At 70.3% G+C, this 46,305-nt stretch carries 44 protein-coding genes and 1 riboswitch (1 of these 45 only partly in view); of the genes, 26 read left to right on the forward strand and 18 right to left on the reverse strand.

The window, feature by feature from the left end; translation table 11 throughout:
* A protein-coding gene (bfr, locus tag ACWDZ6_RS20720) for a bacterioferritin (RefSeq protein ID WP_351454530.1) crosses the window boundary here: on the reverse strand, nt 1-167 show its start. Its footprint begins 313 nt before the window's first position; 167 of the gene's 480 nt are visible here — the first part of the coding sequence; it begins with the start codon at nt 165-167; the stop codon falls past the left edge of the window.
* 155 nt (nt 168-322) lie between these two features.
* Here bfr and ACWDZ6_RS20725 point away from each other — a divergent pair, with 155 nt between their 5' ends.
* Entirely contained in the window at nt 323-955 is a 633-nt protein-coding gene (locus ACWDZ6_RS20725; protein WP_326649379.1) for a sulfite oxidase-like oxidoreductase, read from the forward strand.
* Between the two features lie 31 nt (nt 956-986).
* On the opposite strand, the gene ACWDZ6_RS20730 is transcribed toward ACWDZ6_RS20725, so the two are convergent.
* The 6 genes from ACWDZ6_RS20730 to thiO form a co-directional block, all read right to left on the reverse strand.
* Entirely contained in the window at nt 987-1,490 is a 504-nt protein-coding gene (locus ACWDZ6_RS20730) for a DUF4396 domain-containing protein (RefSeq protein WP_451504018.1), read from the reverse strand.
* 83 nt (nt 1,491-1,573) lie between these two features.
* The gene (locus ACWDZ6_RS20735) at nt 1,574-2,422 is read right to left on the reverse strand and encodes a deoxyribonuclease IV (RefSeq protein ID WP_451504019.1); all 849 of its coding nucleotides are present in this window, start codon (nt 2,420-2,422) and stop codon (nt 1,574-1,576) included.
* Nucleotides 2,423-2,427: 5 nt separating this feature from the next.
* Nucleotides 2,428-4,380 (reverse strand): Stk1 family PASTA domain-containing Ser/Thr kinase, encoded by a 1,953-nt coding sequence (gene pknB / locus ACWDZ6_RS20740; protein ID WP_451504020.1) that lies wholly within the window; start codon nt 4,378-4,380, stop codon nt 2,428-2,430.
* A gap of 284 nt (nt 4,381-4,664) precedes the next feature.
* Nucleotides 4,665-5,459 carry a thiazole synthase gene (locus tag ACWDZ6_RS20745; RefSeq protein ID WP_366735342.1) on the reverse strand — a complete coding sequence of 265 codons (795 nt, stop codon included), beginning with the start codon at nt 5,457-5,459 and terminating at the stop codon, nt 4,665-4,667.
* 6 nt (nt 5,460-5,465) lie between these two features.
* Nucleotides 5,466-5,690: a sulfur carrier protein ThiS gene (gene thiS / locus ACWDZ6_RS20750; protein ID WP_351454515.1), complete on the reverse strand. Its 225-nt coding sequence runs from the start codon at nt 5,688-5,690 to the stop codon at nt 5,466-5,468.
* Complete coding sequence (gene thiO / locus ACWDZ6_RS20755; protein ID WP_451504021.1) at nt 5,687-6,844, reverse strand: glycine oxidase ThiO; 1,158 nt, start codon at nt 6,842-6,844, stop codon at nt 5,687-5,689. Before thiO ends, thiS begins: the two co-directional genes overlap by 4 nt.
* Nucleotides 6,842-6,954, reverse strand: a riboswitch (TPP riboswitch). (Overlaps the previous gene by 3 nt.)
* A gap of 51 nt (nt 6,955-7,005) precedes the next feature.
* Between thiO and ACWDZ6_RS20760 the strand changes: the two genes are divergently transcribed.
* The 6 genes from ACWDZ6_RS20760 (at nt 7,006) to ACWDZ6_RS20785 (ending at nt 11,681) form a co-directional block, all read left to right on the forward strand.
* Complete coding sequence (locus tag ACWDZ6_RS20760) at nt 7,006-7,347, forward strand: hypothetical protein (RefSeq protein WP_389177616.1); 342 nt, start codon at nt 7,006-7,008, stop codon at nt 7,345-7,347.
* 28 nt (nt 7,348-7,375) lie between these two features.
* Complete coding sequence (locus ACWDZ6_RS20765) at nt 7,376-8,611, forward strand: NAD(P)/FAD-dependent oxidoreductase (protein ID WP_451504022.1); 1,236 nt, start codon at nt 7,376-7,378, stop codon at nt 8,609-8,611.
* Nucleotides 8,612-8,654: 43 nt separating this feature from the next.
* Nucleotides 8,655-9,020, forward strand: a complete 366-nt coding sequence (locus ACWDZ6_RS20770; RefSeq protein WP_326649369.1) for an Rv2175c family DNA-binding protein — start codon at nt 8,655-8,657, stop codon at nt 9,018-9,020.
* An 86-nt stretch (nt 9,021-9,106) separates the two neighbouring features.
* A complete protein-coding gene (thiE, locus tag ACWDZ6_RS20775) occupies nt 9,107-9,802 on the forward strand; it encodes a thiamine phosphate synthase (protein ID WP_451504023.1) in 696 nt (231 codons plus the stop codon).
* A 67-nt stretch (nt 9,803-9,869) separates the two neighbouring features.
* Complete coding sequence (gene metF / locus ACWDZ6_RS20780) at nt 9,870-10,787, forward strand: methylenetetrahydrofolate reductase [NAD(P)H] (RefSeq protein ID WP_451504024.1); 918 nt, start codon at nt 9,870-9,872, stop codon at nt 10,785-10,787.
* Between the two features lie 51 nt (nt 10,788-10,838).
* Nucleotides 10,839-11,681 (forward strand): hypothetical protein, encoded by an 843-nt coding sequence (locus ACWDZ6_RS20785; RefSeq protein WP_366735348.1) that lies wholly within the window; start codon nt 10,839-10,841, stop codon nt 11,679-11,681.
* A 15-nt stretch (nt 11,682-11,696) separates the two neighbouring features.
* Here the strand turns inward: ACWDZ6_RS20785 and ACWDZ6_RS20790 are convergent, their stop codons facing one another.
* The 7 genes from ACWDZ6_RS20790 to ACWDZ6_RS20820 all read right to left on the reverse strand — a co-directional run bounded on the left by ACWDZ6_RS20790 (nt 11,697) and on the right by ACWDZ6_RS20820 (nt 19,825).
* Complete coding sequence (locus ACWDZ6_RS20790; RefSeq protein ID WP_451504025.1) at nt 11,697-13,184, reverse strand: phytoene desaturase family protein; 1,488 nt, start codon at nt 13,182-13,184, stop codon at nt 11,697-11,699.
* A 67-nt stretch (nt 13,185-13,251) separates the two neighbouring features.
* The gene (locus ACWDZ6_RS20795) at nt 13,252-13,869 is read right to left on the reverse strand and encodes a DUF4126 domain-containing protein (RefSeq protein WP_451504026.1); all 618 of its coding nucleotides are present in this window, start codon (nt 13,867-13,869) and stop codon (nt 13,252-13,254) included.
* Nucleotides 13,870-14,312: 443 nt separating this feature from the next.
* Entirely contained in the window at nt 14,313-14,924 is a 612-nt protein-coding gene (locus ACWDZ6_RS20800) for a TetR/AcrR family transcriptional regulator (protein ID WP_366735350.1), read from the reverse strand.
* Nucleotides 14,925-14,953: 29 nt separating this feature from the next.
* Nucleotides 14,954-17,041, reverse strand: coding sequence for a YhgE/Pip family protein (locus tag ACWDZ6_RS20805; protein WP_451504027.1), 2,088 nt, complete (start codon nt 17,039-17,041; stop codon nt 14,954-14,956).
* Nucleotides 17,013-17,906: an ATP-binding cassette domain-containing protein gene (locus ACWDZ6_RS20810; RefSeq protein WP_451504028.1), complete on the reverse strand. Its 894-nt coding sequence runs from the start codon at nt 17,904-17,906 to the stop codon at nt 17,013-17,015. The genes ACWDZ6_RS20805 and ACWDZ6_RS20810 overlap by 29 nt, the downstream gene beginning before the upstream one ends.
* A 77-nt stretch (nt 17,907-17,983) precedes the next feature.
* Nucleotides 17,984-18,943, reverse strand: a complete 960-nt coding sequence (locus ACWDZ6_RS20815; protein WP_451504029.1) for an MASE1 domain-containing protein — start codon at nt 18,941-18,943, stop codon at nt 17,984-17,986.
* Nucleotides 18,944-18,997: 54 nt separating this feature from the next.
* Complete coding sequence (locus ACWDZ6_RS20820) at nt 18,998-19,825, reverse strand: PP2C family protein-serine/threonine phosphatase (protein ID WP_351454481.1); 828 nt, start codon at nt 19,823-19,825, stop codon at nt 18,998-19,000.
* Between the two features lie 162 nt (nt 19,826-19,987).
* On the opposite strand from ACWDZ6_RS20820, the gene ACWDZ6_RS20825 reads away from it, so the two are divergent.
* The 3 genes from ACWDZ6_RS20825 (at nt 19,988) to ACWDZ6_RS20835 (ending at nt 22,074) form a co-directional block, all read left to right on the forward strand.
* Nucleotides 19,988-20,527, forward strand: coding sequence for an SAV_6107 family HEPN domain-containing protein (locus ACWDZ6_RS20825; RefSeq protein ID WP_451504030.1), 540 nt, complete (start codon nt 19,988-19,990; stop codon nt 20,525-20,527).
* A gap of 137 nt (nt 20,528-20,664) precedes the next feature.
* The gene (locus ACWDZ6_RS20830) at nt 20,665-21,423 is read left to right on the forward strand and encodes a class I SAM-dependent methyltransferase (RefSeq protein WP_326649356.1); all 759 of its coding nucleotides are present in this window, start codon (nt 20,665-20,667) and stop codon (nt 21,421-21,423) included.
* 249 nt (nt 21,424-21,672) lie between these two features.
* Complete coding sequence (locus ACWDZ6_RS20835; protein ID WP_451504031.1) at nt 21,673-22,074, forward strand: DUF3040 domain-containing protein; 402 nt, start codon at nt 21,673-21,675, stop codon at nt 22,072-22,074.
* A gap of 139 nt (nt 22,075-22,213) precedes the next feature.
* Here ACWDZ6_RS20835 and ACWDZ6_RS20840 read toward each other — a convergent pair whose 3' ends face one another.
* The 4 genes from ACWDZ6_RS20840 to ACWDZ6_RS20855 all read right to left on the reverse strand — a co-directional run bounded on the left by ACWDZ6_RS20840 (nt 22,214) and on the right by ACWDZ6_RS20855 (nt 27,779).
* Nucleotides 22,214-24,637, reverse strand: a complete 2,424-nt coding sequence (locus tag ACWDZ6_RS20840; protein ID WP_451504032.1) for a transglutaminase TgpA family protein — start codon at nt 24,635-24,637, stop codon at nt 22,214-22,216.
* Nucleotides 24,634-25,989, reverse strand: a complete 1,356-nt coding sequence (locus ACWDZ6_RS20845; RefSeq protein WP_451504033.1) for a DUF58 domain-containing protein — start codon at nt 25,987-25,989, stop codon at nt 24,634-24,636. Before ACWDZ6_RS20845 ends, ACWDZ6_RS20840 begins: the two co-directional genes overlap by 4 nt.
* Nucleotides 25,989-27,035: an AAA family ATPase gene (locus ACWDZ6_RS20850; RefSeq protein ID WP_351454465.1), complete on the reverse strand. Its 1,047-nt coding sequence runs from the start codon at nt 27,033-27,035 to the stop codon at nt 25,989-25,991. Before ACWDZ6_RS20850 ends, ACWDZ6_RS20845 begins: the two co-directional genes overlap by 1 nt.
* A 201-nt stretch (nt 27,036-27,236) precedes the next feature.
* Nucleotides 27,237-27,779 (reverse strand): beta-class carbonic anhydrase, encoded by a 543-nt coding sequence (locus ACWDZ6_RS20855; RefSeq protein ID WP_389183817.1) that lies wholly within the window; start codon nt 27,777-27,779, stop codon nt 27,237-27,239.
* A gap of 340 nt (nt 27,780-28,119) precedes the next feature.
* Between ACWDZ6_RS20855 and rsmH the strand changes: the two genes are divergently transcribed.
* The 16 genes from rsmH (at nt 28,120) to ACWDZ6_RS20935 (ending at nt 46,123) form a co-directional block, all read left to right on the forward strand.
* Nucleotides 28,120-29,073, forward strand: a complete 954-nt coding sequence (gene rsmH, locus ACWDZ6_RS20860; protein ID WP_451504034.1) for a 16S rRNA (cytosine(1402)-N(4))-methyltransferase RsmH — start codon at nt 28,120-28,122, stop codon at nt 29,071-29,073.
* Complete coding sequence (locus ACWDZ6_RS20865) at nt 29,070-29,774, forward strand: FtsB family cell division protein (protein ID WP_451504035.1); 705 nt, start codon at nt 29,070-29,072, stop codon at nt 29,772-29,774. The genes rsmH and ACWDZ6_RS20865 overlap by 4 nt, the downstream gene beginning before the upstream one ends.
* 4 nt (nt 29,775-29,778) lie before the next feature.
* The gene (locus ACWDZ6_RS20870; protein WP_451504036.1) at nt 29,779-31,713 is read left to right on the forward strand and encodes a peptidoglycan D,D-transpeptidase FtsI family protein; all 1,935 of its coding nucleotides are present in this window, start codon (nt 29,779-29,781) and stop codon (nt 31,711-31,713) included.
* A 58-nt stretch (nt 31,714-31,771) separates the two neighbouring features.
* Nucleotides 31,772-33,439: a UDP-N-acetylmuramoyl-L-alanyl-D-glutamate--2,6-diaminopimelate ligase gene (locus ACWDZ6_RS20875; protein WP_451504037.1), complete on the forward strand. Its 1,668-nt coding sequence runs from the start codon at nt 31,772-31,774 to the stop codon at nt 33,437-33,439.
* A gap of 4 nt (nt 33,440-33,443) precedes the next feature.
* A complete protein-coding gene (locus ACWDZ6_RS20880; protein WP_451504038.1) occupies nt 33,444-34,859 on the forward strand; it encodes a UDP-N-acetylmuramoyl-tripeptide--D-alanyl-D-alanine ligase in 1,416 nt (471 codons plus the stop codon).
* Complete coding sequence (gene mraY / locus ACWDZ6_RS20885; protein ID WP_326649346.1) at nt 34,856-35,926, forward strand: phospho-N-acetylmuramoyl-pentapeptide-transferase; 1,071 nt, start codon at nt 34,856-34,858, stop codon at nt 35,924-35,926. The genes ACWDZ6_RS20880 and mraY overlap by 4 nt, the downstream gene beginning before the upstream one ends.
* Nucleotides 35,923-37,341 (forward strand): UDP-N-acetylmuramoyl-L-alanine--D-glutamate ligase, encoded by a 1,419-nt coding sequence (murD, locus tag ACWDZ6_RS20890; protein WP_451504039.1) that lies wholly within the window; start codon nt 35,923-35,925, stop codon nt 37,339-37,341. The genes mraY and murD overlap by 4 nt, the downstream gene beginning before the upstream one ends.
* Before the next feature lie 86 nt (nt 37,342-37,427).
* Entirely contained in the window at nt 37,428-38,996 is a 1,569-nt protein-coding gene (gene ftsW / locus ACWDZ6_RS20895) for a putative lipid II flippase FtsW (protein WP_451504040.1), read from the forward strand.
* A 6-nt stretch (nt 38,997-39,002) separates the two neighbouring features.
* A complete protein-coding gene (gene murG, locus ACWDZ6_RS20900; RefSeq protein WP_326649343.1) occupies nt 39,003-40,097 on the forward strand; it encodes an undecaprenyldiphospho-muramoylpentapeptide beta-N-acetylglucosaminyltransferase in 1,095 nt (364 codons plus the stop codon).
* 15 nt (nt 40,098-40,112) lie between these two features.
* Complete coding sequence (locus ACWDZ6_RS20905; RefSeq protein ID WP_389183841.1) at nt 40,113-40,919, forward strand: cell division protein FtsQ/DivIB; 807 nt, start codon at nt 40,113-40,115, stop codon at nt 40,917-40,919.
* A gap of 274 nt (nt 40,920-41,193) precedes the next feature.
* A complete protein-coding gene (gene ftsZ / locus ACWDZ6_RS20910) occupies nt 41,194-42,399 on the forward strand; it encodes a cell division protein FtsZ (protein WP_351454435.1) in 1,206 nt (401 codons plus the stop codon).
* Entirely contained in the window at nt 42,396-43,139 is a 744-nt protein-coding gene (gene pgeF, locus ACWDZ6_RS20915) for a peptidoglycan editing factor PgeF (protein WP_451504041.1), read from the forward strand. Before ftsZ ends, pgeF begins: the two co-directional genes overlap by 4 nt.
* Nucleotides 43,140-43,161: 22 nt before the next feature.
* Entirely contained in the window at nt 43,162-43,881 is a 720-nt protein-coding gene (locus ACWDZ6_RS20920) for a YggS family pyridoxal phosphate-dependent enzyme (protein ID WP_451504042.1), read from the forward strand.
* Between the two features lie 124 nt (nt 43,882-44,005).
* The gene (locus ACWDZ6_RS20925) at nt 44,006-44,611 is read left to right on the forward strand and encodes a cell division protein SepF (protein WP_326649338.1); all 606 of its coding nucleotides are present in this window, start codon (nt 44,006-44,008) and stop codon (nt 44,609-44,611) included.
* 68 nt (nt 44,612-44,679) lie between these two features.
* Nucleotides 44,680-44,976 carry a YggT family protein gene (locus tag ACWDZ6_RS20930; protein ID WP_326649337.1) on the forward strand — a complete coding sequence of 99 codons (297 nt, stop codon included), beginning with the start codon at nt 44,680-44,682 and terminating at the stop codon, nt 44,974-44,976.
* A 49-nt stretch (nt 44,977-45,025) separates the two neighbouring features.
* A complete protein-coding gene (locus ACWDZ6_RS20935; protein ID WP_326649336.1) occupies nt 45,026-46,123 on the forward strand; it encodes a DivIVA domain-containing protein in 1,098 nt (365 codons plus the stop codon).
* The last annotated feature ends 182 nt before the right edge of the window (nt 46,124-46,305 follow it).

Here is a 46,305-nt window from a genome sequence, read left to right on the forward strand (position 1 = left end):
TCCGCGTGCTTCATCTCGTCGAACGACTCGGCACGGGTGTACTTGGCGAGCTTCGTCCAGCCGAAGTTCTCCTGCATCTTCGCGTGCAGGAAGTACTGGTTGATGGCTGTCAATTCGGCGGTCAGCTGCTCATTGAGGAACTCGATGACCTCGTGGTCGCCCTGCATCGCAGAGGCTCCTTCCGCACGTATGACTGGGGCAGGTGCGCGCATCCTCGCACCGCGACCGAGGGGCGTCCAGTAAGTGCATGCTTAGTAGGAGTTGCCCGAATCGGCTCAGACCTGGTCATGACCACCCCTCCTGGTCTGTCACCATTGAAGGCATGGGTCAGCCGGAGAGCCGGGAATACCGCGCGTCAGAGGAGTCCGAGCTTCCGCCGGGGCAGCGACTTCAGCGTGGCTGGCCGGTCACCCACTACGGCCCCGTGCCCAAGTTCAAGCCGGACCGCTGGGAGTTCAGGGTCTTCGGCGCCACGGCGGACGGCGACAAACGCTGCTGGAACCATGAGGAGTTCTCGGCGCTGCCCTTCTCCAGCGTCGTCGCCGATCTGCACTGCGTGACGAAGTTCAGCATGCAGGGGGCCGAATGGGGCGGTGTGTCCGCCCGTACGCTGATGGACTTCGCGCCGCCGGCGCCGAACGCCACCCATGTCATGGTCTGGGCGGAATACGGCTACAGCGCCAATCTGCGGCTCTCCGACTTCGCCTCGGAGCGCACGATATTCGCGACCCACAAGGACGGTGAGCTGCTCACCGCCGAGCACGGCTTTCCGCTGCGGCTGGTCGTGCCGCAGCTGTACGCCTGGAAAGGGCCCAAGTGGGTCCGGGGCGTGGAGTACATGACCGCCGATCGCCGTGGCTTCTGGGAGGAGCGCGGCTATCACAATCTCGGAGACCCGTGGCGCGAGCAGCGCTACTCGTACCAGGAAGAGCCCGGGGACGGCCCCGAGCTCTGAGTCCTGGTGCTGGTGCTGGTGCTGGTGCTGGTCAATGGTGGTACCGGTGGGCCACCGCGTGGCCCCTGCCGCGGCCGATCATCCACTTGTTGACGGGTGTGGTGGCCACAAAGGCGAGGACGAGCGAGGCGGCGAGGGCGCCCCAGAACAACGCGTCCGAGAGATGCGCGTCCATGGCGTTCGGCCAGAGCGCGATCACTCCGTTGTCGATCAGTTCCATCACGGCGATGGACAGCGTGTCGGCCGCCAGTGCGACCCGGACCGCGGTACTGAGGCCGACGCCGGCCTTGAGGACGCCGCGCAGTGTGAGTGAGTAGCCGAAGAAGAACGCCAGCACGATCGCCAGGATCATCGTCGGCACATTTCCCCAGCCGAACGCGGTGCCGAGCACCATCCCCAGGACCTCGCCGATGGCGCAGCCCGTGAGGCAGTGGAGGGTCGCCCGGGCCGCCATCGACCAGCTGACCGTGCCGATGTCGTGCGTGTGCTCTTCGTGGGTGTGGTGAGGGGGCTCGGTGTGGGTGTCGTGCTGCATGAGAAGCCCCCGGAGTCAGGCGGTGGTTCCTGTCGACAGCAATAAACGGTATACCCCTAGGGGGTATTCCCGACGAAGATTTCTCAGCGGAGCTTCTTCAGCAGCGCGACATCCGCCGCGTGCCCTTCCTTGCCTCCGGGCGTCTCGATGATCAGTGGTATGCCCTCGGTCGACGGGTGCCGCATCAGCTCCCGGAACGGCTCCTCGCCGATATGGCCGGAGCCAATGTTCTCGTGGCGGTCCTTGCGGGCACCGGCCACATCCTTGGAGTCATTGGCGTGGATCAGCTTCAGCCGCCCCTCGCCGACCGTGTCCACCAGCAGATCCAGAGTCTGCGCCATCCCGTGCGGGCCGGCGAGATCGTGCCCGGCCGCGAAGATATGGCAGGTGTCCAGGCAGATGCCCAGCTTGGGATGGAAGTCCAGCGCCTCGAAGTACGGGCCGAAGTCCCAGGTCCTCGAGCAGAGCGACGAGCCCTGTCCCGCCGTCGACTCCAACAGCAGGAACGGGTCGTCGTCGTGCGTCAGCTCCTCGAGCAGCGGCAGCAGACGCTCCCGTACCTGCGCCAGCGCCACCTCGCGGGGACGGCCGCCGGTCGCCGAGCCGGTGTGCACCACCACACCCAGCGCGCCGATCTCCCGGCCCCGGCGCAGCGAGTGCCGCAGGGATTCCACGGACTTCTCGACGGTCGCCTCGGTGTGCGAGCCGAAGTTGATCAGATACGGCGCATGGACGTACGCCGAGATCCCCTCGGCCGCGCACTCCCTGCGGAACTGCTCGTCCTGCGCCGGGTTTCCGGTGGGCGTCGCCCAGCCGCGCGGATTGGCGACGAAGACCTGGACCGTCTCCGCCTCCAGCTCACGGGCATAGCCGAGACCGGTCGTGGCGAGGCCGCCGGCCACGGGGACATGGCCGCCGACGGGGTTCCGCATCAGAACTACAGTCCCTTGGTCTTGATGATGATCGTGCTGCCTTCGGGGGCCTGACTGCCGCCCGCCACCGACTGGCTCTCGACCTTGTCGCCGAGGAACGGGAAGTTCTTCTCGACCTTGACCTCGAAGCCTGCCGCCTCGAGCTTGCTCGTGGCCTCATCGGCCTTCTTGCCGACCACATCGGGCACGTCGATCATCCGCGGGCCCTTGGAGACCGTCAGAGTGATCGTGTCGCCGCGGGCCAGCTGAGTGCCCTCGGCCGCGGACTGCTCGGCGACGGAGCCCGCCTCCTCCGGGGAGTTGATCTGTCCGGAGGCGACCTTGACCTTGAACCCGGCAGCTTCGAGCTCGCTGGTGGCGTCCTGCAGCGAATCGCCCCGCACGCCGGGGACATCGATCGGAGCGCCCTTGCTGACGACGAGGGCGACCGCGGAATCGGGGCTGCGCCCGGTCCCGGCCTCCGGGTCCGTGCTGATCACCGCCCCCTGCGCGATCTCCTCGCTGAACGTCTTCGTCACCACTCCCGGCGCGAGGCCGAGTTTTTTCAGTTCGCGCTCGGCCTTGGCGAGCGGCTTGCCCTTGAGCTCGGGGACCTTGACGATCTCCGGGCCGCGCGAGACGACGATCGTCACCGAGCCATTGCCTCGGATGCGCGCGTTGGTCGCGGGGTCGCTGTTGATGACCGTGCCGCGCTTGACCGTCTCGCTGAACTCGAAGCGGACCTTCTTCACGTCCAGACCGGCGGCGTTCAGCTCCTGCCTGGCGTCCTTCTCGGTCTTGCCGATCAGGGCAGGGACACGGGTGAACTGCCCGGAGTTGATGTACCAGACGCCGGAGCCCACGCCGAGGACCAGGAACAGCGCGACCACCAGCGCGAGGATGCCGCGGCTGGGGATGGCGCGCCGACCGGACTGCTCCGGGGGGCGCGGCGGTGCCGGGGGCATCGCCAGCCGGGATGTGCGGTTGACCTCAGGCTCCTCGCGCGGCAGCACACGCGGGATCACGCTCGTACGGTACTCGGAGGCGGGGACCTCGTCCGTGCGCCGCTCCCCGGACCGGTCCTGTGCCTGCTCCTCGGTGCGCGCCTGGGGCGGCACCAGGTCCAACTGCTCGTCACCGAGCTCCGCACGGGCCTCGCGGACGTGCGCGAGCAGCGCAACCGCGTCGTCCGGCCGGACCTCGGGGTTACGGGCGGTGGCCCTCGCCACCAGCTCGTCGAGCTCGACGGCAAGCCCGGGGACGAGTGCGGAGGGCGCCGGAACGTCCTCGTTCAGATGCTGGAAGAGGACCTGGCCCGGGGTGTCGCCGGTGTGCGGCTTGGCGCCGGTGAGCATCTCGTAGAGGACGACCCCGCAGGCGTACACATCGGCGCGGGTGTCGGCTGTGCCGTACTCGATCTGCTCGGGAGCGAGATAGGAGACCGTGCCGAGCACCGTGCCGGTGGTGCTGGTGACGGAGCCCACGGCCCGTACCAGACCGAAGTCGGCGACCTTGACCCGGCCGTCGTCACCTATCAGCACATTCTCCGGCTTCATGTCCCGGTGCACGAAGCCTGCCCGGTGCGCGGCGCCGAGCGCGGCCAGCACGGGCTCCATGATGTCGAGCGCGGCCCGCGGCCGGAGCGCCCCGCGCTCGCGCAGTACGTCGCGCAGCGTGCAGCCCGCGACGTACTCCATCGCCAGATAGACGTACGCGCCCTCGGCGCCCTGGTCGAAAACCCCCACCACATTGGGGTGGGCGAGGTGCGCCACGGACTTGGCCTCGCGGATGAAGCGCTCCACGAAGGAGGCGTCGGTGGCGAGGGCGGGATGCATCACCTTGAGCGCGAGCACCCGGTCCAGCCGGGTGTCGACGGCCCGGTAGACCGTGGCCATCCCGCCGACGGCGATGCGAGCGTCGACGCGGTAGCGGCCGTCGAGCACATGCCCGACGAGGGGGTCCTTGAGGGTCGTATCCACGCGGCAGAGTCTACGAGCCACCGCGGACAGCCCCGACGCCCCGGGGCGGGACCGGGGCCGTACTGCAGCCGAGCTGTGACAGCGCCGGGCCTTCCCGGGACTCGCTCCGGACCGCGTTCCCCGGCCGAGGACGCAGCCCGTCCGGTGACGGAGAACACGCCCGGAGCGTCCGGCGGACACTCAGCCTTCCGGCGATTGACGACACATGCCCGAAGGGCGTCCAGGGGGCCGGGGCGCAGCCCCTGTCACGGGCAGAGTGGGGTGGGCGAAACGCCCAGCGCAGGTCAGAACGCCGGGCGCTCCGGGTCGAGGGCCGCGCGGCCCTCGTGCGGGGAGGACGCCTCAGCGAAGTGGCGGCGCGGGATGCGGCCCGCCCGGCGCGCGAGGCGTCCCGCCTCGACCGCGTGGCGCATCGCCTGAGCCATGAGGACCGGCTCCTGCGCCCGGGTCACCGCCGAGGCCAGCATCACCGCCGCGCAGCCGAGCTCCATCGCCAGCGCCGCGTCGGAGGCCGTGCCCGCGCCCGCGTCCAGGATCACCGGCACGCGCGCGTGCTCGACGATCAGCTGGAAGTTGTGCGGATTACGGATGCCGAGGCCGGAGCCGATCGGCGAGCCCAGCGGCATGATCGCCGCGCAGCCCACATCCTCCAGCTTCCGGGCCAGGACCGGGTCGTCGTTCGTGTACGGCAGGACCGTGAAACCGTCGTCGACCAGGGTCTCGGCCGCGTCCAGCAGCTCGATCGGGTCGGGCAGCAGTGTGCGCTCGTCCGCGACGACCTCGAGCTTGATCCACTGTGTGCCGAGCGCCTCCCGCGCGAGCCGTGCCGTCAGCACGGCCTCGCCCGCCGTGAAGCAGCCCGCCGTATTGGGCAGCACACGGATGTTCAGCTTCTCCAGGACGGACAGCACAGAGCCCTGGACGGTCGGGTCGAGACGGCGCATCGCGACGGTGGTCAGCTCCGTGCCGCTCGCGACGAGGGAGCGTTCGAGTACGTCGAGGCTGGGCGCCCCGCCCGTTCCCATGATCAGCCGGGAGTCGAAGGCGGTGCCGCCGATGGTGAGACGGTCGTCGGCCATGGCTGATCAGCCTCCCTGTACTGCGGTGAGGACTTCGACGCGGTCGCCGTCGCCGAGCCGCGTGCCGGTCCACCGGCTGCGCGGGACGACCGTCTCGTTGACGGCCGCGGCGACTCCCGACCGGGCGGCGGTGAGGGCCGTGACCAGGGCATCCAGCGTGGTGCCGGTGGCCAGCTCGCGCGCCTCGCCGTTGACGGAGACGGTGATGGTGAGCGACACGGGGACGTTCATACGGGCTGCTCCTGCGGTACGGGGGAGAAGCGGCGAGGAGTGAAGGGGCGGGCCTCGTCCGGCAGCTCCCCGGTGACCAGCACCGTGGCCATCACATCGCCGGTGACGGGGGTGAGCAGCACCCCGTTGCGGTGGTGGCCGGTGGCCAGATGCAGGCCCGGCAGGGCCGTCGGTCCGAGCAGCGGCGCGTTGTCGGGAGAGCCGGGGCGCAGCCCGGCGCGGGTCTCGGTGAGCGGCAGCTCGGTGATGCCGGGCACCAGCTCGTGAGCGTCGCGCAGCAGCTCGTACACCCCGCCCGCCGTCACCGTGGTGTCCCAGCCGAGCTCCTCGCTGGTCGCGCCGATGACCAGCTCGCCGTTCTCGCGAGGCACCAGATAGACGTCGCTGCCGCGCACCACGGCCCGCACGGTCCGGGAGAGGAACGGCGCGTACGCGCGGGGCACGGTCAGCCGCAGTACCTGGCCCTTCACCGGCCGGACCGGCGGCAGCACATCCGCCGGCACGCCGCCGAGCCTGCCGCTCAGACTGCCGCACGCCAGCACCACCTGGTCCGCGGTGAGCTCGCTGCCGTCCGTCAGTACGACTCCGGCCGCCCGGTCCCGTACCACCGACAGCCGCTCCGCCCAGCCGCGGTGGAAGACCACCCCGGCCCGCTCGCAGGCCGACACCAGCGCTGCGGCCAGCCGCCGCGGATCGACCTGGTGGTCGCCGTCCACCCGCAGGCCCCCGCGCACGCCGGGTGCGAGCATCGGCTCGAGTCGGCGGCATTCGCGCCCCGCCAGCCACTCCGACTCCAGGCCGGACTGACGCTGCAGGGCGTGCAGTTCACGCAGATGCGCGCGATCGTCGGCGTCGAGCGCGACGGCGAGCGTGCCACAGGCGCGATAGCCGACGGACTGTCCGCTCGCCTCCTCCAGCTCGGCGACGAAGGAGGGATAGCGCCGTGCGGATTCCAGATTGAGGGCGAGCAGCGTCTGCTCGCCGTAGTGCAGTTCGGTGACGGCGGCGAGCATGCCCGCCGCGACCTGCGCGGCGCCGCCGCCGGGCTCCGGATCCGCGACCGTGACCCGCAGCCCGCGCTGCGCCGCACGCCAGGCCGTGACCAGGCCGATGATTCCGCCCCCGACAACGAGGACGTCTGAGGTACGCGACATGGGCGTCCAGCCCCTCCCTTCGCCGGCATGACCCGGATCAGGTTCGTACGGTCGGAGGCCGTCCAGCCTCCCTCTCAGCCCGGTGCGTCCGGACTCCCGCGAGTGCCTTACGGTGGCCACCCTAACCCCAGGCCCCAACTCGCAGTAAGGGAGCAGCCACTGTGGCAGGGTCGCTCGACAATCTCGTGCTCTCACCGGTCGCGGACCAGGCTCCGGGCCAGGTGGGGACCCGGACCCGGTTCACGTACCACGAGGAGAACGGCCGGATCTGGGCCGAGTACGAGGGCGGCGATGTGCTCCGCGGTCATCTTGTGGGCACCAGGGAGGGCGACCGGCTCGACTTCCGTTATGTGCAGCTGAAGGCGGACGGCGGAACGTCCTCGGGGCACTGCGTCTCCACCGTGGTCGAGCTCGAGGACGGGCGGCTGCGGCTCGAGGAGAGCTGGAAATGGGAGTCCCAGGAGGGCAGCGGGACGAGCGTCGTCGAACAACTGCCTTCCTGATGATCCGTCAGGTGCGTAAGGTTGTCGGGTGAGCGAGCAGCAGACAGTACAGAGGCAGCGGCGCGTGGTCGTCGTCGGCGCGGGAATGGCCGGTGTACAGACCGCGGTGGCACTGCGCGAGCAGGGTTTCACCGGTCCGGTCACCCTGATCGGTGCCGAACCTCATCAGCCGTACGACAGGCCCCCGCTCTCCAAGGCGATCCTGCTCGGCAAGGCGGAGGGCTCGGCCTTCGACATCGACTTCGAGGCGCTCGGCATCGAGCTGCGGCTGGGCTGCGAGGTGACCGGCGTACGGGCCGGGGCCCATGAGCTGGACACAGAGGCAGGTCCGGTCCCGTACGACGTCCTGGTCATCGCCAGTGGTGCGGAACCGGTCAGCCTGCCGGGCGCCGTGGGCGTTCCCGGCGTTCATCTGCTGCGCACCCTCGACGACGCCGCGCGGCTGCGCCCCGTCCTCACGGAGCAGCACGACATCGTGGTCGTCGGCGCGGGCTGGATCGGCGCGGAGTTCGCGACGGCCGCCCGCGAGGCCGGCTGCGCGGTCACCGTTGTCGAGGCCGCCGAGCGTCCGCTGGCCGGAGCCCTGCCCGCCGAGGTCGCCGGCCCGATGGCCGACTGGTACGCGGAGTACGGGGTCGAACTCCTCACCCACGCGCGCGTGGCGGACATCGAGCCCGGCTCGGTGATTCTGGCCGACGGCCGGCAGCTTCCGGCGGGCGCCGTGGTCGTGGGCATCGGCGCCCGGCCCGCCACCGCCTGGCTCGCCGGATCCGGCATCGCACTGGGCCCGGACGGCGCAATCGCCGCGGACGCGTATCTGCGCACCTCGCTGCCCGATGTGTACGCCGTCGGGGACTGCGCCTCCTTCCCGTCCGGCCGCTACGGCGGGCGGCTGCTCGTGCACCACTGGGACAACGCCCTGCAGGGGCCGCGCACGGTCGCCGCCAATGTCATCGGCGCCGCGCCGGGACAGGAGCCACCGGAGGTCTACGATCCGGTGCCGTACTTCTGGTCCGAGCAGTTCGGCCGCTTTGTGCAGTACGCGGGCCATCACGAGGCCGCCGACACGATGGTGTGGCGCGGCGATCCCGCGGGCGCGGCCTGGTCGGTGCTCTGGCTGCGGGACGGCGCTCTGGTCGCGCTGCTCGCCGTAGGCAGGGCTCGGGATCTGGCGCAAGGACGCAAGCTCATCCTGTCCGGAAACCGGCTGGATCCGGCGCGCGCAGCAGATCCCTCCGTCCCTCTGAAGGCGGCGGCGGACTAGGGTCCGGCTACCGACTGTCAGTCCGGGATGGCACGCTTGTCCTGTGACCGAGATTGACGCAAAGATCGATGCTCTCGTCCCCGCCTGGCTCCACCTTCCTGACATCGCGGAAATGCTCGATGTCGAGGTGACGCGCGTCCGGCAGCTGGTCAAGGAAGGCCAGCTGATCGCCGTACGCCGTGGTGAGAACCGGGCGCTTCAGGTGCCTGCCGCCTTTATCGACGGCGACAAGGTGGTCAAGGGTCTCGCAGGGACCCTGACGCTCCTGAGGGACGACGGCTTCACCGACGAAGAGATGCTGGAATGGCTCTTCACCTCCGACCCGAGCCTGCCCGGCACGCCGGCGCAGGCGCTCAGTGAGAATCGCGGCACGGAGGTGAAGCGCCGGGCCCAGGCGCTCGCCGTCTGACGTCCTGACGACAACAACACGCGGTGTGCGGGCCGGGGGCTGTGCCGCCCTGCCCGTACGCCGCCGACCCATCGGGGGGAACCTCCATGTCCACGGCCCGTGCGCAGCTGAACGACGCCCGGCTCTATCTGTGCACGGACGCCCGGAAGGAGCAGGGCGACCTCGCGGAGTTCCTCGACGCCGTGCTCGCCTCAGGGGTCGACATCGTGCAGCTGCGGGACAAGGGCATGGAAGCGGGTGAGGAACTGGATCACCTCCAGATCTTCGCCGACGCCTGCCGCAGGCACGGCAAGCTGCTCGCCGTGAACGACCGGGCCGATGTGGCGCACGCCATCGGATCCGACGTGCTGCATCTGGGACAGGGTGATCTGCCGGTTCCGGCCGCCCGCGCGATCGTCGGTGGTGAGGTGCTCATAGGCCGCTCGACGCACGCCGAGGCCGAGGTGGACGCGGCCGCCGCCGAGCCCGGCGTGGACTACTTCTGCACGGGCCCCTGCTGGCCCACCCCGACCAAGCCCGGCCGGTATGCCCCGGGACTGGGTCTTGTGCGGTACGCGGCCGCGCTGGAGACCGACCGGCCATGGTTCGCGATCGGCGGGATAGACGCCGGAAATCTGGACGAGGTGCTGGACGCGGGCGCGCGCAGGATCGTCGTCGTACGGGCCATCACCGAGGCCGGCGATCCGGCCGCGGCGACGGCGGCGCTGGCGAAGCGCGTGCGGGAGCGTGCGGGGGAGCGGACCGGCCAAGTGTCCGAGGGGTGGACAGTGCGTGGACAGTAGGCCGACAAAACCGGCATATTTCCGTGATCCGGTTGGGTGACCGGCGAGGCGTGGTTAACCTGCGGGTATGGCCCTCGGTACAGCTTCGACCAGGACGGATCGCGCACGAACGGTGCGCGAGCTGCTCGCGACCGGCAAAACGTCGTACTCTTTCGAGTTCTGGGCGCCCAAGACCGAGAAGGGCGAGCGGAACCTCTGGAACGCGTTGCGCAGGGTCGAAGCGGTGGCCCCCAACTTCGTCTCGGTGACCTACGGCGCCGGCGGCTCGACACGCGCCGGCACGGTCAAGGCCACCCAGCAGATCGCCGCCGACACCACGCTCACCCCGGTCGCGCACCTCACCGCGGTGAACCACTCCGTGGCCGAGCTGCGCAACATGATCGGGCAATACGCTGATGCGGGGATCCGCAACATCCTCGCCGTCCGTGGCGACCCGCCCGGCGACCCCATGGGCGAGTGGGTCAAGCACCCCGACGGCGTGCGGTACGCCGCCGAGCTCGTACAGCTGATCAAGGAGTCCGGGGACTTCTGCGTCGGCGTCGCGGCCTTCCCCGAGATGCACCCGCGCTCGGAGGACTGGGAGACCGACATCCAGCACTTCGTCGACAAGTGCCGGGCCGGCGCCGACTACGCGATCACACAGATGTTCTTCCAGCCCGAGGACTATCTGCGGTTGCGTGACCGGGTCGAGGCCGCGGGCTGCGCGACCCCGATCATCCCGGAGATCATGCCGGTCACCAGCGTCAGGCAGCTCGAACGGTTCGCGCAGCTCAGCAATGCCGCGTTCCCGCCCGAGCTCAAAGAGAGGATCCTCTCCGTCAAGGACGATCCCGCCGCTGTACGCTCCATTGGCATCGAGTTCGCGACGGAGTTCTGCGCCGGGTTGCTCTCCGAGGGCGTCCCCGGTCTGCATTTCATTACACTCAACAACTCCACGGCGACGCTCGAGATCTACGAGAATCTCGGACTGCACGAGCAGTCGTGATCGGCCGAACCCGCTCCGACCCGGAGCGGCGGCCGCAGGAGAGGGGCGGGCATGGGCTGGACGGTCCTCTATATCGCGTTCGGCGTTGTCGCGCTGTGGCTGCTCGGTGAGGTGCTGCTGCAGTACAAGGCGCGGCTGCGCTGGCGGCTGCTCGCCTTCGCCGGCTTCCTGTGCGTGGTCCTCGGCGTACTGATGCCCTCCGTCGTGGTGATCGCGCTCGGCGCGATCACCTTCGCCGTCGGCCAGACGTACGTCACGCTCTCCTTCCGCAAGGGCTTCTCCACCGGCTGGGCGCTCGGCGGCAGCCCGGGAGCGAGCCGTCGGCGCAGGTCCGGCGGCAAGCAGGACCCGGCTGCCTCGCGCGAGCCGACGCTGGAGGTCTCCGACCTCGCGTACGAGCCCGTTCCCGCGGCATCCGAGCCCGAGGCGGTCTACGAGCCGCAGCCGCTGCCGGACGACACCGGCCAGTACGGCGTGTACAGCGAGGCCGCGTATGCCGCGGAGCAGCAGGACGAGAGCCAGAACTACACCACGTACGGCACGGGTTACGACACCTACTCCGGCTACGGTCAGCAGCCGGCGGGCCAGGACATATACGCCGGGCAGTACGACTACGGGACGGGGCAGCAGGAGGAGTACGCCGCGTACTCCGACCCCTACGTCGGCGGTCAGCAGTACAACGCGTACCAGCCCTACACCAGTTACGACAGTTACGGCGGCCAGCAGCAGTACGCCGACCCGTACGCCCAGCAGCCGTACAGCGAGACGCCGCCCGGCGGGGTGTGGGTCCCGCAGCAGCGTGACGGCGAGCAGCAGGCGCCGCCGATGCCGCAGGAACAGCCTTCTCCCTACGGCTACGACCCCGGGTACAACGAGCAGCAGTACCGCTACTGAGGCACCGGCGGTGGCTCACCGAGAGCCGCGGAAGTCCTTGCCCTCCACGATCAGTCCGGCCACCAGCGCCCCCGACATTCCGGCATGCGCCAGTCCGCCGCCCGGGTGCGACCGGCCGCCCACCAGATACAGACCGGGCAGCCGGGTGCTGTTCGCGGGGTGCAGATAGCGTCCGCCGTCCCCGGCGAGCGCGGGCGCGGGCAACGCACCCGTCTCTGCGGGCGTACGGATCTCGTGCCACAACAGGCGCTCGCGTATCTCCCGCACGGCCGCGCCCGCGGCGTCGATCAGCAACCCGGCGTACCGCTCGCGCAGCTCCGCGTCCGTCCAGTCGACCTGGCCGCCGTGTGCCGCGACGGTCGCCGAGAGGGTCACCGCCTCGTGCGCGTCGTCCGGGCGGGTACGCGGATCGTCCGGTCGCAGCACGGTGACGGTGGGCCGTTCGGCCGTCCGGCCGCCGAAGACGGCCAGAGCCTCCGCGCCGGTGTCGGGTGAGTGGACCACGCTCCGGTGGACGGCGGACGCGGGCCGTGCCCCGCGCAGCGCCAGCAGCACGGTGAACCTGCCGGGCAACTGTGAACCGCCGGCGTTCCCTTGGGGCCGTACGTCTTTGTCCTGCCAGAGCTCATGTGCCACCAGACCGCCGGCCTCGACGCCTGCCACCACATGGTCGGCCCCGGCGACCGCCCCGCCGACGAGCTCGACTCCCGCCGCCCGCCCGTCCTTCTCGACGATGCGGGCCACCTCGGTCCCGAAGACGAACTCCACCTTCCGGGCCAGACACCGCTCGTACACCGCGCGGGCCAGCTCCCGCATCCCGCCCTCGACGTACCAACTGCCGAAGGTCTGTTCCATGTAGGGCAGCAGGGCGGCACCCGCCGGGGCATGCCGGGGATCCAGGCCGTACGCCAGGGCGTACCCCTCGAGGAGCGCGGCCAGCCGCGGGTCGGCCAGCTCCCAGGCGCCGACCTCGGTGACCGTGGACGCCTGCCGGGTGCGCAGCAACTTGCGCTGCCGCGGCGCCGGATAGGGATCGCGTGCGAGCACCTGCCAGTCGGTCCGCAGGGGCTCCTCGAGCAGGGGGCGCCGGGAACGGTCCCAGGCGTCCCGGGCCCGGCCCAGGAACGCGCCCCACCGTTCGCCCGCTCCCGCGCCCAGCGCGGCTTCGAGCGCGGAGACGACTCCGGCCCGCGAGACGTTCGGCAGGGACACCTCGGTGCCGTCGGCGAAGAGATGCCGGCCCGCCGGGTCCACCTGGACGAGCCCGACGCATCGCTCCAGCGGTTCCTTGCCGGTCTTGATGAACAAGTCCCGCCAGACGGCGGGCAGATGCAGCAGACCGGGTCCGGTGTCGAAGACGAAGCCCCCGCGCTCGAACCGGCCCACCGCGCCGCCGTAGGTCGCCGAGCGCTCGTACACCGTCACCCGGTGGCCTGCCACGGCCAGCCGGGCGGCAGCCGCCATGGCGCCCATCCCGGCGCCGATCACCGCAATCCGTGCCATGTCCGCGACTTTATCGGCCACCACTGACAGCTCCGTCGCGGTGGCTCTTCCGAGCGGTCCGGTCCGGTCACCAGGGCGCTCTGGACGCTTCCGCGCCCGCCGGCCGTCTCTCCTCGCGGCGCTGTGCTCTGCGCCGCAGGAAACGGCGGATCTTCGTGGCGAGGAAGGCCAGTATCACGATGCCCAGCAGGAGCAGCGTCCCGGCGACGAGCGCGGCCGCCAGCGGATGGAAGATCGCGAAGGTGATGATCCCGGCGACGCCCAGATCCTCCGCCATGCTCACCGCGACATTGCTGAACGGCTCGGGCGAGGTGTTGACCGCCATCCGGGTGCCGGCCTTGACCAGGTGGCTCATCAATGCGGTCGAGCCGCCGATGGCGCCCGCCGCGAGCTCCGGCAGCGAGCCGCTCTCCCCGGCCAGCAGCGCGGCCACGACCGCGCCCGCCACCGGCCGGATCACGGTGTGCGCGGTGTCCCATACGGAGTCGACGTACGGGATTTTGTCCGCCACCGCCTCGCAGAGGAACAGCACGCCCGCAATGATCAGGACATCGGTGCGCTGCAGTGACGCGGGCACCTCGTCGGTGAGCCCGGTCGCGCCGAAGACGCCGAACAGTAGGACCACCGCATAGGCGTTGATCCCGCTGGCCCAGCCGCTGGTGAAGACGAGAGGGAGTACGGACACGGACGCGATCGTAACCAGACCCCGGCGCGCGCGGGTGGGGATGAGCACGGATGGCTGAGTATCCGTACCTAGTGGGCGAGATGAGTACGCGCGCGGATGGGGTCCTACCTGCGTAGAAGGAAGAGTGGTGACCACGGAAGGGGCGCAGCGCCGGCACCGCCGACACGGGGCGGCGGAACGGCGCGGCTCCCCGGACGGAACGGGGGGTGCACGACGGAGAACCCAGTGACCACGGGGGAAACGGGGGTAACGGGTTCTTCGGCACGACGGGGGCCAACGGGGGGCCAACGGGGGGACACGGGGGAAACGCCGGTCGGGCGAGGCTCGGGGGGATCGAGCCTCGCCCGACCGGCACTTTTCTGTTCCTGTCCGTCTCCGTGCGGCCGCGTCCGCCCCGACTGTCTTCGTGCGACGTCTTCGTCCGGGCCGCCCTTGAGGAAGGCCTAACGGCCACTCACACGGCCGTGCAGCAACCGCGACAGCGCCGAGTGCACATCCTCGAGCGACCGTTCCGGCTGGAACGCCTGCCAGTCCAGCGCTGCCACCAGCACCATCCCGACCAACGCCGCGGCCGTCAGCGGCACATCGATCTCCTCGCTCAGCTCGCCGCTCTCGACTGCTTCCCGCAGGACCGTCTCGACCACGGCCACCGCCTCCTGCCGTACGACGAGAAGCGTCGACTGCCAGGCCCGGTTGGTGCGCCACAGCTCGGCGACGTACAGCTGGGTGAAGGCCGGATAACGGTCGATGAAGCCCAGACCGGCCTTGATCATCGCGTCCAGCGCCTCGACCTTGGTGCCGCCGCGCTCCGCCGTCTCGTCGGCGGCGGACTGCAGCGAGGCTGTCAGCAACCCGACGCCGTACCGCAGCAGCTCCTCGAAGAGCTCGGTCTTGCTCTTGAAGTTGTAGTAGACCGTGCCCTTGGCGACCCCGGCGCGTTCGGCGATCTCGTCCACCGTGGTGGCGGAGAAGCCCTGCTCGGCTATGAGCGTCACCGCGGCCTCGTAGAGCTTTGCCCGGGTCGCCCGGCGTCTGGTGCTGGTGCTGCTGTCCATGGCGTCGATTCTCACAGGTCCGCCCGCTCCTACAGACTCAGCTCGGGGTGCAGACGGTCCATGGTCCACACCTGCTTGCGCCGTGCCGACACGGCAGTCAGCGCGATCGCGCCCGCGGTGAAGGCGGCCAGTACCGCGCACGCCAGCCATACCGGGCCGAGGCCGCCGCCCGTGATGAGCGTGCGCAGCGCCCCGACGACGTAACTCATCGGGAGGAAGGGATGGATCGCATTGAAGAACGCCGGACTGGTCTGTACGGGGTAGGTGCCGCCGGCCGAGGTCAGCTGGAGCATCAGCAGCGCCAGTACGAGGATCCGGCCCGCTGCTCCGAAGCGGGCGTTCAGCCACTGGATGATCGCGGCGAAGCAGCAGGTCACCAGCGCCAGGAAGCCGATCGCGCCGGCCGCGTACGCCATCTGCAGGCCGAGGCCCCAGTGCAGTACCGACATCAGCGCACCGACCTGCACCAGGCCGATCGCGGCGACGGGCAGCCAGCCGGCCAGCGCGATCCGCCAGGCGGAGGTGCCCGTGGAGAGGGCCCGCCGGTTGAGCGGCTGGATGATCATGTACGCCACCATCGAGCCCACCCACAGGGAGAGCGGGATGAAGTACGGGGCGAAGCCGGTGCCGTAGTTGGGTGCCTTGTGCAGGGACTGTCCGGCCAGCTTCACGGGGTCGGCCATCACCTCGGTACGGCGGTCGCGGTCCTTCTTGCCGTAGTCGGGGATCTTGTCCACGCCGCTGTTCAGTCCGCCGGCCAGCTCGGTCGAACCGTCGGCGAGCTTGAAGAGCCCGCCGTCCAGTTTGCCCGCGCCCTTCTTGAGCCTGCCGACGCCGGTGTCGAGGTCACTGGAGCCCGTCTTGGCGCTGCTCAGCCCGGTGTGCAGCTTGTCCGCTCCCTGAGCGACCTTCTTCGCACCCGAGTTCAGCTCGTTGATCTGGCCGACGGCCGACTCCAGATCCTCGTCGAGACGCGGTGAGCGCTTGGCGAGGTCTGTCGCCTTCTTCTGCAGATCGGCGAGGTGGCCGTCCAGCTTCTTCAGATCGCCCTTGTTGTCCTTCACCAGCACGTTGACGTCGTCGGCGACCTTGGCGACATCGGCCGCCGTGGTCTTGGCGCGCTTCAGTGCGGGGCAGACGGTCGGGTCGGGCAGCAGCGCGTCCTCACAGTGCGTCTTGTAGATCGCGCTCAGCTCGTCCGCCGACTTGTGGGCGAGGACGGCCGATCCGGGAGCCGTCTTCACGAGGATGTCGAGGTTGTGGCGGACCGCCTGGGAGGAGTCGGCGACCAGCCGGGCCGTGTCACCGATCGTCCTGCCGTTGTCCTTGAGGTACGGACGTACGTCGGCGGCTATCCCGTTGACCTTGCCGGCGAGCATCCGGGTGCCTTCCCAGACCTGCTTGGATCCGGTCTCGAGATCGCTCGCGCCCTTGTTGAGCTTGGAGAGGCCGCCGACGAGCTTGCCGCTGCCGTCCTTGGCGTCCTTCAGCCCGTCCGCGAGGTCCTTGGAGCCCTTCTTCGCCTTGCCGACCCCGTCCTTGAGCTGGTCGGCGCCCTTCGCGGCCTTCTCCGTGGCGTCATGGATGTCGGAGAAGGAGATGAAGATGCGGTCGAGGAAGGAGCGGGAGGCGTTGGTCGAGGCGGCGGTGCGGACTTCGGAGAAGACCGTCCGCGAGATCTGCCCGACGATGTAGTTGTTGGCGTCGTTCGTGCGTACCTGAAGGGCGCCGGTCTCGGGAGAGTCGCCGGAGCTGGACGCGATGCGCTTGCTGAAGTCCTTCGGCATGGTCAGCGAGAGGTAGTACGCGCCGTCCTCGACGCCCTTGCGGGCATCGGCGGCGCTGACCTCGTGCCATTCGAAGACCTTGCTCTCCAGCAGGCCTTTGGTGATCTCGTCGCCGGCCGCGACCTTCTTGCCTGCGGCGGTGGCGCCCTTGTCGTCGTTGACGAGCGCGACGGGTATCCGGTCGAGCTGACCGTAGGGATCCCAGAAGGACCACAGGTACAGGGCGCCGTACAGCAGCGGCAGCAGCAGGACTGCGACGAGCGCGGCGCGCGGCAGCTTCCCCCTGCCGAACCGCTTCAGCTCAAGCGCGGCCAGTTTCGGCGAGCGCATCGGCCGTCCCCTCCTCGGTGGTGTTCTCGATCATGGCTTCGGGCTTCGGCCGGACCGTGTCGTCGGGCTTCGGTCCGGTCGGGTCTTCGGGCGTCGGCCGGGCCGTGGCTCCCGGCGCCTGCCCGGTCGGGTCTTCGCTCCTCGGAGCGGTGTCCGCGACCGTGCGGATCGCTGTCGTGCCCTCGGGGGCCTGGCTGCAGACGGCGAGCACGGTCGTACCGCCGTCGGCGACGGAGCGCAGCAGCTTCCAGGCCTCGGCCCGGTCGTTGTCGGAAAGTTTGAGATCGGTGTCGTCGACGGCGAGCAGCCGCGGACGGCCGACCAGCGCGAGGGCGACGGACAGGCGCAGCGACTCAAGGCGCTCCAGGTCGCGTACGGCCGTGCGCTCCTCCTTGGCCAGAGTGGCCAGGTCCAGCCCCGCCGCCTCCAGTGCCTCGGTGACACGGCTCCGGGCCGCGGCGACCCGCTCGGCGCGGGGCCGCAGCAGGGTGCGCAGCGAGCCGTCGAAGCGGCGCTGCAGCAGAGCGCGTTCGCGCAGATGCTCGGCGACGGTCAGCGCCGGGTCGAGCTCGCTGACGCCCACTACCGGGCCGAGCGCGCTGATCCGGCGTACGGCGGCCATCTTCCGCGGCAGCTGCAGGCCGCCGACCTCGCCGCGGCCCTCGGTGGGACGCATCCGGCCGGTGAGCGCGAGCAGCAGACAGGTACGGCCGGAGCCGGACGGGCCTTCGATCGCGATGAGTGAGCCGGGTTCCGCCTCGATGCTCACCGAGCGGAACGCCCAGCCGCGCGGGCCCTTGAGCCCGAAGCCCTCGGCCGTGACGGCTGCCCCGTGACTGCCGTCGGGGCTGACAGGGCTGTCCATGTTCCCCCCCAAGTTTTTAAACTGACTGGTCAGTGCAAAAACTACCCCAGCCGTGTACCGAAGCAAAACCCGGCTGGTCAGACGTCGTTCGAATCCGGGCGAGGCTCGATGTCGGCCACCATCCCGGCGAGCCGTGTGCAGACCCGTGCGAGCTCCTCATGGGTCTTGTTCCGCTCGGTGATGACCGCCGCGAGCAGCAGGGCCGTCAGCGCCGTGGTGCCGTTGAAGGCCTGCAGCGTGACCATGCTGTCGAACAGGTCCTGACCGGCGAACGGGCCGGTCTCCGCGGCCGCGGCGAGGATCGCCAGCGTCGACACCCCCAGCGCGCACGGCGCGGCACCGGCCAGCTGGAAGCGGAAGGCGGCCCAGATCAGGAACGGGAAGACCACGAAGAGCAGGGACGAATTGGTGGTGTGTGTCGCCAGCATCGTCGCGAAGAGCGTGCCCAGCGCCAGCGCCACCGCCTCGATCCAGCGCACGAGCCCGACGTGGCGCGGCCACCGGGCCCTGCGGAGGGCGAGCAGGAACGGGGTGACGACAAGGACCCCCATCGCGTCGCCGGTCCACCACACCGACCACGTCGGCCAGAAGGCGCTCGCCTTCAGCGCCCCGGCCAGCACCAGCACACCGCTGCCCACGGTCGAGCTGATCAGCATCCCGGCCAGCGCGCCGAGGAAAACGAGTGCCAGTACGTCCCGCAGCCGGTCCAGTTGCTCGCGGAACTCCGCACGGCGCAGCATCAGGTACGCGCAGACAGGGGCCAGGGTGTTGCCGGCGACGATGCCCAGCACGGCGAGGGGCGAAGGACCGATGGACGCATTGGCCAGGAAGGCGCCGAGCGCGATGCCCGGCCAGATCCGCAGACCGAGGACGAGCAGACCGGCCAGGGCCACTCCCGTCGGCGGCCACAGGGGCGTGACCTGACCGCGCACCAGCTGCTGAAGAAGCCCGAGCCGGGCGGACCCGTAGTAGACGGCGGCGACAGCGAGGATCTTCAGAGCATCAGACCCGTAGCGACCGATCTCCGCATTGCGCACCACAGCAGTCTGCGCCCCTGGTGGGCCCGCGGCGACTCAGGTGGCGCCGAGCGGTCACCGGGACTCCGGCGGGCCGTCGTAGCGCACGACGAGAACGGCGGCATCGTCACGGTGGCCGGTCCGATCCGCCACCTTGACGACGGCGGAGGCCAGTACGTCGGGGTCGGCGTCGAATCCCGCGCGCACAAGCTGATGCACCTCGGCCAGACCGGCCTCCATCGGGTAGTGCGGTCCTTCCACGACCCCGTCGGTGAGCAGGACGAGGACACCTGCCTCCAGCAGTCGCCGGTGGGTCACCGGATAGCGCTCGCCCGCCACGACGCCGAGGGGCGGGCCGCCGCGGTCCAGGGCGATGCCGGAGCGGCCGCCGGCGGTGGCCCAGACCATCGGGACATGACCGGCCCGGGACACGGTGAGATCGCGGCTGAGCGGGTCGAAACGCAGGAAGCAGCAGGTCGCGAAGAGGCCGAAGCTCATCGAGATCAGCAGGTCGTTGGCGCGGCTCAGTACCTCGCTCGGATCGCTCGTCGCCTCGGCGAGGGCCCGCAGGCTGGTGCGGACCTGTCCCATGAACGCGACGGCCTCCACATCGTGGCCCTGCACATCGCCGATCGAGAGCCCGAGCGACCCGTCCATCATCAGAAAGGCGTCGTACCAGTCGCCGCCCACGTCCAGCCCGTCCCGTGAGGGCGCGTACTGGGCCGCGATATGCACACCGAGCAGCTCCGGCAATTCGGGCGGGAGCATATGGCGCTGCAGGGCCATGGCCAGCTCTACCCGGGCCTGCTGGAGCTTGATCCGCTCCAGGGCCTGGTCGACGAGTCGCCCGAGGGTGATCAGGAGTTGCGCATTGTCGGGCGGGTCGTTGCGATGTCCGCGCATTGAGCGCTCCGGTGTCCCACATCCTGCTGATTTCACTCTAGCCGTCGTCCCCCGCACGCCACCTCCAGAGGGGAAGTGGGAGGTCAGAGCGATTGTCAGTGGCGCCCCTCACGATGGACACATACGGCCACAGCGCCGTCACACGACGACAGGAGGTTCGTCATGGCCAGCTCCTACGCAGCAGCCACACACCGGCGCCGCGCCACCGGCCCTGCCCCCTCACCGACCGGACCGTCGAACGACGTGCACCCCGTCCTGCGGCGGGCCTCGGCACCGCCCGCCGCCCTCGACCTGCTCGCCCAGGCCCGTACGGGCCTCGACGAGGCCGCCACTCTCGAAACGCCGAACGAGCGTTACGCCACCGCCCATCTGGCAGCCCTGCGCACCGCCGCCGCGGTCCTCGCCGCCCGCGGCCGCCCGGAGACCAGCGAGCGCCGCAGGCAGCGGATCCGCAGCGCCTGGGAAGTCCTGCCCGAGATAGCGCCGGAACTGTCCGAGTGGAGTGTTCTGTTCGCCTCCGGCGCCCGGCGCAGGGCGCGCGCCGAGGCCGGGATCCACGGCGCGGCGAGCAACCGCGACGCCGACGACCTGTTGCGCGACGCGGCCATGTTCCTGCGCCTGGTCGAGCGGATGCTCGTGCTGCAGCCGGTGCTGCCCCAGCCCAGGACGGAGCGACCGGAGGCGGGTGACGCCGTGGGGTGATCTGGAGGGCCGGGGCGCCCGGCGGAGGCAATAGGGTGGACTGCGTCTTCAACGTGTTCACCGCTCCACCGTGTTCGTCCGTCCGCCCCCTCACGCCCCGCATGCCCGGGGCGGCACCGTCCGAGGAGTCAACTGCCGTGTCGGACCCGATGCGACCCCGCGCCTCTCTCCGTACCGCCGTGGTCTGGGAGGTCCTCAAGGAGGCCCTTGACCGCCGGGTCAAGGCGGTCGGGACGGAGGCTCTGGACGTCCTCGACACCGGCGGCGGCAGCGGCAACTTCGCCGTGCCCGCGGCCAAGCTGGGGCACCGCGTCACCGTCGTCGACCCCAGCCCCAACGCGCTCTTCGCGCTGGAGCGCCGGGCTGCCGAGGCCGACGTGGCCGACCGCGTCCGCGGCGTCCAGGGCGACATCCACGGCCTCTTCGAGGTCGTCGAGCGCGGTGGCTACGACGCGGTGCTCTGCCACGGAGTCCTGGAGTACGTGGACGACCCCGCCGAGGGCGTACGGAACGCCGTGGACGCACTCCGGCCCAACGGCGCGCTCAGCCTGCTCGCCGCCGGGCTCGGCGGGGCTGTCCTGGCCAGGGCGCTGGCCGGGCACTTCACCGAGGCCCGCAACGCGCTCACCGACCCAGCGGGCCGGTGGGGCACCGGCGACCCGGTGCCCCGGCGCTTCACCGCCCAGCAGCTCACCGAACTCGTCAGCGCGGCGGGTGCCGAAGTCGGTGCCGTGCACGGCGTTCGGGTCTTCGCCGACCTGGTCCCGGGTGTCCTGGTGGACACCGAGCCCGGCGCTCTCGACGCGCTGCTCAAACTGGAGGCGGCGGCCGCCGAGCTGCCGGCCTTCCACTCGGTCGCGACCCAGCTCCACGTACTGGGCGAGAAGCGGGGCTGATCAGCGGCGCAGCCGCACATGGAGTACGCCACAGACCCCCCGATCGTGGCCTCCGCCCCGTATGATCGGTGGACACCATCCGGCATGACGGATCGGAGGTTGGGGAATTTACGCCTCGACACCGAGCCGGCATGGCGGCCCGGACTGGCGATTTGGCGTAGAGGGCGGGTTTCACGGGGGCGATTCCCTGCCTATCCTGAAAGGGCCGCATACCGGTCGCCCCCCGCGACCGACGACTAGGAGGACTCCGTGCCGCTCTCGGAGCACGAGCAGCGAATGCTCGAGCAGATGGAGCGAGCGCTGTACGCCGAAGATCCCAAGTTCGCTACAGCGCTTGAGGGAAGCGGGCTGCGTACGTACACCCGGCGACGGGTCTACCAGGCGGTCGCAGGCTTCCTGGTGGGTATCGCGCTCCTCATGGCCGGAATGGTCGCGCAGCAGATCTGGATCAGCGTGGTGGGGTTCCTCGTCATGCTCGGCTGTGCGGTTCTCGCGGTCACCGGCTGGCGCAGAGCGCCCAAACCGGGTGAGCAACAGACCCAGGGGGACACGGCGGCAACAGCTCGCCGTCAGCCCCGCCGGCGCAGGTCGATGATGAACCGGATCGAGCAGCGGTGGCAGCGTCGCCGCGACGAACAGGGCGGCCACTGAGCACCGCGGCTTTCTCGAAGTGACGTAGCAGAGCCGCGGTCCGGGTTCGTACCCGCGCTCCTACACAAAAGCTTGCTGTACGGGTGAGGGGCGACGCTCTTGAGCGTCGCCCCTCACCCGTACTCGTATCCGCCTGGTGTCAGCCTCGCTGCCGGGACGGGCGGCGCAGAAATGCCGTCCACCGGTCCAGGCGCCAACCGGGCACGCCCCACCGATCGGTGAGCGTCGCCCAGCGGGCCGAGAAGGCCCACATCACCCGAATGGCGGAACGGGGCGCGAGCAGTGCCCGCAGCCGCGTCCCCCGGCTCGCCGCGTCGCCCAGCCCGGCCCGGATCAGCTCGGCGTCATCGGCCAGCCCCGTACCGAGCCGGGGCTCAGGGGCGTACAGCACCTGCTCCACCGCTCCGGCCACCCGGTGCACCGCGTCCGCCGCTTCGTCCTCCAGCCCTCCCAGCCGGACGATGCGCGCGGCCGCCTTTCGCTGTGTCTGTGAGTCGTCGGGCGTGATGCCGTGGTCCCAGGCCGTATCGGTGATCTCCTGCCAGGCCGCCAGCGTCCGGGCCGCGGCGTCCGCCGGCGTGCGCCCACCGGAGCCGAGCCGTCGCGCACGCACTCTCGTCCGCCAGAGCAGCGGCAGCAGCGGCAGCACCACCACCGCCAGCACGGCAAGAGCCACGCCCAGCACGGTCCCCAGCGAAGTCCCGGGGTCGGCGGGCGGCTGGATGTCCTGCGGCGCGGCCGCGCCGCACTCGCCGATCCGCTTCGCCTGCGCCGGGCAGTTGTCCTGGGCGGAGGGCGCTGCGGAGGGCGTCGGCGAGCTGCTGGTCCCGGGCTGCGCCGGGTTGGACGGCTGACCGGACGGCGACTGCGCCCGCGTGTACTCGGGCGCGGAGCCCCGGGTCGGGGTCGGCTCGAACCGCGTCCATCCCACACCCTCGAAGTACAGCTCGGGCCAGGCATGCGCCGCCTGGAGACCCACCGACATGGTGCCGTCCGACCGCGGTGCGCCCGGGGTGAAGCCCACCGCGACCCGCGCCGGTATCCCCAGCGTTCTGGCCATCGCGGCCATCGAGAAGGAGAAGTGGACGCAGAAGCCTTCCTTCTGCCTCAGGAAGCGGGTGATCGCGGTGACACCCGTACCCGACTGGACCTGGGTGTCGTAGCTGAAGCCACCGTTCACGGCGAACCAGTCCTGCAGCTTGACGGCCCGCTCGTAGTCGTTCGTGGCGCCCTTCGTCACCCTGCGCGCCGTGTTCCTGACCTCGTCGGGCAGCGCATCGGGCACCTTGGTGTACTCGCGCAGCAGCGCGGCCGGTGGCGCGGGCGCCTTGGCCAGCTGGTCCGGCGTCGGCTTCACCAGCAGGCTGGTGACCGAGTACTGCGCTCCACGGGTGTTCTGACCGCGGTCGCCGACCAGGGTCCGGCCGGTGGGCTCGTACCGCCAGCGGCCGTTGATCTGCACCTTCGTCGCCGGGTACGGGAGCGGCAGCCAGCTCTGCTTGTACGAGCCGGCCGCCGAAATGTTCGTCTTGATCTCGGTGGCGCCGACCGACGGACTCAGCCCGTCCGGCCGGGGCAGCTCGTCCGGTACGTCCTTGACCTTGCGCTCGGAGGACTTCCAGGCCGTGCCGTCGAACTGGTCCAGCGCGACGATCCGCAGATACAGGTCCTGGGTGTTCGTCGCGTTGGTGCGGTACCGGATGACCTCGCGGTCCTCGGGCTGATTGAGGCTGTCCTGCAGCGAGACCAGCGGGTTCACCGCGGAGATGGTGCCGCCGCCCGTGCCCTGTCCGTCCCCGCTGCCCGCACTGCCCAGCAGCCCGCCGTCCAGCGCCGGCAGCGCCGCCGGGACCACGAGTGCCACGCCCAGCGCGAGCGCGCCGATACGTCGGCCGGTACGGACCGGTGCCAGCGGATGACCGCCCGCCGAGTCGAATCCGACCGCGGTACGCGCCTGTGCCGACGCGGCTCCGCCGAAGACCCGGCCCCACTGGGAGAGCCGGTCCCGGCCCTCGGCCAGCAGAAGCACCAGATATCCGGAGGCCGCGAGCAGGAACCAGAGCCAGCTCACGTCGCCGCCGGAGAGCCCCGCGGCCACCGAGTAGAGCGCCAGCAGCGGCAGCCCGGCCGGGGCCGAGCTGCGGAACGTCACCGCGAGGGCATCCACCGCGAGGCCGATCACCAGCACGCCGCCGATCACCATCAGCCTGATGCCGTCGGTCGCCGGCGCCGGGATCGCGTACCGCCCGACATCCTCGGCGCCCGCGTTCAGCAATTGGCCGAACTGCTCGATCGCCTCGGGCCCCGGCAGCAGCCCAAGGATCGCCTGGCCCCGGGCGAAAACCACGGTGAGCAGCAGCAGCGTGACGAGCGCCTGCACCGCAACGGTCAGCGGCCTGGCCAGCGGAACCCGTCGGGCGAGCGCGCCCACCCCGCTCTGGATCGCCAGCAGGAGCGCCGCCTGCAGCATCCAGGAAGCCGGTTCGACCAGCGGCAGCATCGCGCCCGCCGCCATCAGCGTGGCGGCGAAGGCGCAGAGTGCCAGCCTTCCGCGACCGCTCATGACCAACCCCCAGAGAAACCGTTCGTACTGCCGCCGGGAGACTCGACGCGCTGCCGGCCGGCCTGCTGCCACAGATCGGACAGCGGTGTCCCGGGCGGCACCGCGAGCGCCGTCCAGCCCGCCTCGGACAGCTGCCTCAGCCGCTCGTCGACCGCCCCTGCGACCGCGCCGCTCGTCACCCAGGTCCCGCTGTCCAGGACGAAGGCGACAGCCGCGCCGCTGCGCTGACGCATCCTGGCCGCGACGGCAGCCTGTTCCTCGTCCAGATCGCCGAAGAAGGCGATCAGAAGTCCTTCGTTCCCGCCGCGCAGGACGTCGTACGAGGGCGAGAGCCCCCCGCCGTCGGAGTGGTCGACAACCGCGAGGGTGTCCATCATCAGCCCCGCGGAGTCCGCGGACTCCTGGGTCGATCCGGCGAAGCCGTCGCCGCCCTCACCCGGCACCGAGTTCCCCGTGTCCGTCAACAGCCGGACAGCGAAACCCCGTTCCAGCATGTGCACCAGTGCGGAGGCCGCGCCCGAGACCGCCCACTCGAAGGCGGAGTCGGGACCGGCGCCCTGGTAGGCGACCCGCCGGGTGTCGAGCAGCACCGTGCATCTGGCGCGTTGCGGCTGCTCCTCGCGGCGCACCATCAGCTCGCCGTAGCGCGCGGTGGAGCGCCAGTGCACCCGGCGAAGATCGTCGCCGTAGCGGTAGGTGCGCGGGATGATGTCGTCGTCGCCCGCCAGCGCCAGCGAGCGCTGCCGCCCGTCGCCGTACCCAGAGGCCTCGCCCGCCAGCTTCACCGGAGGCAGCGCCTCGGTGCGCGGAATGACGGTCAGGGTGTCGTACGCGCTGAAGGAGCGGGTCAGCTCGCACATCCCGAACGGGTCGCTCAGCCGCAGCTGGAGCGGCCCGAGCGGATAGCGCCCGCGCAGATCCGAGCGCACCCGGTACGACACCTCGCGCCGGCCGCCCGCCTCCACCTGGTCGAGAACGAACCTGGGCCGCGGCCCCAGCACGTACGGCACATGGTCCTGGAGCATCAGCAGGCCGGTGGGCAGCCGCGAGACATTGTCCATTCGCAGATGCACCCGCGCCTCGGACCCTGCGGGCACCCGCAGGGGCGAAAGACGCCGGCTGCCCGCGACCCGGTAGCGGGTGCGGTACAGCACGGCCACACAGACCAACGGCAGTACGCCGAGCAGCAGCCCGACCCGCAACAGATCGCCCTGCCCCAGGACATACGCGCACACCGCCGCGGCCACCCCGGCCGCGAGGAAGGAACGGCCGCGCGTGGTCAGCCCGCCCAGGGCCGCCCGCACCCCGCTGGTGTCCTTGCCTTCCGCGGCGGCGGGCGCCCCGGCCGACATCACAGCCGCCGGGCGCCGGGCTGCTGGCCGTAGAGCGGCGACTGAGCCGGCCGGCCCGGGACGTAGGCGCTCTCCGAGCCCCCGGCGGTGGGCACGGGGATGCGCTGCATGATCTCCAGCACGACCTGCTCGGCCGTACGACGGTTCAACTGCGCCTGCGCGGTGGGCAGCAGCCGGTGCGCGAGCACCTGCACCGCCAGCGACTGGACGTCGTCCGGCAGGGCGTAGTCACGGCCGCTGAGCGCGGCGGTGGCCTTTGCGGCGCGCAGCAGATGCAGCGTGGCGCGCGGCGACGCTCCGAGTCTGAGATCCGGGTGGTTACGGGTGGCCGCCACCAGCTCCACGGCGTACCGCCGCACGGAATCGGCGACATGGACCGTACGCACCGCGTCGATGAGCTTCACGATGTCGTGGGCGTGCGCCACCGGCTGCAGATCGTCCAGCGGCGAGACGCCGCCGTGCACATCGAGCATCTGCAGCTCGGCGTCCGCGCTGGGATAGCCGATCGACACCCGCGCCATGAAGCGGTCGCGCTGCGCCTCCGGCAGCGGGTACGTGCCCTCCATCTCCACCGGGTTCTGGGTGGCCACCACCATGAAGGGGCTGGGCAGTTCGTATGTGTGCCCGTCGATGGTGACCTGACGCTCCTCCATCGACTCCAGCAGCGCCGACTGGGTCTTCGGCGACGCGCGGTTGATCTCGTCGCCGATCACGATCTGGGCGAAGATCGCGCCCGGCTTGAACTCGAAGTCACGCCGCTGCTGGTCGAAGATCGACACACCGGTGATGTCCGACGGCAGCAGATCCGGTGTGAACTGGATGCGCCGCACCGAACAGTCGATGGATCTCGCCAGCGCCTTGGCCAGCATTGTCTTGCCCACGCCGGGTACATCTTCGATGAGCAGATGCCCCTCGGCGAGCAGCACGGTCAGCGAAAGCCGTACGACCTCAGGCTTGCCCTCGATCACACCCTCCACCGACCTGCGGACACGCTCCGCTGTGGTGGTCAGATCTGTGAGGCTCGCTCGATCGTCATAGGTCGTCACCCGGCCCTCCTCGGCCCGTTCTGCGGGCCGGTTGCTCTTCGGACGGCCCGGCCCACCCCAAAACACGGACACCTTCTCCGGATGGTTCCGGAAGGGTGCCACACACGCATTCTTGTTGCCGCTACCGCGTCGTGTCACTCGCCTGTGGATAAGAGGGTGGGATATGCCGAGTTTGGTGTGTTTTCTCAGGTGTCCGACCGGTCACACTGCGGGGTCGATCTCCCGCAACCGACCGTCCGTCACATCGAAGACAAAGCCGCGCACGTCGTCGGTGTGCGGAAGGAACGGGGAGGTGCGCACCCGCTGCATCGACTGCCGTACGTCCTGATCGACGTCCCGGAACGCCTCGACCGCCCAGGCCGGCCGCTGCCCGACCTCGTCCTCCAGCTCGTGCCGGAAGTCCTCGGTGAGCGACTCCAGGCCGCAGTTGGTGTGGTGGATGAGTATCACGCTGCGGGTGCCGAGCGCCCGCTGGCTGATGGTCAGCGACCGGATCACATCGTCCGTGACCACGCCGCCCGCATTGCGGATCGTGTGGCAGTCGCCCAGCTCCAGGCCGAGCGCGTCGTGCAGGTCGAGCCGGGCGTCCATGCACGCGACCACGGCCACGTGCAGCACGGGACGCGCGTCCATCCCGGGGTCCTGGAAGCCGGCGGCGTAACGCAGGTTCGCCTCGACAAGACGGTCGATGACCGTCTCGCCGGAACGTGCTGCGTCGGCGGAGTGGTGCGCGGAAGTCGACATAGGGACGACGGTAATGGTCACTGGGAGTCGAAGCCTGTTGTGAGACAGGACAAAGAACATCAATGAGGCTTGTTGTGAGCTAACCCACACGCGGGATGCGACCGCGTCCGTACGGGTGAACCGTCCGCGCCCCGGAACCCGTCCTCACCCGCTCCGCGCCACGCGCCCGCCGGTTGATTGACCGGAAAGATGTGTGGACTAAAGTGACGCGAAGTTCACGGACACATCCTGCACATCCTGCAAGTTTGACGTTTTCCCCGCGTGTGCTGCGTACGTACGACCCTTCTGAGCGGGCGGGGACCCGGCAGTACGCACGCCCGCGCAGGACCTGAGAGGGCGCATGAGCCAGACCCGACACGTCCCGGTGATGCTCCAGCGGTGCCTGGACCTGTTGGCCCCGGCGCTGGACGGGCCGGGCGCGGTCGTCGTCGACTGCACCCTCGGCCTCGGCGGACACAGCGAGGCCCTGCTCACGCAGTTCCCCGAGGTACAGCTTGTCGCGCTCGACCGCGACACGGAGGCGCTGCGGCTGTCGGCCGAGCGGCTCGCGCCGTTCGGTGACCGGGCCACCCTTGTGCACGCCGTCTACGACGAGCTGCCCGACGTCCTTGAGCGCCTGAAGATCCCGAAGGTTCAGGGCATCCTCTTCGACCTCGGCGTCTCCTCCATGCAGCTCGACGAGGCGGACCGCGGATTCGCGTACGCCCAGGACGCCCCCCTCGACATGCGCATGGACCAGACGACCGGGATGAGCGCCGCCGAGGTCCTCAACACCTACCCGCCGGGCGAGCTGGTGCGGATCCTGCGCGCGTACGGCGAGGAGAAGCAGGCCAAGCGGATCGTGTCCGCGGTCGTACGGGAACGGGAGAAGGAGCCTTTCTCCAACAGCGCCCGGCTCGTCGAGCTGATCCGCGACGCGCTGCCGCAGGCCGCCAAGCGCACGGGTGGCAACCCCGCCAAGCGCACGTTCCAGGCGCTGCGTATCGAGGTCAACGGCGAACTGGCCGTTCTGGAGCGGGCCGTCCCGGCCGCCGTGGGGGCGCTCGCGGTCGGCGGCCGGATCGCCGTGCTCTCGTACCACTCGCTCGAGGACCGGCTGGTCAAGCAGGTCTTCGCGGCCGGCGCGGCCAACACCGCGCCGCCCGGACTGCCCGTCGTACCCGAGCAGTACCAGCCGCGGCTGAAGCTGCTGACCCGCGGCGCGGAACTCCCGACGGAGGAAGAGGTAGCCGAGAACCGCCGAGCGGCACCCGCACGGTTCAGGGGAGCGCAGCGCATCCGGGAGGACGTGTGAGCGCAGCGGCCAAGCAGCTGAAGGGGCGGGCGGCGCGGCTCGCGCGGCTGATGCCGTCGGGGCCGAGCACCGCGGCCCGCACCCCCTTCGTCCTGCTGGTCGTGCTCCTCCTCAGCGGCGGGCTGATCACGCTGCTCCTGCTGAACTCCGCCCTCAACGAGGGCTCGTTCAGGCTGAGCGAGCTCAAGAAGCAGACCACCGAGCTCACCGACGAGGAACAGGCACTGCAGCGGGACGTGGACAACCGTTCCGCCCCGGACGCGCTCGAGCGCCGGGCCCGCGAGCTCGGCATGGTGCCCGGAGGCAGTCCCGCCTTCCTGGACCCGGACGGTACGGTCCGCGGAGTGCCCCGCGAGGCCACGGGGCAGCCCCGCCCGGAACCGTCTCCCATGGAGATCCAGCAACCGGTGGCGCCGACGCTCCCCGCCTCCCCGGCGCCGTCCGTCTCCGCCTCCCGCCCGGACCGGGCTCCCGCCGCGCACCCCTCCGCATCCGCCCCGCCCGCCGGGCAGGCACAGCCGTCCGCGCCCGCCGCCCGGTCGGCGCCCCCTGCCCCCGCCGCTCCGCCCGCGCCTTTGGCCCCCGCGCCCGCCCCGCCCGCCAAGCCCGCGCCCCCCGCGCCCGCCAAGCCCCCGCCCGCCCATGCGGCCAAGCCGTCGCAGGAACCCGCGAAGCCGCCCCCGACGACCCCCGGCAGGTGACGCAGTGCCCCTCAAGGAACCACCGCGCCGCCGCGTCCCCGGCCCCGCACGGCGGCCGTCCGTACGTCCCGCGGTCCGTCGGCGGCCGCGCCCGGCGGCCCGCCCGATCCGGCTCGGCAGCCCCCGCCCCCGGCTGCGGCTGGTCAGCCTCGGCCTGACGCTCGTCATGCTGGCCTTCGTCGTCCGGCTGCTCCAGGTACAGGCCGTCGACGCCGGCGCGTACGCCGCCAAGGCGGAGAAGAATCGCTACCTCAGCCACAAGCTGACCGCGGAGCGCGGCGAGATCACCGACCGGGCCGGAATCGCCCTGGCCACCAGCGTCGACGCGTACGACATCACCGCCGACCCGAAGCTGTTCACGCCGGAGGAGAGCAAGGCTCCCAACGCTCCGGAACAGGCGGCCGCGCTGCTCGCCCCGATCCTCGGCAAGGACGTCGACGAGCTGGCGAAGAAGCTCAGGACGCCCAAATCCCGGTACACCGTGCTGGCCCGCCGCCAGACCCCTCAGGTCTGGAACCAGATCAAGGACCTCAAGGGCGTCTTCGCCGAGAAGGCCAGGGCCGACGAGGCCAAGGGAGGCCCCGGCGCCAATGTACTGAGCGGCGTCTTCCAGGAGCCGAGCAGCAAGCGCGTCTACCCGAACGGCGATCTCGCCGCCGGGATACTGGGCTATGTCACCGGTGACGGCAAGGGAGGCGGCGGCGTCGAGTCGATGCTCGACAAGGTCCTCGCCGGCCAGGACGGTCAGATCACCTACGCCCAGTCCGGCGGCCGGCGGGTCCCCACCGCGGGCTCCCGCGAGGTCCCCGCGGTCCCCGGCTCCGACATCGAGCTGACCATCGACCGCGACATCCAGTGGGCCGCCCAGCAGGCCATCGCCGACCAGGTGAAGAAGTCCAAGGCCGACCGCGGCTACGTGATAGTGCAGAACACCCAGACCGGCGAGGTCCTCGCCATGGCCAACGCGCCGGGCTTCGACCCCAATGATCTCTCCCAGGCCAACTCGGCGGCCATGGGCAACGCCGCGCTCCAGGACGCGTACGAACCCGGCTCCACCGCCAAGGTGATGTCGATGGCCGCCGTCCTCGAGGAGAAGGCCGCCACACCCGGAACCCATGTCGTCGTGCCCAACCGGCTGCACCGCGGCGACCGGCTCTTCAAGGACGACATCGACCACCCCACCTGGTACCTCACGCTCAACGGCGTGCTCGCCAAGTCCAGCAACATCGGCACGATCCTCGCGACCGGCCAGCTCGGCAGGACTCAGGCGGCGGCGAATCGGGTGCTGTACTCCTACCTGCGGAAATTCGGTCTGGGCAGCCCGAGCGGGATCGGCTACCCGGGCGAGACGCCCGGCATCCTCGCCAAGCCACAGAAGTGGTCCACCTCGCAGCAGTACACGATCCCCTTCGGCCAGGGCCTCTCGCTCAACGCCATGCAGGCGGCCTCCGTCTACTCGACGATCGCCAACGGCGGCGTACGCATCGCGCCCACCCTGATCCGCGGCACCAAGGGGCCCGACGGGCGCTTCACCCCGGCCCCCGCCCCCAAGAAGACCCGCGTGGTCAGCGAGCCGACCGCCAGGACGCTGGCCACCATGCTGGAGTCGGTCGTCGGCGACGAGGAGGGCACCGGCGCCAAGGGCCGTATCCCCGGCTACCGCGTCGCAGGCAAGACCGGAACCGCCAACCGTGTCGACCCGGAACTGGGCCGCTACAAGGGCTACACCGCCTCCTTCGCCGGCTTCGCGCCCGCCGACAAACCGCGGATCACCGTCTACTGCGCCATCCAGAACCCCACCAAGGGCAGCTACTTCGGCGGCCAGATCTGCGGGCCGATCTACCGGAAGGTCATGGAATTCGCCCTCAAGACCCTCCAGGTCGCACCGACCGGCAGCGATCCCGCCCGGCTGCCCGTCACCTTCGAACCCGGCGAGTGACCGGAGGAACCACCAGTGACAACCTTCGAACCCGGCGAGTGACCCGGAGGAACCACCAGTGACAAGCATCACCTCCGATTCCGGGAACCTGCCGGAGAACCGCGCCGCCGCAGCCCCCTCACTTCGCCCCGGGCCGGGTGCGCCCGGTACGCTCACCGCCGTGTCACACGCTGATCAGTACCGAACCACCGAGCCGGACGCCCCCGCGAAACACCCGGGAGCGCCCCGACCGGACCGGCCCCGCCCGACACCCCTGGGGGAGCTGGCCGCCCGGCTGGGTGTGCAGAGCCCCGGCACCGGTGGGGTCACCGGCATCACCCACGACTCCCGGGCGGTACGCCCCGGTGACGTGTACGCCGCCCTGCCCGGCGCCCGCCTTCACGGGGCCGACTTCGTGGCGCAGGCCGCGGACCTCGGAGCGGCCGCGATCCTCACCGACCCGACCGGCGCCGAACGCGCCGCCGGGACCGGTCTGCCGGTCCTGGTCACCGAGAACCCGCGAGGCCGCATGGGCGAGCTCGCCGCCGAGATCTACGGACATCCCGGCGAGGACCTGCTCCAGATCGGCATCACCGGCACCTCCGGCAAGACCACCACGGCGTACCTCGTCGAGGGCGGACTCAAGGCGGCGGGCCGCTCGACCGGTCTGATCGGCACGGTCGAGATGCGGATCGGCGAGGAGCGCATCAAGTCCGAGCGCACCACCCCCGAAGCCACCGACCTCCAGGCCCTGTTCGCCGTCATGCGCGAGCGCGGCGTCGATTCGGTCGCCATGGAGGTCTCCAGCCACGCCCTCGTGCTCGGCCGGGTCGACGGCTGCGTCTTCGACGTCGCCGTCTTCAACAACCTCAGCCCCGAGCACATGGAATTCCACTCCGACATGGAGGACTACTTCCAGGCGAAGGCGCAGCTCTTCACGCCGAAGCGGAGCAGGCTCGCAGTCGTCAACTTCGATGACGAGTACGGTCGCAGGCTGCTCAAGGAGGCGTCCGTCCCGGTCACCACCTTCTCCGCCGAGGGCCACCCGGACGCCGACTGGCGGGCCGAGAACGTCGAAATCAGCGCAGTCGGCTCGATCTTCACCGCGGTCGGCCCCCAGGGTGAGCGCGTACGCGCCGAGGCCCCGCTGCCCGGACCGTTCAACGTTGCCAACACCCTTGCGGCGATCGTCACCCTCGCCGTGGCCGGCCTCGATCCGCAGACCGCCGCCGACGGCATTGCCGCCGTCCCCGGCGTGCCGGGCCGCCTCGAGCGCGTCGACGTGGGCCAGCCGTATCTCGCCGTCGTCGACTACGCCCACAAGACGGACGCCGTCGAATCGGTCCTGCGGTCCCTGCGCAAGGTCACCGAGGGCAAGGTGCACATCGTGCTCGGCTGCGGCGGCGACCGCGACCAGACCAAGCGCGGCCCGATGGGCGCCGCCGCCGCACGACTCGCCGACACCGCCGTACTGACCTCCGACAACCCCCGGTCCGAGGATCCGCTCTCGATCCTCGCCGCCATGCTCGCGGGCGCCGCCGAGGTGCCGATCCACGAGCGTGGCGACGTCCTGGTCGAGGCCGACCGGGCCGCGGCCATCGCCGCGGCCGTGGCCCGCGCGCAGCCCGGTGACACCGTGCTGATCGCCGGCAAGGGCCATGAGCAGGGCCAGGACATCGCCGGAGTGGTCCGCCCCTTCGACGACCGCCAGGTACTTCGCGCAGCTATCCAGAACAGTCAGGGGTGACCAGGTGATCGCCCTCTCTCTCGCCGAGATCGCCGAAATCGTCGGCGGGCAGTCGCACGACATACCGGATCCGGCCACACGGATCAGCGGTCCCGTCGTGATCGACTCCCGCGCGGTCCAGCCAGGCGCTCTCTTCGCCGCCTTCGCCGGCGAGCACGTCGACGGCCACGACTACGCCCGGAGCGCCGTGGCGGCGGGTGCGGTGGCCGTGCTGGCCACCCGCCCCGTCGGGGTACCCGCGATCGTCGTGCCGGACGTCACCGCCGCGCTCGGCGCCCTCGCGCGCACCGTCGTCGAACGCCTCGGCACCACCACGGTCGCGCTCACCGGCTCGGCCGGCAAGACCAGCACCAAGGACCTGATCGCCCAACTCCTCGAGCGCAAAGGCCCCACCGTCTACCCGGCAGGCAATCTGAACAACGAGATCGGCCTGCCGCTGACCGCGCTGCGAGCCGGCGAGGACACCGAGCACCTCGTCCTCGAAATGGGCGCCCGCTACATCGGCGACATCCGCTACCTCACCAGTCTGGTTCCGCCGAAGGTCGGTCTCGTACTGAACGTCGGCACCGCCCACATCGGCGAGTTCGGCGGCCGCGAGCAGATCGCCGAGGCCAAGGGGGAGATCATCGAATGCCTTCCCCCGGCGGCAGCGGGCGGCATCGCCGTACTCAACGCCGACGACCGTCTCGTACGCGCCATGGCCTCCCGTACCAAGGCCCGTGTGGTCCTGTTCGGAGAGGCCGAGGACGCCGACGTACGTGCCGAGAATGTCCGGCTCACAGACAACGGACAGCCCGCTTTCAGGCTCCACACACCCTCCGGGTGCAGCGACGTGACCATGCGGCTGTACGGTGAGCACCACGTGTCGAACGCGCTCGCCGCGGCCGCCGTCGCCCATGAGCTGGGCATGTCCGTCGATGAGATCGCCCGCGCGCTCTCCGAGGCGGGCACCCTCTCCCGCTGGCGGATGGAGGTCACCGAGCGTCCGGACGGCGTGACGATCGTCAACGACGCCTACAACGCGAACCCCGAGTCCATGAGAGCGGCGCTGCGTGCGCTCGCGGCCATGGGCGAGGGGCGGCGGACCTGGGCGGTGCTCGGCCACATGGCCGAGCTCGGCGACGAAGCGCTCGCCGAGCACGACGCTGTCGGACGGCTGGTCGTCCGGCTCAACGTCAGCAAGCTCGTCGCAGTCGGGGGCAGGGAAGCGTCCTGGCTGCAACTGGGCGCATATAACGAGGGTTCGTGGGGTGAGGAGTCGGTGCACGTGTCCGACGCGCAGGCGGCGGTCGACCTGTTGCGCAGTGAACTGCGTCCGGGAGACGTCGTGCTGGTGAAGGCTTCCAGGTCGGTCGGGCTCGAGCGGGTGGCCCAGGCACTGCTCGAGAACACCACCGAGGGTGAGGTCACCGGCCGATGAGGCAGATCCTCTTCGCGGGGGCCATCGGGCTCTTCCTGACCCTGGTCGGTACTCCGCTGCTGATCAAACTCCTGGCCCGCAAGGGATACGGGCAGTTCATCCGGGACGACGGCCCGCGCAGCCACGGCAGCAAGAAGGGCACGCCCACCATGGGCGGTATCTCCTTCATCATGGCCACGCTCATCGCGTACGCACTCGCCAAGGTGATCACCGGCGAGGACCCGACGTTCTCGGGTGTGCTGGTGCTCTTCCTGATGGCGGGCATGGGCCTGGTCGGCTTCCTGGACGACTACATCAAGATCGTCAAGCAGCGCTCGCTCGGTCTGCGGGCAAAGGCGAAGATGGCCGGACAGCTGATCGTCGGCATCGCCTTCGCCGTGCTGTCACTGCAGTTCGCCGACAGCCGCCACCAGACCCCCGCATCCACCAAGCTGTCGTTCATCACGGACTTCGGCTGGTCGATCGGCCCGGTGATCTTCGTTGTCTGGGCGCTGTTCATGATTCTCGCGATGTCCAACGGCGTGAACCTGACGGACGGTCTGGACGGCCTGGCCACCGGCGCGTCGGTGATGGTCTTCGGCGCGTACACCTTCATCGGGCTCTGGCAGTTCCAGGAGTCCTGCGCCAACGCCGTGACCCTGACCAACCCCAACGCCTGCTTCGAAGTACGCGATCCACTCGATCTCGCGGTCGTCGCCTCCGCCCTGATGGGCTCCTGCTTCGGCTTCCTGTGGTGGAACACCTCGCCCGCCAAGATCTTCATGGGCGACACAGGATCGCTCGCACTCGGCGGAGCGCTGGCGGGTCTGGCGATCTGCTCCCGTACGGAGCTTCTGCTGGCCCTCCTCGGCGGACTGTTCGTCCTGATCACCATGTCCGTGGTCATCCAGGTCGGCTCCTTCAAGATGACCGGCAAGCGCGTCTTCCGGATGGCGCCGCTCCAACACCACTTCGAACTCAAGGGGTGGTCCGAGGTCCTTGTCGTGGTCCGCTTCTGGATCATCCAGGGCATGTGCGTCATTGTGGGTCTGGGGCTCTTCTACGCGGGCTGGGCGGCCGACAAGTGAGCACGCAGGACTGGCAGGGCAAGCGGGTGACGGTCGCGGGACTCGGCGTCTCCGGGATCCCGGCCGCCCGGGTGCTGCACGGCCTCGGCGCCCTCGTCACGGTCGTCAACGACGGCGACGACGAGCGCTCACGTACGCAGGCCGCCGAGCTGGAGGCCGAGGGAATCACCGTGCGCCTCGGCGACGGCGCGACGCTGCCCGCAGGCACCGAGCTCATCGTCACCGCGCCCGGCTGGAAGCCGGACAAGCCGCTCTTCCTGGCCGCCGCCGAGGCGGGCGTCGACATCTGGGGCGACGTCGAACTGGCCTGGCGGCTGCGCGGGCCGGGGGCGGCGCCGTGGCTCGCGGTCACCGGCACCAACGGCAAGACCACGACGGTACGGATGCTCGCCTCGATCCTCGAGGCCGCGGGCCTGCGCACGGCGGCCGTCGGCAACATCGGCGTCTCGCTGCTGGACGCGGTCCTCGGCGACGAGACGTACGACGTACTCGCCGTCGAACTCTCCAGCTACCAGCTGCACTGGGCGCCTTCGCTGCGCGCCCACTCCGCCGCCGTGCTCAACCTGGCGCCCGACCACCTCGACTGGCACGGCTCCATGGAGGCCTACGCCGCCGACAAGGGCCGTATCTACGCAGGCAACACGGTCGCCTGCGTCTACAACGCCGCCGACAGGGCGACCGAGGACCTGGTGCGCGAGGCGGACGTGGAGGAGGGCTGCCGGGCCGTCGGATTCACCCTCGGTACGCCGGGGCCCTCCCAACTCGGGGTCGTCGAGGGCCTCTTGGTCGACCGCGCCTTCGTCGACAACCGGCAGAAGCAGGCCCAGGAGCTCGCCGAGGTGGCGGACGTCAATCCGCCGGCCCCGCACAACGTCGCCAACGCCCTCGCGGCTGCCGCGCTGGCCCGCGCCTTCGGCGTCGCGCCCGCCGCCGTACGCGACGGACTGCGCAACTTCCGCCCCGACCCCCACCGCATCGAGCATGTCGTGGACGTCGCCGGCGTCGCGTACATCGACGACTCCAAGGCCACCAACACGCATGCCGCCGAGGCGTCGCTGGCCGCCTACGACCCGATCGTGTGGATCGCGGGCGGTCTGGCCAAGGGCGCGAGCTTCGACGAACTCGTCGAGAAGTCGGCAAAGCGACTGCGCGCCGTCGTACTGATCGGCGCGGACCGCGCCCTGATCCGTGAAGCCCTCGCGCGACACGCCCCCGAGGTCCCGGTCGTCGACCTCGACCGGACAGACACTGGGGCGATGCTGGCGGCGGTCCAGGAAGCAGCACGACTCGCCCGGCCGGGAGACACCGTTCTGCTGGCCCCGGCCTGCGCCTCGATGGACATGTTCACCAACTACAACAAGCGAGGCGAGGCGTTCGCGGACGCGGTCCGCGCACTCGCCGCCGAGCGCGCCTGAGCCCGACCCCCGCGCCGTGCTGTGCACCCGGGGCCGCCCCGGGACCGCGGCAGCCGCGCCAGGCACGACTGGAGGGGACAGCGATCATGCCGGCCGATGACACCGCCCCCGCCGCGCGGAGCGCGGCCCGTCCGAAGCGGCGCCCGGCTGAGACTCAGCCCCGCCGACGCCCGCGGCGCAGGGTCTGGGGCGGAGCCCCGGCCGGGCGCGGGCCCGTCCTCGCCGGATCCCGGCTCCCGGACGCCGTGCGCGCGCTGCGCCGGGGTGTCGAGGCGCTCGGGCGTGCCGTTCTGCCCGCGACCGTCCCCGCTCTCGCCGGCCCGGCGCCGGCCCACACCGGGCTCGCGCTGCGGATCAGGGCCGGGGGAGCCGTACGCCGCCCGCCCGCCGGTCGTGGCGGAAGCCGCGGGCCAAGCGATCCGCGCCCCCCACGGCGGCTGTACGAGCAGGCGCGACGGGCCTGGGACCGGCCGCTGACCGCGTACTACCTGATCCTCGGCAGCAGCCTCCTGATCACCGTGCTCGGCCTGGTGATGGTCTACTCCGCCTCGATGATCAAGGCGCTCGAGCTCTCGCTCCCGGCCTCGTACTTCTTCCGCAAGCAGTTCATCGCCGCCGTACTCGGCACCTGTCTGCTGCTGGCCGCCTCACGGATGCCGGGCAAGCTCCACCGGGCCCTGTCCTACCCGCTCCTGATGGGCACCGTCTTCCTGATGGTGCTCGTCCAGATTCCCGGGATAGGGCATGCGGTCAACGGCAACCAGAACTGGATCTATTTGGGCGGCCCGTTCCAGCTCCAGCCCAGTGAGTTCGGCAAGCTGGCGCTGATCCTGTGGGGCGCCGATCTGCTCGCCCGCAAGCAGGACAAGCGGCTGCTGACCCAGTGGAAGCACATGCTGGTGCCGCTCGTCCCGGTCGCCTTCCTGCTGCTCGGCCTGATCATGCTCGGCGGCGACATGGGTACGGCGATCATCCTCACCGCGATCCTCTTCGGCCTGCTGTGGCTGGCCGGAGCGCCGACCCGGCTCTTCGCGGGTGTACTCGCGGTCGCCGGCTTTGTCGGCATCGTGCTCATCAAGACCAACGAGAACCGCATGTCACGGCTCTCCTGCATCGGCGCCATCGACCTCGGCCCCCAAGGCGAGTGCTGGCAGGCCGTGCACGGCATCTATGCTCTAGCCTCCGGCGGATGGTTCGGTTCCGGCCTCGGTGCAAGTGTGGAAAAATGGGGTCAACTCCCGGAACCGCACACCGATTTCATCTTCGCCATCGCCGGTGAGGAACTGGGCCTGGCGGGGACGCTGTCGGTGCTCGCCCTCTTCGCGGCTCTAGGCTATGCGGGTATCCGCGTGGCCGGACGCACGGAGGACCCCTTCGTGAGGTACGCGGCGGGAGGTGTGACCACCTGGATCACGGCCCAGGCCGTGGTCAATATCGGTGCGGTGCTCGGTCTGCTGCCGATCGCCGGTGTCCCGCTCCCGCTGTTCTCCTACGGAGGATCGGCCCTGCTGCCGACCATGTTCGCGGTAGGGCTGCTGATCGCTTTCGCGCGGGAGGATCCCGCCGCGAAGGCGGCCCTGGCCATGCGGCGGCCCGGGGTGAGATGGAAGACGATGAGACGGCGCGTCAAGAAGCGTCCGTCCGGAGAGCGGTGAATTTCGGTGCATGTCGTACTCGCCGGTGGGGGGACCGCCGGCCACATCGAGCCCGCGCTCGCCCTCGCGGACGCCCTGCGCAGGCAGGACCCGACCGTGGGAATCACGGCCCTGGGCACGGAGAAGGGGCTCGAGACCAGGCTCGTACCCGAGCGGGGTTACGAGCTGGCGCTCATCCCCGCCGTTCCGCTGCCTCGTAAGCCCACCCCTGAGCTGATCACCGTCCCCGGACGGCTCCGCGGCACCATCAAGGCCGCCGAGCAGATCCTGGAGCGTACGAAGGCGGACTGCGTCGTCGGCTTCGGCGGCTATGTCGCGCTGCCCGGCTATCTGGCCGCCAAGCGGCTCGGTGTGCCGATCGTGGTGCACGAGGCCAACGCCCGGCCCGGCCTGGCCAACAAGATCGGTTCGCGGTACGCGGCCGGGGTCGCCGTCGCCACCCCGGACAGCAAGCTGCGCAACTCCCGCTACATCGGCATCCCGTTGCGCCACACCATCGCCACTCTGGACCGGGCCCGGGTGCGTCCCGAGGCGCGTGCCGCCTTCGGTCTCGACCCCAACCTTCCGACGCTGCTGGTCTCCGGCGGCTCGCAGGGCGCCCGCCGCCTCAACGAGGTGATCCAGCAGATCGCTCCGGTGCTCCAGCGCTCCGGAATCCAGATCCTGCACGCGGTCGGCCCGAAGAACGAACTGCCGCGTGTGGACAACATGCCCGGTATGCCGCCCTACATCCCGGTACCGTACGTGGACCGGATGGATCTCGCGTACGCCGCGGCCGACATGATGCTCTGCCGCGCGGGCGCGATGACCGTCGCCGAACTCTCCGCCGTCGGGCTGCCCGCCGCGTACGTACCGCTGCCGATCGGCAACGGCGAACAGCGGCTCAACGCCCAGCCGGTCGTGAAGGCCGGCGGCGGACTGCTGGTCGACGACGCCGAACTGAGCCCCGAGTGGGTCCAGGGCAACGTCCTTCCGGTGCTCGCCGATCCGCACCGGCTGTACGAGATGTCCCGTGCCGCCGCCGAGTTCGGCCGCAGGGATGCCGACGACCTGCTCGTCGGCATGGTGTACGAGGCGATCGCTGCACGCCGCAAGGCGTGAGAAGGGCAGGGGAGCGTGGCCGGACCGACCACCGCCGAACGCGGGGCAGGCAAGTCCCCCGGTGGGTACGCGGGGTCGGCCCGCCCGCCCGGCCAGGGCTCCGATGCCCGTCGGCCGCGCCTCCCCGGCCGCCGTTTCCTGCTGATCGCCGCTGCCTTGGTGCTGGCCGTCGCGGCCGGAATCTGGGTGCTCTACGGCTCCGACTGGCTGCGCGTGGAACGCGTGAAGACCACCGGAACCGAGGTTCTGACGCCGGCCGAGGTGATGGCCGCGGCGGCGGTTCCGGTCGGGGCGCCACTGATTTCCGTCGATACGGACGCCATTGAGGCCCGGCTGCGGCATAAGCTGCCCCGTATCGACTCGGTGGATGTCGTCCGGTCATGGCCCGACGGGATCGGTCTGAAAGTGACCGAGCGAAAGCCAATCCTGCTTATCGAAAAGGGCGCAAAGTTCATCGAAGTGGACGCGAAGAGCGTTCGGTTCGCCACGGTGGACAAGGCTCCCAAGGCTGTTCCGCGACTGGAATTGACCGCGGAACAGTCCCCAAGTCTGCGGCGTTTCGGCGCGGACCGGCTCCTTGAGGAGGCGGTACGGGTCAGGGGTGAACTCCCCGGCGAAGTCGCGGCGGACACCAGAGTTGTGACAGTGCGCTCATACGACTACATCTCCCTGGAGTTGAGCCGGGACCGTACGGTGGTCTGGGGCAGCGCCGAGGAGGGCGAGGCGAAGGCGCGCGCACTCACCGCACTGATGAAAGCCGCGCCGAAGGCCGGGTACTTCGATGTGAGTGCTCCCACCGCCCCTGCGGCGGCAGGGAGTTGACGCACATTTGCGCTGGCCAGCACCCTGGTTGGTCAGCGCTATGGGTGATCACATAGGGTGAAAAGAAAAACGGGAGGTTCGGCGTGTTCGTTGAACGTGCGCCGCTTGTCGACTTAGTGTCCTGTTCGGAGAGTCCAAGAAGCAGACACACTGGTAACCCTAAACTTCAGCGTTAGGGTTTGGGTCGGCGTTCGGACCGTCCCATCGGCATCCGTCGTCGCGACGCGGCAACCGCGAAGCGACGACACGTAACTCGAGGCGAGAGGCCTTCGACGTGGCAGCACCGCAGAACTACCTCGCAGTCATCAAGGTCATCGGTGTCGGCGGCGGTGGTGTCAATGCCATCAACCGAATGATCGAGGTCGGTCTCAAGGGCGTCGAGTTCATCGCCATCAACACCGATGCGCAAGCACTGTTGATGAGCGACGCCGACGTCAAGCTCGACGTCGGCCGTGAACTCACCCGAGGCCTCGGCGCCGGAGCGAATCCGGCAGTCGGTCGTAAGGCGGCAGAGGATCACCGCGAGGAGATCGAGGAGGTCCTCAAGGGGGCCGACATGGTCTTCGTCACCGCCGGCGAAGGCGGCGGCACCGGCACGGGTGGCGCACCCGTCGTCGCCAATATCGCGCGCACGCTCGGCGCCCTGACGATCGGTGTGGTCACCCGGCCGTTCACCTTCGAGGGCCGCCGTCGCGCCAACCAGGCGGAGGACGGTATCGCTGAACTCCGCGAGGAGGTCGACACCCTCATCGTCATCCCCAATGACCGGCTGCTGTCCATTTCGGACCGCCAGGTCAGCGTGCTTGACGCGTTCAAGTCCGCGGACCAGGTGCTGCTCTCCGGTGTCCAGGGGATCACCGACCTCATCACCACGCCGGGCCTGATCAACCTCGACTTCGCCGACGTCAAGTCCGTGATGTCCGAGGCCGGATCCGCGCTCATGGGCATCGGCTCGGCCCGCGGCGACGACCGCGCGGTGGCCGCGGCCGAGATGGCGATCTCCTCGCCGCTGCTCGAGGCGTCCATCGACGGCGCCCGGGGTGTGCTGCTCTCCATCTCCGGTGGCTCGGACCTCGGGCTCTTCGAGATCAACGAGGCCGCCCAGCTGGTGAGCGAGGCCGCCCACCCGGAGGCCAACATCATCTTCGGCGCGGTCATCGACGACGCTCTCGGCGACGAGGTGCGGGTCACGGTCATCGCGGCCGGCTTCGACGGCGGACAGCCGCCGACCCGCCGGGACACCGTTCTCGGCGCCGGCGCGAGCAAGCGCGAGGAGCCGGCGGCCTCGTCCCGTGGCACGGAGACCTCGCGGGCGGGCGGCGGACTCGGCACCGTACCCGCGCGTGAGGAGTCCCTGGCCCCGGCCGAGCCCGCGCCCGTGGCGAACGACCTGAACTCCGGGTCCGCGCAGGTTCCGCCGGCCCGTCCGTACCAGGACAGCCAGGCCGAAGAGCTGGACGTTCCGGACTTCTTGAAGTGACAGTGCGGCACGACGCGATACACGCGAGCGGCGCGCACTTCGCCTTCACCGACAGGTGGGGCGGGGTGAGCGCCGTTCCGTACGAGGAGCTCAACCTCGGTGGCGCGGTCGGCGACGATCCCGCGGCCGTACTGACCAACCGGAAGATCGCGGCGAAGACGCTGGATCTCGACCCGGACCGGGTCGTCTGGATGAACCAGGTCCACGGCAGGGACGTCGCCGAGGTGGACGGGCCCTGGGCCGCCGGGCCGACTCCGCCGGTGGACGCTCTCGTCACCGCGCGGCGCGGGCTGGCCCTCGCCGTACTGACCGCGGACTGCACCCCCGTACTGCTGGCCGACCCGGTCGCGGGTGTCGTGGCCGCCGCGCACGCGGGCCGCCCCGGGATGGTCGCGGGCGTCGTGCCCGCCGCCGTGGAGGCGATGAAGGCGCTGGGCGCGGAGCCGGCCCGCATCATCGCCCGTACCGGACCCGCTGTCTGCGGACGCTGCTACGAAGTTCCCGGGCAGATGCGGGCCGAGGTGGCCGCGGTCGAACCGGCCGCCTGGTCCGAGACCAGCTGGGGCACCCCGGCCGTCGACGTCACCGCCGGAGTCCATGCCCAGCTCGAAGCGCTCGGCGTGCGGGACCGGCAGGCCTCGCCGGTCTGCACAATGGAATCGGGCGACCACTACTCGTACCGTCGCGATAGCACCACAGGACGGCTCGCCGGATACGTCTGGCTGGACGGACAGGAATGACGGACAGGAATGACGGACGGCAATGACGGACCGTAAGACCGAACTCGCCAGGAGTCTGGCAATGGTGGAGGAACGTATCGCCTCCGCCTGCGCGGCCGCCGGCCGCAAGCGGGAGGAGGTGACCCTCATCGTGGTCACCAAGACCTACCCGGCGAGCGATGTGCGGCTCCTCCATGAACTCGGCGTGCGCCATGTCGCCGAGAACCGTGACCAGGACGCGGCCCCCAAGGCCGAGGCCTGCTCGGATCTGGATCTCATCTGGCACTTTGTCGGACAGTTGCAGACAAATAAGGTTCGCTCTGTGGCGGGTTATGCCGATGTGGTGCAGTCCGTCGACCGTCTCAAGCTCGTCACGTCGCTCTCCGCTGCCGCGGTACGAGCGGAGCGTGAGATCGGCTGTCTGATCCAGGTCGCGCTCGACGCCGAATCGGGCGAGCGCGGGGAGCGGGGCGGCGTCGGGCCCGACGGCATCGAGGAGTTGGCCGCCGCGGTGGCGAAGTCACCGGGGCTGCGGCTCGACGGACTGATGACCGTCGCGCCGCTCACCGGGCCGTACGCGGGGCGGCAACAGGCGGCGTTCGAGCGGCTGATGGAATTCTCATCCAGCCTGCGCGCAGGGCATCCGGCTGCGAACATGGTGTCAGCAGGGATGAGTGCGGACCTCGAGGAAGCCGTGGCGGCCGGAGCGACACATGTGCGCGTCGGCACTGCGGTACTCGGAGTCCGACCCCGGCTCGGGTAGCGTCGCTAAGCAAGTCGGACCACAGCAGAAAATATGGTCATTCCCGTCACACAGCGGGCGGACCGAGTGGATCGCGGGCGCTTGGTGACGACGCCGATCCACCACAGAGCGGAGGACTCAGAGAATGGCCGGCGCGATGCGCAAGATGGCGGTCTACCTCGGCCTCGTGGAGGACGATGGCTACGACGGCCGGGGTTTCGATCCCGATGACGATTTCGAACCCGAGCCGGAGCCCGAGCGGGACCACCGGCGGCACCAGCCCCCGCACCAGGTGGAGCGGGAGGAACCGGTGCGGATGGTGCAGCCGCCCGCGCAGCGCGAGCCGGTTCCGCTTCCCGCTGAAAGCGGACGTCCGGCACGAATTGCCCCCGTGGCATCCATCACACCTGAACGTCCGAGCCTGGAGAAGAACTCGCCGGTGATCATGCCCAAAGTTGTGTCCGAGCGGGAGCCTTACCGCATCACCACGCTGCACCCTCGGACCTACAACGAAGCCCGTACCATCGGGGAACACTTCCGCGAGGGCACCCCGGTGATCATGAACCTCACGGAGATGGACGACACGGATGCGAAGCGACTTGTCGACTTTGCCGCGGGACTCGTCTTCGGCCTCCATGGCAGCATTGAGCGGGTGACGCAGAAGGTGTTCCTGTTGTCGCCTGCTAACGTCGATGTCACGGCGGAGGACAAGGCCCGCATCGCAGAGGGCGGGTTCTTCAACCAGAGCTGAGAGACACGACACCGGAACGACCCGGCCGCAAGGCCGGACTGGAGAGCCAGGGGAGAGGGAAGCGCGGGATGGGCGTCGCACTACAGGTTGTCTACATCGCGCTGATGTGCTTCCTCATCGTGCTCATTTTTCGGCTGGTCATGGACTACGTCTTCCAGTTCGCCCGCTCATGGCAACCCGGCAAGGCGATGGTGGTCGTTCTTGAGGCCACCTACACTGTCACCGATCCACCGCTCAAGCTTTTGCGGCGGTTCATTCCGCCGCTGCGTCTCGGGGGCGTGGCACTCGACCTGTCCTTCTTCGTTCTGATGATCATCGTCTACATCCTGATCTCCATCGTGAACAACTTTGCGAGCCGGATGTGAGCGATACGGTCTTGCCGACTGCCGACGACTACGTAGAGGTGAAGTAGAGATGCCGCTGACTCCCGAGGACGTGCGGAACAAGCAGTTCACGACCGTCCGCCTTCGAGAAGGCTATGACGAGGACGAGGTTGATGCCTTCCTCGACGAGGTCGAGTCCGAGCTGACCCGCCTGCTCCGCGAGAACGAGGATCTGCGCGCCAAGCTGGCCGCGGCGACCCGTGCGGCGGCGCAGAACCAGCAGCAGCAGGGCATGCGCAAGCCGCCGGAGCCGCAGGACGGCCGCGGACCGGGTGCGCCGGTACCCGCCGCCATATCCGGACCGCCGGTCCAGCAGCAGCCCCCGCAGATGGGTCCCCCCCAGCTGCCCGGTGGTGCTCCGCAGCTGCCCGCCGGTCCCAGCCACGGTGGCCCGCAGGGGCCCGGCGGCCCGATGGGTCCCGGCCCGATGCAGGGCGGCATGGGTGGCCCGATGGGCGGCCCCATGGGTGGCCACGGCCCGCAGATGCCGCAGCAGGGCCCCGGCGGCGACAGTGCCGCACGTGTGCTCTCGCTGGCGCAGCAGACCGCCGACCAGGCGATCGCGGAGGCCCGTTCCGAGGCCAACAAGATCGTCGGCGAGGCGCGCAGCCGTGCCGAGGGTCTGGAGCGCGACGCCCGTGCCAAGGCCGATGCGCTGGAGCGGGACGCTCAGGAGAAGCACCGCGTCGCGATGGGCTCGCTGGAGTCCGCGCGTGCCACGCTGGAGCGCAAGGTCGAGGACCTGCGGGGCTTCGAGCGTGAGTACCGGACGCGGCTGAAGTCCTACCTGGAGAGCCAGCTGCGTCAGCTGGAGACCCAGGCGGACGACTCGCTGGCTCCGCCGCGGACCCCCGCGACCGCGTCGCTGCCGCCGTCCCCGTCGATGGCTCCGGCCGGTGCGGGTGCGATGGGTCACACCATGGGCGGCAACCCGTCGATGGGCCAGTCCATGGGACAGCAGATGGGCGGCAACCAGTCCATGGGCGGTGGCCCGTCCTACGGTGGCCAGCAGCAGATGTCGCCGGCGATGACCCAGCCGATGGCACCGGTGCGGCCGCAGGCGCCGCAGCCGATGCAGCAGGCTCCGTCGCCGATGCGCGGCTTCCTGATCGACGAGGACGACAACTGACGGCGTATCGCGCGTATCGCGCGTAGCCGTCGGCAGGCTGAAGGGCCGGGCCCGGGACTGATGTCCCGGGCCCGGCCCCTTTTGGAAACACCCCCCCCCCCCCCCCGCCCGGGGCTTAACTGCGCCCCCCCCCGGGGGGCCCCGGGCCCCCCCCCCCGCCCGAGGGCGCAGAGGGTGCCGAG

The organism is Streptomyces sp. NPDC002926 (genome assembly GCF_053591755.1).

Bases quoted from the DNA above. Each gene is read 5' to 3' on its own strand.
- ACWDZ6_RS20930 (WP_326649337.1), top strand. From the start codon at position 44,680: ATGGGCGTCGCACTACAGGTTGTCTACATCGCGCTGATGTGCTTCCTC.
- ACWDZ6_RS20745 (WP_366735342.1), bottom strand. From the start codon at position 5,459: ATGGCCGACGACCGTCTCACCATCGGCGGCACCGCCTTCGACTCCCGG.
- ACWDZ6_RS20825 (WP_451504030.1), top strand. From the start codon at position 19,988: ATGGCCAGCTCCTACGCAGCAGCCACACACCGGCGCCGCGCCACCGGC.
- ACWDZ6_RS20925 (WP_326649338.1), top strand. From the start codon at position 44,006: ATGGCCGGCGCGATGCGCAAGATGGCGGTCTACCTCGGCCTCGTGGAG.
- ACWDZ6_RS20735 (WP_451504019.1), bottom strand. From the start codon at position 2,422: ATGCGGAACCCCGTCGGCGGCCATGTCCCCGTGGCCGGCGGCCTCGCC.
- ACWDZ6_RS20785 (WP_366735348.1), top strand. From the start codon at position 10,839: ATGGGCTGGACGGTCCTCTATATCGCGTTCGGCGTTGTCGCGCTGTGG.
- ACWDZ6_RS20840 (WP_451504032.1), bottom strand. From the start codon at position 24,637: ATGAGCGGTCGCGGAAGGCTGGCACTCTGCGCCTTCGCCGCCACGCTG.
- ACWDZ6_RS20920 (WP_451504042.1), top strand. From the start codon at position 43,162: ATGACGGACCGTAAGACCGAACTCGCCAGGAGTCTGGCAATGGTGGAG.
- thiE (WP_451504023.1), top strand. From the start codon at position 9,107: ATGTCCACGGCCCGTGCGCAGCTGAACGACGCCCGGCTCTATCTGTGC.
- ACWDZ6_RS20730 (WP_451504018.1), bottom strand. From the start codon at position 1,490: ATGCAGCACGACACCCACACCGAGCCCCCTCACCACACCCACGAAGAG.
- ACWDZ6_RS20820 (WP_351454481.1), bottom strand. From the start codon at position 19,825: ATGCGCGGACATCGCAACGACCCGCCCGACAATGCGCAACTCCTGATC.
- ACWDZ6_RS20800 (WP_366735350.1), bottom strand. From the start codon at position 14,924: ATGGACAGCAGCACCAGCACCAGACGCCGGGCGACCCGGGCAAAGCTC.
- metF (WP_451504024.1), top strand. From the start codon at position 9,870: ATGGCCCTCGGTACAGCTTCGACCAGGACGGATCGCGCACGAACGGTG.
- ACWDZ6_RS20810 (WP_451504028.1), bottom strand. From the start codon at position 17,906: ATGGACAGCCCTGTCAGCCCCGACGGCAGTCACGGGGCAGCCGTCACG.
- ACWDZ6_RS20790 (WP_451504025.1), bottom strand. From the start codon at position 13,184: ATGGCACGGATTGCGGTGATCGGCGCCGGGATGGGCGCCATGGCGGCT.
- thiO (WP_451504021.1), bottom strand. From the start codon at position 6,844: ATGTCGCGTACCTCAGACGTCCTCGTTGTCGGGGGCGGAATCATCGGC.
- ftsW (WP_451504040.1), top strand. From the start codon at position 37,428: ATGCCGGCCGATGACACCGCCCCCGCCGCGCGGAGCGCGGCCCGTCCG.
- ACWDZ6_RS20845 (WP_451504033.1), bottom strand. From the start codon at position 25,989: ATGTCGGCCGGGGCGCCCGCCGCCGCGGAAGGCAAGGACACCAGCGGG.
- ACWDZ6_RS20935 (WP_326649336.1), top strand. From the start codon at position 45,026: ATGCCGCTGACTCCCGAGGACGTGCGGAACAAGCAGTTCACGACCGTC.
- mraY (WP_326649346.1), top strand. From the start codon at position 34,856: ATGAGGCAGATCCTCTTCGCGGGGGCCATCGGGCTCTTCCTGACCCTG.
- thiS (WP_351454515.1), bottom strand. From the start codon at position 5,690: ATGAACGTCCCCGTGTCGCTCACCATCACCGTCTCCGTCAACGGCGAG.
- ACWDZ6_RS20725 (WP_326649379.1), top strand. From the start codon at position 323: ATGGGTCAGCCGGAGAGCCGGGAATACCGCGCGTCAGAGGAGTCCGAG.
- ACWDZ6_RS20855 (WP_389183817.1), bottom strand. From the start codon at position 27,779: ATGTCGACTTCCGCGCACCACTCCGCCGACGCAGCACGTTCCGGCGAG.
- ACWDZ6_RS20805 (WP_451504027.1), bottom strand. From the start codon at position 17,041: ATGCGCTCGCCGAAACTGGCCGCGCTTGAGCTGAAGCGGTTCGGCAGG.
- rsmH (WP_451504034.1), top strand. From the start codon at position 28,120: ATGAGCCAGACCCGACACGTCCCGGTGATGCTCCAGCGGTGCCTGGAC.